At 73.6% G+C, this 46,177-nt stretch carries 38 protein-coding genes; 18 read left to right on the forward strand and 20 right to left on the reverse strand.

Features of this window, described 5'->3' with window-relative positions; all coding sequences use genetic code 11:
• The first annotated feature begins 58 nt into the window (after positions 1–58).
• On the forward strand, positions 59–4,192 hold the full coding sequence (locus tag IF23_RS33190) for a thioester reductase domain-containing protein (protein ID WP_245655142.1): 4,134 nt from the start codon (positions 59–61) through the stop codon (positions 4,190–4,192).
• Here IF23_RS33190 and IF23_RS0128205 read toward each other — a convergent pair.
• The 3 genes from IF23_RS0128205 to IF23_RS0128215 all read right to left on the reverse strand — a co-directional run bounded on the left by IF23_RS0128205 (position 4,175) and on the right by IF23_RS0128215 (position 7,478).
• The gene (locus IF23_RS0128205) at positions 4,175–4,393 is read right to left on the reverse strand and encodes a hypothetical protein (protein ID WP_030288630.1); all 219 of its coding nucleotides are present in this window, start codon (positions 4,391–4,393) and stop codon (positions 4,175–4,177) included. The two genes, IF23_RS33190 and IF23_RS0128205, sit on opposite strands and share 18 nt — an antisense overlap.
• 125 nt (positions 4,394–4,518) lie before the next feature.
• Positions 4,519–6,042 (reverse strand): acetaldehyde dehydrogenase ExaC, encoded by a 1,524-nt coding sequence (gene exaC / locus IF23_RS0128210; RefSeq protein WP_030288631.1) that lies wholly within the window; start codon positions 6,040–6,042, stop codon positions 4,519–4,521.
• A 179-nt stretch (positions 6,043–6,221) separates the two neighbouring features.
• Positions 6,222–7,478 (reverse strand): GAF domain-containing protein, encoded by a 1,257-nt coding sequence (locus tag IF23_RS0128215; RefSeq protein WP_030288633.1) that lies wholly within the window; start codon positions 7,476–7,478, stop codon positions 6,222–6,224.
• 209 nt (positions 7,479–7,687) lie between these two features.
• Between IF23_RS0128215 and IF23_RS0128220 the strand changes: the two genes are divergently transcribed.
• Positions 7,688–8,326: a TetR/AcrR family transcriptional regulator gene (locus IF23_RS0128220; RefSeq protein WP_030288634.1), complete on the forward strand. Its 639-nt coding sequence runs from the start codon at positions 7,688–7,690 to the stop codon at positions 8,324–8,326.
• Between the two features lie 71 nt (positions 8,327–8,397).
• Here the strand turns inward: IF23_RS0128220 and IF23_RS0128225 are convergent, their stop codons facing one another.
• Positions 8,398–9,684 carry a glycoside hydrolase family 18 protein gene (locus IF23_RS0128225; protein WP_030288636.1) on the reverse strand — a complete coding sequence of 429 codons (1,287 nt, stop codon included), beginning with the start codon at positions 9,682–9,684 and terminating at the stop codon, positions 8,398–8,400.
• A 339-nt stretch (positions 9,685–10,023) separates the two neighbouring features.
• Between IF23_RS0128225 and IF23_RS0128230 the strand changes: the two genes are divergently transcribed.
• The gene (locus tag IF23_RS0128230; protein ID WP_030288637.1) at positions 10,024–11,196 is read left to right on the forward strand and encodes an acyl-CoA dehydrogenase family protein; all 1,173 of its coding nucleotides are present in this window, start codon (positions 10,024–10,026) and stop codon (positions 11,194–11,196) included.
• Between the two features lie 231 nt (positions 11,197–11,427).
• On the opposite strand, the gene IF23_RS0128235 is transcribed toward IF23_RS0128230, so the two are convergent.
• Positions 11,428–11,838, reverse strand: a complete 411-nt coding sequence (locus IF23_RS0128235) for a hypothetical protein (protein WP_030288639.1) — start codon at positions 11,836–11,838, stop codon at positions 11,428–11,430.
• A 217-nt stretch (positions 11,839–12,055) separates the two neighbouring features.
• Between IF23_RS0128235 and IF23_RS0128240 the strand changes: the two genes are divergently transcribed.
• From IF23_RS0128240 to fxsA, 5 genes are all read left to right on the forward strand, one after another.
• Complete coding sequence (locus tag IF23_RS0128240; RefSeq protein ID WP_030288641.1) at positions 12,056–12,496, forward strand: Lrp/AsnC family transcriptional regulator; 441 nt, start codon at positions 12,056–12,058, stop codon at positions 12,494–12,496.
• A 136-nt stretch (positions 12,497–12,632) separates the two neighbouring features.
• Positions 12,633–14,273: an amidohydrolase gene (locus IF23_RS0128245; protein ID WP_030288643.1), complete on the forward strand. Its 1,641-nt coding sequence runs from the start codon at positions 12,633–12,635 to the stop codon at positions 14,271–14,273.
• 554 nt (positions 14,274–14,827) lie between these two features.
• Positions 14,828–16,498, forward strand: a complete 1,671-nt coding sequence (gene lnt / locus IF23_RS0128250; RefSeq protein WP_051739946.1) for an apolipoprotein N-acyltransferase — start codon at positions 14,828–14,830, stop codon at positions 16,496–16,498.
• The gene (locus IF23_RS0128255; protein ID WP_030288647.1) at positions 16,495–17,253 is read left to right on the forward strand and encodes a polyprenol monophosphomannose synthase; all 759 of its coding nucleotides are present in this window, start codon (positions 16,495–16,497) and stop codon (positions 17,251–17,253) included. The genes lnt and IF23_RS0128255 overlap by 4 nt, the downstream gene beginning before the upstream one ends.
• A 75-nt stretch (positions 17,254–17,328) precedes the next feature.
• Complete coding sequence (gene fxsA / locus IF23_RS0128260) at positions 17,329–17,889, forward strand: FxsA family membrane protein (RefSeq protein WP_030288649.1); 561 nt, start codon at positions 17,329–17,331, stop codon at positions 17,887–17,889.
• Positions 17,890–18,049: 160 nt separating this feature from the next.
• Here fxsA and IF23_RS0128265 read toward each other — a convergent pair whose 3' ends face one another.
• The 4 genes from IF23_RS0128265 to yczE all read right to left on the reverse strand — a co-directional run bounded on the left by IF23_RS0128265 (position 18,050) and on the right by yczE (position 21,681).
• Positions 18,050–18,427: an RNA polymerase-binding protein RbpA gene (locus tag IF23_RS0128265; RefSeq protein WP_026170122.1), complete on the reverse strand. Its 378-nt coding sequence runs from the start codon at positions 18,425–18,427 to the stop codon at positions 18,050–18,052.
• Positions 18,428–18,788: 361 nt separating this feature from the next.
• A complete protein-coding gene (locus IF23_RS0128270) occupies positions 18,789–20,144 on the reverse strand; it encodes an MFS transporter (RefSeq protein WP_030288654.1) in 1,356 nt (451 codons plus the stop codon).
• Between the two features lie 62 nt (positions 20,145–20,206).
• Positions 20,207–21,007 (reverse strand): glycerophosphodiester phosphodiesterase family protein, encoded by an 801-nt coding sequence (locus IF23_RS0128275; protein ID WP_030288656.1) that lies wholly within the window; start codon positions 21,005–21,007, stop codon positions 20,207–20,209.
• Positions 21,004–21,681 carry a membrane protein YczE gene (gene yczE, locus IF23_RS0128280; RefSeq protein WP_030288657.1) on the reverse strand — a complete coding sequence of 226 codons (678 nt, stop codon included), beginning with the start codon at positions 21,679–21,681 and terminating at the stop codon, positions 21,004–21,006. Before yczE ends, IF23_RS0128275 begins: the two co-directional genes overlap by 4 nt.
• 106 nt (positions 21,682–21,787) lie before the next feature.
• Between yczE and IF23_RS0128285 the strand changes: the two genes are divergently transcribed.
• Complete coding sequence (locus tag IF23_RS0128285; RefSeq protein ID WP_030288658.1) at positions 21,788–23,293, forward strand: SCO1417 family PLP biosynthesis transcription factor; 1,506 nt, start codon at positions 21,788–21,790, stop codon at positions 23,291–23,293.
• 29 nt (positions 23,294–23,322) lie between these two features.
• Here IF23_RS0128285 and IF23_RS0128290 read toward each other — a convergent pair whose 3' ends face one another.
• The 3 genes from IF23_RS0128290 to IF23_RS0128305 form a co-directional block, all read right to left on the reverse strand.
• Positions 23,323–25,203 carry an ABC transporter ATP-binding protein gene (locus tag IF23_RS0128290; RefSeq protein WP_078654322.1) on the reverse strand — a complete coding sequence of 627 codons (1,881 nt, stop codon included), beginning with the start codon at positions 25,201–25,203 and terminating at the stop codon, positions 23,323–23,325.
• A 728-nt stretch (positions 25,204–25,931) separates the two neighbouring features.
• The gene (locus IF23_RS0128300; RefSeq protein WP_107127043.1) at positions 25,932–27,578 is read right to left on the reverse strand and encodes an FtsK/SpoIIIE domain-containing protein; all 1,647 of its coding nucleotides are present in this window, start codon (positions 27,576–27,578) and stop codon (positions 25,932–25,934) included.
• Positions 27,579–27,796: 218 nt separating this feature from the next.
• The gene (locus IF23_RS0128305) at positions 27,797–27,991 is read right to left on the reverse strand and encodes a hypothetical protein (protein WP_030288662.1); all 195 of its coding nucleotides are present in this window, start codon (positions 27,989–27,991) and stop codon (positions 27,797–27,799) included.
• 246 nt (positions 27,992–28,237) lie between these two features.
• On the opposite strand from IF23_RS0128305, the gene IF23_RS0128310 reads away from it, so the two are divergent.
• A complete protein-coding gene (locus IF23_RS0128310; protein ID WP_030288663.1) occupies positions 28,238–28,687 on the forward strand; it encodes a YchJ family protein in 450 nt (149 codons plus the stop codon).
• Positions 28,688–28,720: 33 nt separating this feature from the next.
• On the opposite strand, the gene IF23_RS0128320 is transcribed toward IF23_RS0128310, so the two are convergent.
• A complete protein-coding gene (locus tag IF23_RS0128320; protein WP_030288664.1) occupies positions 28,721–29,095 on the reverse strand; it encodes an RNA-binding S4 domain-containing protein in 375 nt (124 codons plus the stop codon).
• Positions 29,096–29,214: 119 nt separating this feature from the next.
• On the reverse strand, positions 29,215–30,375 hold the full coding sequence (gene ku / locus IF23_RS0128325; RefSeq protein WP_030288665.1) for a non-homologous end joining protein Ku: 1,161 nt from the start codon (positions 30,373–30,375) through the stop codon (positions 29,215–29,217).
• A gap of 30 nt (positions 30,376–30,405) precedes the next feature.
• Between ku and ligD (IF23_RS0128330) the strand changes: the two genes are divergently transcribed.
• Positions 30,406–31,299 (forward strand): non-homologous end-joining DNA ligase, encoded by an 894-nt coding sequence (gene ligD / locus IF23_RS0128330; RefSeq protein ID WP_030288666.1) that lies wholly within the window; start codon positions 30,406–30,408, stop codon positions 31,297–31,299.
• A gap of 13 nt (positions 31,300–31,312) precedes the next feature.
• On the opposite strand, the gene ligD (IF23_RS0128335) is transcribed toward ligD (IF23_RS0128330), so the two are convergent.
• Entirely contained in the window at positions 31,313–32,290 is a 978-nt protein-coding gene (ligD, locus tag IF23_RS0128335) for a non-homologous end-joining DNA ligase (protein ID WP_030288668.1), read from the reverse strand.
• A gap of 249 nt (positions 32,291–32,539) precedes the next feature.
• Here ligD (IF23_RS0128335) and murJ point away from each other — a divergent pair, with 249 nt between their 5' ends.
• The 5 genes from murJ (at position 32,540) to IF23_RS0128360 (ending at position 37,670) form a co-directional block, all read left to right on the forward strand.
• A complete protein-coding gene (gene murJ / locus IF23_RS0128340) occupies positions 32,540–34,099 on the forward strand; it encodes a murein biosynthesis integral membrane protein MurJ (RefSeq protein ID WP_030288670.1) in 1,560 nt (519 codons plus the stop codon).
• A gap of 281 nt (positions 34,100–34,380) precedes the next feature.
• Positions 34,381–35,253, forward strand: a complete 873-nt coding sequence (locus IF23_RS0128345; RefSeq protein WP_030288672.1) for an endonuclease I family protein — start codon at positions 34,381–34,383, stop codon at positions 35,251–35,253.
• A gap of 141 nt (positions 35,254–35,394) precedes the next feature.
• Positions 35,395–36,648 carry a D-alanyl-D-alanine carboxypeptidase family protein gene (locus IF23_RS0128350; RefSeq protein WP_030288674.1) on the forward strand — a complete coding sequence of 418 codons (1,254 nt, stop codon included), beginning with the start codon at positions 35,395–35,397 and terminating at the stop codon, positions 36,646–36,648.
• Positions 36,649–36,936: 288 nt separating this feature from the next.
• A complete protein-coding gene (locus tag IF23_RS0128355; RefSeq protein ID WP_030288676.1) occupies positions 36,937–37,143 on the forward strand; it encodes a cold-shock protein in 207 nt (68 codons plus the stop codon).
• Between the two features lie 167 nt (positions 37,144–37,310).
• The gene (locus IF23_RS0128360) at positions 37,311–37,670 is read left to right on the forward strand and encodes a hypothetical protein (protein ID WP_030288678.1); all 360 of its coding nucleotides are present in this window, start codon (positions 37,311–37,313) and stop codon (positions 37,668–37,670) included.
• A 108-nt stretch (positions 37,671–37,778) separates the two neighbouring features.
• Here the strand turns inward: IF23_RS0128360 and IF23_RS0128365 are convergent, their stop codons facing one another.
• On the reverse strand, positions 37,779–37,973 hold the full coding sequence (locus IF23_RS0128365; protein WP_030288680.1) for an antitoxin: 195 nt from the start codon (positions 37,971–37,973) through the stop codon (positions 37,779–37,781).
• 191 nt (positions 37,974–38,164) lie between these two features.
• Here IF23_RS0128365 and IF23_RS31670 point away from each other — a divergent pair, with 191 nt between their 5' ends.
• Entirely contained in the window at positions 38,165–38,380 is a 216-nt protein-coding gene (locus tag IF23_RS31670) for a hypothetical protein (protein WP_037680045.1), read from the forward strand.
• Between the two features lie 39 nt (positions 38,381–38,419).
• On the opposite strand, the gene IF23_RS0128375 is transcribed toward IF23_RS31670, so the two are convergent.
• The gene (locus IF23_RS0128375; protein ID WP_030288682.1) at positions 38,420–41,461 is read right to left on the reverse strand and encodes an alpha-mannosidase; all 3,042 of its coding nucleotides are present in this window, start codon (positions 41,459–41,461) and stop codon (positions 38,420–38,422) included.
• Between the two features lie 66 nt (positions 41,462–41,527).
• A complete protein-coding gene (locus IF23_RS0128380; protein WP_030288684.1) occupies positions 41,528–42,820 on the reverse strand; it encodes a glycoside hydrolase 5 family protein in 1,293 nt (430 codons plus the stop codon).
• Positions 42,821–43,136: 316 nt separating this feature from the next.
• On the opposite strand from IF23_RS0128380, the gene IF23_RS0128385 reads away from it, so the two are divergent.
• Positions 43,137–44,696 (forward strand): SDR family oxidoreductase, encoded by a 1,560-nt coding sequence (locus IF23_RS0128385; protein ID WP_030288686.1) that lies wholly within the window; start codon positions 43,137–43,139, stop codon positions 44,694–44,696.
• 68 nt (positions 44,697–44,764) lie between these two features.
• Here the strand turns inward: IF23_RS0128385 and IF23_RS0128390 are convergent, their stop codons facing one another.
• Both IF23_RS0128390 and IF23_RS0128395 read right to left on the reverse strand, forming a co-directional pair.
• Positions 44,765–45,640 (reverse strand): lysozyme, encoded by an 876-nt coding sequence (locus IF23_RS0128390; RefSeq protein ID WP_030288687.1) that lies wholly within the window; start codon positions 45,638–45,640, stop codon positions 44,765–44,767.
• Positions 45,641–45,979: 339 nt separating this feature from the next.
• Positions 45,980–46,177 (reverse strand): transglycosylase SLT domain-containing protein (locus tag IF23_RS0128395; protein ID WP_030288689.1); only part of this gene is annotated, 198 nt, incomplete at its 5' end.

The raw sequence follows: 46,177 nt of genomic DNA on the forward strand, positions 1-46,177 counted from the left end.
GGCTCCGGTGATTCCTGTGGTGTCGACGGTGACGGGGAATTCCGCTGCGGGTGAGGATTTGCGGTCGGCTGATTACTGGGTGCGGCAGGTCCGCCAAACTGTCCGGTACGCCGACGCCCTCACCACCCTGCACGAGCAGGGCGTCCGCACCCTCGTCGAGATCGGGCCCGACGGCGTGCTCACCGCCCTCGCCCGCGACGTGCTCGCGGACCGGGCGGACACCACCGCTCACCCCCTCCAACGTCGCGGCCGACCCGAGGCCCGCACCCTGGTGGCCGGGATCGGCGCTCTCCACACCGACGGGGTGCCCGTCGACTGGGAGGCGTTCTTCGCCGACTCCGGCGCCCGCCGCGTCCCCCTGCCCACCTACGCCTTCCAACGCAGCCGCTACTGGACCGACGCGGGTACAAACGGCCCCAAGAACGCCGCTGGACTGGGCCTGGATACCACCGGCCACCCGCTCCTCGGCGCCGCACTGCACCTCGAGGAAACCGACGAAGCGCTGTTCACCGCGCGTCTGTCCGCCCGCACCGCGGGACTGGCCGCCGCACACACCGTCGCCGGGGAAACCGTCGTCCCCCACGCCGTCCTCGTCGAACTCGCCCTCCACGCGGGCGACGAGACCGGCTGCACGGCCCTGGACCACCTCACCGTCGACCGGCCGCTGGTGCTGCCCGAGTCCGGCGCCCTGCAGCTGCGCGTGCGAGTAGGGGCACCGGATGCCGCGGGGCGGCGCACGCTCACCCTCCACGCGCGGCCCGACGCCGCCTCCGCCTCCTGGACCCGCCACGTCCACGGCCGCCTGAGCGACGCCCCGGCCACTCGGCCGGTGGCCGCCCCACCGGCGTCGTGGCCACCCGCCGACGCCGAAGCCGTCCCCGTCGACGGCATCTACGCACGGCTGGCAGCCGCGGGAGCGGTGTACGGGCCGGAGTACCGCGGGCTCACCGGAGTGTGGCGGCGAGGCGGGGAACTCTTCGCAGAGGTGTCGCTGACGGCACAGGCGGCATCGGTGCACACCGCGTTCGGCCTTCACCCCGCCCTGCTCGAAACGGCCTTGCAACCGCTTTACGCCGCCGATCCGCCCGGCACCCCGCGCACCGCGACAGGCTGGCGCGGCGTCCGCCTCCACGCCATCGGCGCCGATACCCTGCGCGTGCGCCTCACCCCGGCGCCCGCCGCGGATGGTGAGGCCTACCCCGACACCTACGCGGTGCACCTCGCCGACCCCACCGGGCGGCCGGTGGCCGACATCGACGCCCTGACCCTCGGGCCGGTCGACGCGGTTGCTCTGCGGACGGCGCGCACCCGCGCCCACGACGCGCTCCACACTGTCGGCTGGCCCGCCCGCCCGCTGCCCGCAGCCGACGCCACGCACTGGGTGACGCTCGGTTCGGACGGTCACCCCGATGTGGCGTCCGTCGCCGAGGCGGTCCGCGACGGTCAGCGGATCGACGCCGTCCGCGCGCCGCTCACGGGCACCGGAGGCGACCCGGCCACCGACATCCGGAACACCACTGCTCGCGCACTGGAGTTGGCGCAGCGGTGGCTGGCCGAGGACGCGCTGTCCGAGGTGGTGCTGACCGTCCTCACCTGCGGCGCCGTCGCCACTGCCGAGGGCGACGACGTCACCGACCCGGCCGCGGCCGCCGCCTGGGGCCTGCTGCGCTCCGTGCAGTCCGAAGCGCCCGGACGCCTCGTCCTGATCGACACCGACCCCGCCGCGCGGGACGGGGAGATGCCCGCGGCGGTCCGCGACGGGCTCCTGGCCGCCGTGGTCGCTGCCGACGAGCCGCAGGCGGCGCTGCGTGCCACGGGGCCGGGCGCGGCACACGGGATCCGCGTGCCGCGACTCCTGCGCGCACCCCACCCCGCGCCCGCCGAGCGCACGCCCGGAGCCCCGGTGTGGGACGCCGACGGCACCGTCCTGATCACCGGCGGCACGGGAGCGCTCGGCGGCCTCTTCGCACGGCACCTCGTCACCGCACATGGTGTCCGCCATCTGCTGCTGGTCAGCAGGCGCGGCCTGAAGGCACCGGGCACTGACGCGCTACGGTCCGAACTGGCCGCCCTGGGGGCCTCGGTGACCGTCGCCGCCTGCGACGTCGCCGACCGCTCAGCCCTCGCTGCGCTCCTCGCCACCATCCCCGCGGCGCACCCGTTGCGGGGCGTCGTCCACACCGCCGGTGTCCGCGACGACGGTGTGCTCGCCGCACAGTCCCCGGAGCGGCTGGACGCGGTCCTGCGGCCGAAGTCCGACGCCGCCTGGGCCCTCCACGAACTGACACGGGACACCGGCCTGACCGCATTCGTGCTGTTCTCGTCGCTCGCCGCCGCCGTCGGCGGGCCCGGCCAGGCCACCTACGCAGCGGCCAACGCCTCCCTGGACGCCCTCGCCCTGCACCGCACCGCCCACGACCTGCCCGCCACCTCCCTGGCCTGGGGCCTGTGGGCGCAGGCCACCGGCATGACAGGGGAGCTGACCGAGACCGACCTCAGACGGATCGCCCGCGCCGGCTTCCTGCCGGTCACCGAGGAACAGGGCACCACACTGTTCGACCTGGCCCTGCACCGCGGCGGACCGTACACCGTGGCCACCCCGCTCGACCTCACTGCCATCCGCCAACAGCCGGAACCCGCAGCACTGTTGAGGTCTCTGATCCGCACGCCGGTCCGCCCCGCCGCACACGGCGCGGCCGACGCGGGCCCCGGCCTTGCCGAGCGGCTCGCCGACCTGAGCGAGCCGGAGGCGCATGCCGTGGTGCTGGAGGTGGTCACCGGCGAGATCGCCGGAGTGCTCGGCCGGACCGGCACCACTGGCATCGATCCCGACCGGCCCCTGCCGCAGCACGGCCTCGACTCGCTGACCTCGGTCGAGCTGCGCAACCGCCTCGCCACCCGCAGCCGGTTGACCCTCCCGGCGACTCTCGTCTTCGACCACCCGACGCCCCGCGCCCTCGCCGCCCATCTGTGCGCCGCGCTGCGGGACACCACCGGCGAGCCCGGCATCGGCGAGCCGGAGACGGTGGACCACGCCGCGGACATCCGGCTCGCGCCCGACATCCGCCCTGCCGACGAGGTCGTCCGCACCGTCACCGACCCCGACGACGTCCTGCTGACCGGGGCCAGCGGATTCCTCGGCGCGTTCTTGCTGCGCGACCTGATGCGCACGACCCGGGCCCGTATCCACTGCCTGGTACGCGGCGCCGACCCGGCGTCCGCCCTGGCGCGGCTGCGCGAGGGGCTGCGGTGGTACCGCGTCTGGGACGAAATCGACGAGAGCCGGCTCCAGGTGATCACCGGTGACCTCGCCGAGGAACGGCTCGGGCTGAGGGAGGAGACGTTCGACGCGCTCGCCCGCACGGTCGACGTCGTCTACCACGCGGGCGCCACAGTCCACTGGCTGCACCCGTACAAGGCGCTGAGGTCGGCGAACGTCCGCGGCACCGAGGAGGTCCTGCGGCTCGCCGCCCGCCACCGCACCGTCCCCGTGCACCACGTCTCGACGGTCGGAGTGTTCAACGGGCCCGTCACCCCCGGCGTCCCGCTCAAGGCCACCGACCCGACCGGGCCCGCCGAGGCGCTGCCCAGCGGCTATCTGCAGAGCAAATGGGTGGCCGAACAGGTCATCGGCCTCGCCCGCGACCGCGGACTGCCGGTCTCCACGTACCGGGTGGACGTGATCTCCGGCGATCGGCGGACCGGCGCCTGCCAGACCCGCGACTTCGTCTGGCTGAGCCTGAAGGGGCTGCTCCAGGCGGGTGCGGTCCCCAGCAGCGCCGACGGGCGGTTCCATCTGCTGCCGGTCGACTACGTCAGCGCGGCGATCCTGGCCGTCTCCACCCGCGAGGAGGGGGCGGGCGGCACCTTCCACTTGTTCAACCGAAGCTCGCTGGGTCTGGCGGAGTGCGTTGCCTACCTGCGTGAACGCGGCTACCGCCTCGACTCCACCACATGGCCGCAGTGGACCGCCAAGGTGCGCGCCGACCGCGACAACGCCCTCCTGCCCCTGCTGCACGCGTTCGAGATGATGACCGCCGACGCCGACGCCTTCTACCCGGCCCTCGACACCTCCGAGACCGATGCGGCGCTCGCCGGTACAGGCATCGTCTGTCCCCCGCTCACCCGCGAACTCCTCGCCACCTACGTCGACTTCTTCGTCGAGGAGGGCCACTTACCGCCCGTCGGCTGACCTGCGGAGGATTGCGTCAGCTGTCTTCGTTACGCCGCGCTTGAGCTTCTTCTGTGTCAGCTCGGCGAACCATCGTTCCACTGGAGGTCGGCGGGGCTCCTTGCCGATCTCGGCCACGAACTTCTTGAACTCGGCGGCCCGGTGCCTGCGGTGCAGCGAGCCGATGACCTTGCCCGTCGCCACCTCCAGGGCGGCGAACAACGTATGGGACAGCGGTCGGATAAATGGGAAGCAAGGCCATATTTCCGCTTGCTTCCCAGTAGCAGCGCAGGGCGGGCGCCTGACCGGAATCCACCTGGTCAGGCGCCCTTTTCGGATGCGGTGTTCTAGAAGAACCCCAGCTTCTTCGGCGAGTACGACACCAGCAGATTCTTCGTCTGCTGGTAGTGGTCCAGCATCATCTTGTGGTTCTCGCGGCCGATGCCGGACTGCTTGTAGCCGCCGAAGGCGGCGTGGGCCGGGTAGGCATGGTAGCAGTTGGTCCAGACGCGGCCCGCCTGGATGGCGCGGCCGGCGCGGTAGGCGGTGGAGCCGTCGCGGGTCCAGACTCCGGCGCCGAGACCGTAGAGGGTGTCGTTGGCGAGGGTGATGGCGTCGTCGAAGTCGGCGAAGGGGGCGACGGCCACGACCGGGCCGAAGATCTCCTCCTGGAAGACGCGCATGGCGTTGTTGCCCTCGAAGACGGTCGGGCGGACGTAGTAGCCGCCTTCCAGTTCGCCGCCGAGTTCGGCGCGGGCGCCGCCGGTGAGGACGCGGGCGCCCTCCTGACGGCCGATGTCGAGGTAGGAGAGGATCTTCTCCAGCTGGTCGTTGGAGGCCTGCGCGCCGACCATGGTGTCGGTGTCCAGCGGGTGGCCCTGGACGATCTTCTCGGTGCGGGCCACCCCGGCGGCGAGGAAGTCCTGGTAGTGGCCGCGCTGGATCAGGGCGCGGGAGGGGCAGGTGCAGACCTCGCCCTGGTTGAGGGCGAACATCGTGAAGCCCTCCAGCGCCTTGTCGAGGAAGTCGTCGGCGGCGGACGAGACGTCGTCGAAGAAGATGTTGGGGCTCTTGCCGCCCAGTTCGAGGGTGACCGGCCGCAGGTTCTCCGAGGCGTACTGCATGATCAGGCGGCCGGTCGTGGTCTCGCCGGTGAACGCGACCTTCGCCACCCGGGGGCTGGAGGCCAGCGGTTTGCCCGCCTCGGCGCCGAAGCCGTTGACGATGTTGACGACGCCCGGCGGCAGCAGGTCCGCGATCAGGCTCATCAGGAAGTGCACCGAGGCGGGTGTCTGCTCGGCGGGCTTCAGGACCACGGCGTTGCCCGCGGCGAGCGCGGGCGCCAGCTTCCAGGTCGCCATCAGGATGGGGAAGTTCCACGGGATGATCTGCGCGACGACGCCCAGCGGCTCGTGGAAGTGGTACGCGACGGTGTCCGCGTCGATCTCGGAGAGGGAGCCCTCCTGGGCGCGGACCGCACCGGCGAAGTAGCGGAAGTGGTCGATGGCCAGCGGGATGTCGGCGGCCAGCGTCTCCCGGACCGGTTTGCCGTTCTCCCAGCTCTCGGCGACCGCCAGCTCCTGGAGGTGGGCCTCCATCCGGTCCGCGATGCGGTGGAGGATCACGGCGCGTTCGGCGGGCGCGGTCCGGCCCCAGGCGGGCGCGGCCGCGTGCGCCGCGTCCAGGGCGCGTTCGACGTCCTCGGCGGTGCCGCGCGCCACCTCGGTGAAGGGCTGGCCGTTCACCGGCGTCGGATTCTCGAAGTACCGGCCCTGTACGGGCGCGACGTACTCGCCGCCGATCCAGTGGTCGTACCGGCTCCGGTAGGACATCACGGCATCGGCGGAACCGGGGTGGGCAAAGCGGGCCATGGCACGGCCTCCCAATCGCTCGGCGCGGTGCCCTCCGCTTCCCTGCGGAGGACGGTGCGCGCACGGTAGGGCGGGGGAGGTTGCCACAACGTTGCGCGGGGGAGAGGCGGTGGCGGCCGGGCGCGAAGGCCACGCCCCGCGGGCCGGTCCCGCCCCCGCCCCGCCGCACGCGTCGTGCCCTACCGCCCCACCACCCCGTACACCTCCCGCAGCCGCCGTACCGTGGTCCGGGCCCGTGAGTGTTCCGGGGCGTGCGGCGGGAGCGCGGCGGTCAGGGCCTCCCAGATCTCCAGGTCGTCCTCGCCCCAGGGCGTCCCGGCCCACTGCCGTAGGCCCTCCGGATCGCCGCAGGTCAGCAAGGTGCGCCGGAGCCGTGTCTCCAGGGCGTCCCGCAGGCGCCGGACGCCGGGGGCGTCGGACAGCGGGAGCAGCGGGCCCGGGTAGCCGTCGAGCGCCGCCGACGGATCGCCGGAGGTCAGGGCGGCGCCGACCGTGGCGGCGTCGGTGTCGACGGGGCGCCGCAGCCGGTACGGGCGGGAGTCGAGCAGCGGACCCACGAGGTGCCGCAGCCGGGAGAGTTCGGCCCGTAGCGTCACCGGGCGGACCTCCCGCTCGCCGTAGAGCAGCAGCGCCAGCTGATCACCCGTCAGGCCGTCGGGGTGGTGGGCGAGCAGCACCATGATCTCGCTGTGCCGCCGCCCCAGCCGCAGCCGTCGGCCGTCCACCGTCAGCAGCGCCTCGTCGCGGCCCAGCGCGGTGAGAAACGCGCAGGGCTCCGGCGTGTACGCGGCGAGATGCGCCTCGGCGGCGCGGGCGGTGGCCTGGACGAGGGCGAGGCTGTGGGGGTGGGCGAGATGGTCGCCGCCGGTGATGTCGACCGCGCCCAGCAGCCGCCCGGTGCGCCGGTCGTGCAGCGGCGCCGCGGCGCACGTCCAGCGCTGCACCCGCCGGTTGTAGTGCTCCGCCGCGAAGATCTGGACGGGGTGGCCCGCGGCGAGCGCGGTGCCGGGCGCGTTGGTCCCGGCGTGCCGCTCGTCCCAGCGCGCCCCGACCACGAAGTTCATCCGCTCCGCGCCCCGCCGCACACTCGGGTGGCCCTCGACCCACAGCATCCGGCCCTGCGCGTCGCAGACGGCCATCAGATGCGCCCCGTCCTGCGCGGTGGCACCCAGCAGTTCCCGGAAGACGGGCAGCGCGCGGGCCAGCGGATGGCTGTCGCGGTGGGCGCGGAGCGCCGCGCCGTCCAGCTCCACCGGGACCGTGCCGTCGGGCGCCGCGCGGGCGTCGGCCGAGCGCCGCCAGGATTCGGCCACCACCGGGCGCACCGGCGGCGCCACCGGCCCGCCCGCGAGGAACGTCTCGTGCGCCCGCCGCAGGGAGGCGATCCGTGCCACGGGATCCGCGCCCGCCTCCAACGCCAGCCAAGGATTGACCACGTACCACCTCTCCGTGCGGCGCCGCCCCGTACGCCGATCGTCCCGGGAACGCGACGGCGCCGTAAACCCCCGTGCGGGGGACAACGGCGCCGGGCGCGGACCGGGGGAGCGCGGGCCGCCGCGGCCGGGCCCGGCGCACTCCCGGCCGCAAGAATTGACGCTCTGTCATACTGCCGGGAATTTACGGCAGTTGCAGATGAGAGCGGATTGTGACCAAGACCCAACAGCGTGGACGGAGCGCCTGCGCCACCGACCGTTCACAGGCGCGTCGGCGGGACCTCATAGCCGTCGGACGGAAGTTGTTCGCCGACACGTCGTACGACGCCCTCTCCATGGACGACATCGCCCGGCACGCGGGCGTCGCCAAGGGCCTGATCTACTACTACTTCACCAACAAACGCGGCTACTACCTCGCGATCATCGAGGACGCCGTCGCCCAGCTCGCCGAGCGGGCCGGTGCCTCCCCCGACCTGCCGCCCTACGAACGGGTGCGCCACACCGTCGACGGCTACCTCCGCTACGCCCAGCACCATCAGGCCGCCTACCGGACCATCGTCACCGGCGGCGTCGGCTTCGACGCGGAGGTCCAGGCGCTGCGCGACGCGGTCCGCGCCCGGATGCTCACCACCCTCGCGCGCGGCGCCTGGGGCCGTGACGACCTGCCCTGCCTGGCCCGTACGGCGCTGATCGGCTGGCTGAGCGGCGTCGAGGGCGTCACCCTGCACTGGATCGAGGAGCAGCGGCTGCCCCGCGAGACCGTCTGTGACCTGCTGGTACGCGGCCTGGAGGACACTCTGCGGCTGATCGCGGAGCACGAACCGGACTGCCCCGCGCCGCCGGTCGGCTGAGCCCGGACGCATGCGTACGCGAAGGGCGGGAGGCCGCAGCCTCCCGCCCTCGTGCGCATCCCCGCGAGGTGTTACTTGATCGCCTTGATCAGTTCGCCGTTCGGGGTGTCACCGCTCAGCTCCCAGAAGAACGTGCCGCCCATGCCCTGCTCGTTCTTGAAGGCCATCTTCCCGGCGATGGTCTCCGGGGTGTCGTAGCTCCACCACTGGTCCCCGCACTTGGCGTACGCGGTACCCGCGATCTTGCCGGTGGCCGGGCACCGGTCCTTGAGGACCTTGTAGTCGTCGATCCCGGCCTCGTACTTGCCCGGGGCCGCGCCGGTGGCGGTGCCGCCCGGCTTGTCGTCGGTCACGCCCTGCCAGCCGCGGCCGTAGAAGCCGATGCCCAGCAGCAGCTTGTCCGCCGGAACGCCGAGCTTCTTCAGCTTGGCGGTGGTGTCGGTGGTGTTGAAACCGTCCCGCGGAATGCCGTCGTACGCGGTCAGCGGGGAGTGCGGAGCGGTCGGCCCCTTGTCGTCCCACGCGCCGAAGTAGTCGTACGTCATCGGGTTGTACCAGTCGACGTACTGGGCGGCACCGGCGTAGTCCGCCTTGTCGAGCTTGCCGCCGTCGGAGGCGTCCGCGCTGATGGCCGCGGTCACCAGCTCGTCCTTGCCGAACTCCTCGCGCAGCGCCTTCATCACGTTGGTGAAGGCGTCCTTCCCGCTGGTGTCGCAGGTCAGACCGCAGTCGTTGGGGTACTCCCAGTCGATGTCGATGCCGTCGAAGACATCGGCCCACCGGGGGTCCTCGACCATGTCGTGGCAGGACTTGGCGAACGCCGCCGGGTTCTTGGCCGCCTCACCGAAGCCGCCGGACCAGGTCCAGCCGCCGAACGACCAGATCACCTTGAGGTTGGGGTGCAGCTTCTTCAGCTTGCGCAGCTGGTTGAAGTTGCCGCGCAGCGCACCGTCGTCCCAGGTGTCGGCCTTGCCGTCGACGCTCTGGTCGGCGGTGTACGCCTTGTCGTAGTCGGCGTAGGAGTCACCGATGGCGCACTTGCCGCCGGTGACGTTGCCGAAGGCGTAGTTGATGTGTGTCAGCTTGTCGGCGGAGCCCGACGTCTCGACGTTCTTGACCTGGTAATTCCGGTCGTAGATACCCCAGTTGGTGAAGTATCCGACGACCTTGTCACCCGCGGCGGTGGCAGGCTTCGCCGCCGTCTTCGCCGTGGCGGCCGCCGGGTGTGCGGCGGTGGGGGCGCCGGGCGAGGCGGCGAGCGCCTGGCCCGCGAGCAGGGAGCCGGAGAGCGCCACCGTACAGAGGGCGGTGGTGGCGGCCAGGGCTCGGCGCGATCGTCCACGGTGCGGTCTGAGCATGTCTTCTCCTCGGAGGGGGGACGAGGGACGGGACCCGACCTGCGTTCCGAACGGTCCAAAACGCGTGGGGCGTTGGGGAGAAGCTAGATGGACTAGACCAGTGCGTCAATGGTTCGGACCAATTTCGCGGTCGGTTCATCTGCCTGCGCAAAGATCATCCCCCGTCCGTCAACCCGTGACGCCCGGCCGCCGATCGGGCATACTCCTAGCGCCACAGTCGCAGGTCATCGCGTTCCGAGACCCGGAGGGCAATCATCGGCTGGGCACCCGGAAGACGGCACCGCCGCCCACCCCATGCGTGCGGGGCCGCCAGCGCCCGAGACGGAGGAGAGCGCCGCCATGACCGAGTACGGCCCCCGCCCGGTGGACCGCAGTCTGCCCACCGAGGAAGCCCGTGACCTGTTGACGCTCGTCAGGGATCTCGCCGAGCGGGAGATCGCCCCGAGCGCCGCCGAGGAAGAGGAGTCCGGACACTTCCCGCGCGCGGCCTTCACCCTGCTCTCCGGATCCGGACTGCTCTCCCTGCCGTACGCCGAGGAGTTCGGCGGCGGCGAGCAGCCCTACGAGGTCTACCTCCAGGTCCTGGAGGAGCTGGCGGCCGCCCGGCTCACCGTCGGGCTCGGCGTCAGCGTCCACACTCTGGCCTGTCATGCCCTCGCCGGATTCGGGACCAAGGAGCAGCGCGCCGCGCATCTGCCGGCCATGCTCGGCGGCGGACTCCTCGGCGCCTACTGCCTCTCCGAACCCTCCTCGGGCTCCGACGCCGCCTCCCTGACCACCCGCGCCGTCCGCGACGGCGACGACTGGGTCCTCGACGGCACCAAGGCGTGGATCACCCACGGTGGCGTGGCCGACTTCTACACCGTCCTGGCCCGCACCGGCGACAGCGGTCCCCGCGGTATCACCGCCTTCCTCGTCCCCGGCGACGCCGAGGGCCTCTCCGCCGCCGTCCCCGAACGCAAGATGGGGATGAAGGGGTCGCCCACCGCCCAACTCCACTTCGACGGTGTACGGGTGGGCGACGACCGCCGCCTCGGCGACGAGGGGCAGGGCTTCACCATCGCGCTCGCCGCCCTGGACTCCGGCCGCCTCGGCATCGCCGCCTGCGCCATCGGCGTCGCCCAGGCGGCGCTGGACACCGCGGTCGGATACACCGCGGAACGACGGCAGTTCGGCCGCCCGATCGCCGACTTCCAGGGCCTGCGCTTCCTCCTCGCCGACATGGCCACCCAGATCGAGGCGGGCCGCGCGCTCTACCTCACCGCGGCGCGGCTGCGCGACGCGGGGCGGCCGTTCTCCAAGGAGGCGGCGATGGCCAAGCTCTTCTGCACCGACGCCGCGATGCGGGTGACCACCGACGCCGTCCAACTCCTGGGCGGCTACGGCTACACCCAGGACTTCCCCGCCGAGCGCTACCTGCGCGAGGCGAAGGTCCTCCAGATCGTCGAGGGCACCAACCAGATCCAGCGGATGGTCATCGCCCGCCATCTGGCCGGACCGGAATCGCGCTGACCCACCCGGGGCCGATTCGCCCCGCCCGGCTCAGGACAGGGCCCGCCTCGTACAGGAGGGGCGGGCCTTTTCCGTACCCGCCGGGGGCTCCGCCGCCTCGCGGGTGCGGACATGAAAGAACCCGGACCGGTCGTACCGGCCCGGGGCCACGGAAGGAGGAGCGGAGGGGGTGTCGGACCCCCTCGCCCCGGGCGCCGCTGGGCGGGCGCCGATCGCCGTCGTGACGCCGCGTCAGGCGTGCCGCATCCGCGGTACCCGCGGCGCGCCGGAGCCGTCGCCGCCGATGTGCGAGAAGGGCTGACGGCGCCAGTCCAGACTCTCCGGCAGCGTCAACAGCACCGCCGCGTCCTGCTCATGGGCGTCCAGCGCGTCCGGCGTCTGCGCGGCGTCGCTCACCGGCCGCCCCGACCCCTGGCAGACCGTCAGACCGAACGGGTTCCACGGCGAGGGGCACAGCGCGTGCTCGGGAAGGCTGTCCTCCTCGGCGAGGAGCGCGATGGCCTGCCCGCAGTCCGGGCAGGTGACCCGGAAGATGTCGTAGGTGTCGAACTCGTCCGGATCGTCGTCTTCGACGAAGCCGGGACTGTCGCCGTCGGTGCTGCCGGCTCGGGTCACAGTGGTGTCCTGCTTGATGCGTCGCATGGGTGTCCATCCCCCTCGGGTGGGCCGCTCGGCCGCCGCTCCTGTGACGGGCGGTCCGGGCCACCACCAGCAATTCCCCTCATGCCGCACGCATAATCGCAGCCACCCTCCGGACAGCGGAGCGCGCCTGTGGCGTTCGTCACATGAACGGCGTGCGGGGGTGTCCACGACCCGGCGCGCGGTGCGCGGGGACGCATCGGCACAGTAAGTTGAACGCGTGGAGGAGTTGGACCGACGAATCGTGGATCTGCTCGTCAAGGACGGGCGGATGAGCTACACCGACCTGGGCAAGGCCACCGGCCTGTCCACCTCGGCGGTGCATCAGCGGGTGCGCCGTCTGGAGCAGCGCGGGGTGATCCGCGGCTATGCCGCGATCGTGGACCCGGAGGCTGTGGGGCTGCCGCTGACCGCCTTCATCTCGGTCAAACCCTTCGACCCCAGCGCCCCCGACGATATCGCCGAGCGCCTCGCGGACGTCCCCGAACTGGAGGCGTGCCATAGCGTCGCCGGTGACGAGAACTACATCCTCAAGGTCCGCGTCGCCACCCCGCTGGAGCTGGAGCACCTGCTCAGCCGCATCCGCAGCCTGGCCGGGGTCTCGACCCGCACCACCGTCGTCCTGTCCACGCCGTACGAGGCCCGGCCGCCCCGTATCTGAGACGGGACCGCCGGGGCGCGGACGGGCGGCCGTTCCGCCCCCGCGCCCCTCGCGCGGGGGCGTCGTTCCCGCCACGCCGCGCCTTCCGCCCACCCCGCGCACCGGGCCCGGCCCGGCAGGGGCGAAACTGTCCGGTATGAGCGAGCGCATCCCCGATCCGGCCCGTCCCCGTACCGTCCTGCTACGTGGCGGTGAGGTACACAGCCCCGCCGACCCGTTCGCCACCGCCATGGTGGTGGAGGGCGACAGCATCGCGTGGGTGGGGGAGGAGGGCGCCGCCGATTCCTTCGCCGACGGCGTCGACGAGGTCATCCACCTCGACGGTGCGCTCGTCACCCCGGCGTTCACGGACGCACATGTGCACACCACCGCCACCGGCCTCGCCCTCACCGGCCTCGACCTCGCACCGGCCACCCGTCTCGACGACGCGCTCGCCCGCGTCCGCGCCCACGCCGCGGCCCGCCCGCACGACCGGGTCCTCCTCGGCCACGGCTGGGACGCCACCGCCTGGCCCGAGGGCCGCCCGCCGTCCCGCGCCGAACTCGACGAGGCCACCGGCGGCCGTCCCCTCTACCTCACCCGCGTCGACGTGCACTCCGCCGTCGTCACCACCGCCCTGCTCGACCTCGTCCCCGGCCTGCGTGACCTGCCCGGATTCCAGGCCGACGCCCCGCTGACGGGCGATGCCCACCACGCCGTGCGGCAGACCGCGTACGCCACGCTGACGCCCGGCCAGCGCGCCGACGCGCAGCGGGCCGCGCTCGCCCGGGCCGCCTCGCTCGGCATCGGCAGCGTCCACGAGTGCGCCGGTCCGGAGATCTCCGGCGAGGACGACTTCACCGCACTGCTCGCCCTCGCCGCCGAGGGGAACGGCCCGCGGGTCGTCGGCTACTGGGCCGAACTGGTCGCATCCGCAAAGGAAGCCGACCGCATCCGCGAACTGGGCGCCCTCGGCGCGGCGGGCGACCTCTTCGCCGACGGCTCCCTCGGCTCACACACCGCCCACCTCCACGCGCCCTACGCCGACGCCGGACACACCGGCACCGCCCACCTCGACGCCGAGGCCGTCGCCACCCACGTCGCGCACTGCACCGAGGCCGGACTCCAGGCAGGCTTCCACGCCATCGGCGACGCCGCGCTGACCACCGTCACCGACGGCGTCCGGGCCGCCGCCGACCGCGTCGGTCTCGCCCGCGTCCGCGCCGCCCGCCACCGCGTCGAACACGCCGAGATGCTCACCGAGCGCACCCTCGCCGCCTTCGCCGACCTGGCCCTGACCGCCTCCGTCCAGCCCGCCTTCGACGCGGCCTGGGGCGGCACCGAGGGCATGTACGCGACCCGCCTCGGCGCCGACCGCGCCCGCACCCTCAACCCGTACGCGGCGCTGCTCAAGGCCGGGGTGCCGCTCGCCCTCGGCTCCGACAGCCCCGTCACGCCCCTCGATCCCTGGGGCACCGTCCGCGCCGCGGTCTTCCACCGCACCCGGGCGCACGGCATCTCCGCCCGCGCCGCCTTCACCGCCCACACCCGCGGCGGCTGGCGCGCCATCGGCCGCGACGACGCCGGGGTGCTGGTCCCCGGCGCCCCCGCCGACTACGCCGTCTGGCGCGCCGGGGACCTGGTCGTCCAGGCGCCCGACGAGCGCGTCGAGCGCTGGTCGACCGATCCCCGCTCCGGCACCCCGGGCCTCCCCGACCTCAGCCCGGACCGTCCGCTGCCGGTCTGTCTGACCACCGTCGTCGCCGGACGCACCGTCTTCGCACGGCCGAACGAGTGACTTCGTGCGGCCGCCGCCGTGCGCGGCGGCCGCACCGTACGCCCCTGCCCCGCCTGGGATCGGCGGCCACCGGTCCGGCCGGGCGGTGAAAAGGCCCCGGATGTGGCGGCTGTTGACAGCAGGCGGTCGGCGGCCGGTAGGTTCGGCCGAGTCCACCACAGGACGTCCGGCCGGGAGATTCCCTACCGTCGTCGGCCGCGGCTGGGCCACGGGCGGTGTGCCGGGACCGGACGCCGTCACTGTGAGCCAGGTCCAGCACCAGCGGCGCGAGACGCGGAAACGCTCCGGCCGGAAGGGTCCCTCCCGGCTCCCTGGAGAGCCGGGAGGACGGTGCGACCCGGGTAGGGCCCGGACGCTCAGTAGACAACGGCTCTCGGTCGACCCGCAGCCAGCGGGCCCCAGGTCGGCCCGAAGGGCACCGGGCCCCTATCCGCACCGCCCCCCACCCGGCGGCGCCGCGGAGCGCCCGCCGCCCCCGGCACCCCGCACCCGCCGCCCCGGCCTTCCGTTGTACGGTCTGCTCACCACCGCACGACCTGCAGGAAGGCGCGACCGTGCCCCCGGGCCCCTCCGACACCACCGAAGCCGCGGACGACCGCGACGCGGCCGACGGTCCCGCGCCGCCGACCGCGCCGGACCCGGCACCGCCCCGCCCCGGCCGGTGGCGCCGCCTCGGCGCCCTCGCCCGCCGCACGGCCCCGCGCACCGCGCTCGCCGCCTGCGCCGGAATCGCCCTCGGCCTCGCCTTCCCGCCCTACGACCTGTGGCCGCTCTCCCTGTTGTCGGTCGCCGCGCTGGCGCTGCTGGTCCGCGGCCGGAGCGCCGCCCAGGGCGCCTGGCTCGGCCTCGTTTTCGGTCTGCCGTTCTTCCTGCTGCTGCTCAAGTGGCTGCACGTGGTCGGCTGGGACGCCGTGGTGGGGCTGTCGGTCGCCGAGGCGCTGTTCATGGCCCTGCTCGGCGCCGGGCTCGCCCGCGTCTCCCGGCTGCCGTGGTGGCCGCTGTGGGGCGCCTGTCTGTGGGTCGCCCAGGAGTGCGCCCGCGACCGGCTGCCGTTCGGCGGCTTCCCCTGGGGGCGCCTCGCGTTCGCGAACACCGGCTCGCCGTTCACCCCGCTCGCCGCGCTGGGCGGCGCACCGCTGGTGACCTTCGCCGTCGCGCTCACCGGCGGTCTGCTGGCGGCCTGCGCCGCCGGACTGTGGGGGCTGCGCTCCGGCGGGACGCTGCGCCGCGCGCTGCCCGCCGTGGAGGCGTTCGGCCTCGCCGCGGCGCTCACCGCGGCCGGAACGCTGGTCCCCGTACCGACCAAGGCCGACGACACCGTCGACATCGCGGTCGTCCAGGGCAACGTCCAGCAGCCCGGGATGGACTTCCTCGGCCGCCCGATGCAGATCCTCGACAACCACGCCCGGGCCACCGAGAAGCTGGCCGCCGACATCCGGTCCGGGAAGGCGAAGAAGCCCGACCTGGTGATCTGGCCGGAGAACGCCTCCGACCTCGACCCCTTCCGCTTCCCGCAGGCCCGCGACCGGATCGACGAGGCGGTCCGGGCCATCGGCGTACCGGTGCTCGTCGGCGCCCTCGTCGACCACCCGAGCAAGCCCGGCTACGTCTTCAACGAGGGCATCGTCTGGGATCCGGTCAAGGGCCCCGGCGCCTCGTACACCAAGCAGCACCCGGTGCCGTTCGGTGAGTACGTGCCGTTCCGGGAGCAGCTCAGCAAGATCATCACGCGGTTCCAGCGGGTGCCCCGGGACTTCTACCCCGGCGACCACACCGGCGTCCTGAAGGTCGGGCCCGCCCGGCTCGGCGACGTCATCTGCTTCGAGGTGGCCTACGACCAGATCGTGCACGACACCGTGCGCGCCGGGGCCCGGGCCCTGGTGATCCAGACCAACAACGCGACCTACGGCCGCACCGGGCAGCCCGAGCAGCAGCTCGCGATGTCGAAGCTGCGCGCCGTCGAGCACGGCCGGGCCGTCGTCACCGCCGCGACCAGCGGAATCAGCGCGGTGGTCGCACCGGACGGAAAGATCGTCCGGAAGATTCCCGAATTCACCCAAGGTGTCGTCTCCGCGCGTATCCCGCTGCGCGACGAAACGACGCTCGCCGACCGCGCGGGTGCAACGCCCGAGTGGACGCTCGCTATCGTGGGCCTTCTGTCCTGCGTCGCGTCCCCTCTGATCGGCCGGCGCGGGCGACCGAAGGACGAGAAGGGGCAGCAGTGACAGACGGCGGTCAGCGGCAGTACGGTCCGCTCGGCACCACCTTGGTGATCATCCCGACGTACAACGAGGCGGAGAACGTCAAGCCGATCGTCGAGCGGGTACGGTCCGCCGTCCCCGAGGCGCATGTGCTCGTCGCGGACGACAACAGCCCGGACGGCACCGGCAAGCTCGCCGACGAACTCGCAGCCACGGACGACCACGTCCATGTGCTGCACCGCAAGGGCAAGGAAGGGCTCGGCGCCGCCTATCTCGCCGGGTTCCGCTGGGGCGTCGAGCACGGCTACGGCGTCCTCGTCGAGATGGACGCCGACGGCTCCCACCAGCCGGAGGAGCTGCCCCGGCTGCTCACCGCGCTCAAGGGCGCCGATCTGGTGCTCGGCTCGCGCTGGGTGCCCGGCGGCCGGGTGGTGAACTGGCCGAAGTCCCGCGAATTCCTCTCCCGCGGCGGCTCCACCTACTCCCGTCTGCTGCTCGATGTGCCGATCCGGGATGTGACCGGCGGATTCCGCGCCTTTCGCGTGGACGCCCTCGACCGGCTGGGTCTGGACGAGGTGGCCTCCCAGGGGTACTGCTTCCAGGTCGACCTGGCCCGCCGCGCGGTCAAGGCCGGGCTGCACGTCGTCGAGGTGCCGATCACCTTCGTCGAGCGGGAGCGCGGCGACTCCAAGATGAGCCGGGACATCGTCGTCGAGGCGCTGTGGCGGGTCACCGCCTGGGGCGTCGGCTCCCGCCTGGACAAGATCCGCGGGAAGTGACCCCGGCCGCCCAGAGGTGATCGTCGCGGCGACCCTCGGGGGCGGCCCGGGCGGGTGGCCAGGCACACTTGAGGCATGACGTTCGGAGCCACGCCCACGCCACCGCCCCACCCGCCCCGGCGCTCCGCCGCCCGCCGCTTCCTGCCGCTCGCGGTGATCGCCTGGTTGGTCCTGGAGGTCTGGCTGCTCCGGCTGGTGGCCGAGGCGGCCGGCGGCTGGACGGTCCTCCTGCTGCTGATCGCCGGGGTCGTCGCGGGCAGCTATGTGATCAAGCGGGCCGGTCGCCGGGCCTGGCGCCGGTTGGCCGAGTCGGTGCAGTCCGGTACGGCGCCCGAGCCCGCCAAGGACGGCGGCAACACCCTGCCGATGCTCGGCGGGCTGCTGCTGATCCTGCCCGGCATGGTCTCCGACGTACTGGGCCTGCTCTGCCTCTTCCCGCCGACCGGCAAGCTGATCCGCCGCCGCGCCGAGAAGCTGCTGACCGCCCGCGCCGCGCGCCCGGCGCCCGGCTCCCTCGGCGACGCCTTCCAGCAGGCGCGGATGCACCGGCCCGACGGCAAGGTCGTCCAGGGCGAGGTCATCCGCGACGACGAGCCGCCGCGCCCGCCCCGCCAGGACCCGCCGCTGACCCGCTGACCGGAGAGCCGGGCGCCGTTCGACGGGCCGGTCCGCGGGGGAGCGGGACCGGCCCGGGCGCCTCGGCTCTCCGGACATGCACGAGGGCCGGTGCCACCGAGTGGTGGCACCGGCCCTCGTGTGCTGCTGTGGTGCGCTACTGCGTCGGGAAGTCCGGTCGTCAGGCGGACTTGCGGTTGCTGTCGCGCGGATGCACGGCGATGTTCATGGTGCCGGAGCGCAGGACGGCCAGCCGTTCGGCCAGCACCTCCTCCAGCTCCTCGCGGGTGCGCCGCTCCATGAGCATGTCCCAGTGCGTACGCGCGGGCTTACCCTTCTTTTCCTCCGGGCCGTCGCCATCCACCAGAAGCGAGGGTGCGCCACATACCTTGCACTCCCACTCCGGCGGAATCTCGGCCTCAACCGAGAACGGCATCTCGAATCGATGTCCGTTCTGGCATGCGTACTCCACCGCCTGGCGCGGTGCCAGGTCGATGCCGCGGTCGGTCTCGTAGCTGGTCACCACGAGTCGCGTGCCGCGAAGAGCTCGCTCACTCATGAATCGTGCCTCCCGGGCTTGTCGCCCACAGGACAGGTGTCGCTGTCGTCGTCATCTGGTCAACGTCCGGTCGGCGGTGAAGATTCCCGAATTCGGGATGGATGCGCCCGCCCGTCACCGACCACCGTTCCTGACGGAGGCGCCGTACGCCGCTGCTCACCTTCACCACTCGCCCGCCTCCGCCGTGACGGAGACGCTGCGCGCCGCTGCCTACCTTCGTGCCGCCCCTTGTTGTACCCACCAGCGCCCGTTTTGTCACATCTGATGTGAGATGTCACCCAGCGCCCATGTCTCTTGAACGCGCAGTAACGGTCCGCCTGGTGAGCCAAAGGCGTATACTACCGCGCCACCACCGCCGAAACTAAATCCGGTCCGGTACGGGATTCCCCGCCGCCGCCACGGCCCGCCGCATCGGGACCCGCGCCAGCAGGACGAATCCCACCACGAAGAACACCCCCAGCGACGCGATGGCCAGCCGGTAGCTCCCCGTCAGCTGGTACGCCACCCCGAACACCAACGGCCCCAGCCAGCTCACGCCACGGTCGCTGATCTCGTACGCGGAGAAGTACTCCGCCTCCTTGCCGCGCGGCACCACATGGGAGAAGAGCGAGCGCGAAAGCGCCTGACTGCCGCCCAGAACCAGGCCGATGGCCGCGGCCAGCGCGTAGAACCACACCGGCTCCCCGGGCGGCAGCGCGCACCCCGCGACGATCGTCGCCGTCCACGCCACCAGCGAACCGAGAACCGTGCGCTGTGCGCCGTACCGCCGGGCCAGCCGCCCCATCGCCAGCGCCCCGGCCGCCGCCAGCACCTGCACCAGCAGGACCGAGACGATCAGCGTCGTCTGGTCGAGGCCCAGCTCCTGCGAGCCGTAGACCGACGCCTGGGTGATGACCGTCTGCACGCCGTCGTTGTAGACGAGGTACGCCAGCAGGAAGGCGAGGGTGAGCGGGTGGGCGCGCATGTCGCGGAGGGTGGCGCGCAACTGGGCCAGGCCCTGACCGAGCACCGCGGGGCCGTTTGGCCCGGGGCGCTCCGGCGTCCGGTCCGCCCAGCGGTCGCGGAGTCTGCGCAGCGGAATGACCGAGAACAGCCCCCACCACAGGCCGGATGACGCCAGACAGATCCGGATCGCGGCGCCCTCGGTCAGACCGAAGGAGGCGTGCGCGCCGTACAGCACCAGATGGGCGATGAGCGCCAGACCGGCCGCGGCGTAGCCGAACGCCCAGCCGCGGGTGGAGACCGCGTCGCGCTCCTCGGGCCCCGCGATCTGCGGCAGATAGGAGTTGTAGAGCATCATCGAGACCACGAACGCGACGTTCGCGACGATCAGCAGCGCCCCGCCCAGCAGATAGCGGGTGCCCTCCAGCCAGAACATCCCGGCCGTCGCCACCGACCCGGTCACCGTGCAGAGGCCGAGCAGCGGCTTCTTCCGGCCCGTCCGGTCGGCCACCGCCCCGGCGAGCGGCATCGCCAGCACCGACAGCAGCAGCGACGCCGAGACGGTGTACGCGAAGAACGAGCCGGGGCGCACCGGTATCCCGAGCGGGTGGACGAAGCCGTCCGGACCCGCGGCCGCCTGCGCGATCGAGGTCAGATAGGGGCCCAGGAAGACCGTCAGCACGGTCGTGGAGTAGACGCTGTTGGCCCAGTCGTACCAGTACCAGCCGCGCTGTTCGCGGCGGAGCGCGGTGAGCCGCGCGGGTTGTTCGTCCACGGTCGGTGCGTGCACCGCCCACCCCCGTCTTTCCCCCCGGCGGCACGACCGGGCGCCGGGGGTCAGAGCCAGGCGTTCCGTCCGGTCAGCACCGCACGCAGTGTGTCGATGTGATCGGTCATGATGCCATCCACACCAAGATCCAACAGCGCGGCCATCCGGCCGGGGTCGTTCACCGTCCACACATGCACCTGGAGCCCCCGCGCATGCGCCGCGCGGACGAACCGCCGGTCCGTCACCGGGATCCCCGCCTGCCGCTCCGGCACCTGCACACACACCGCGCTGCGCCGCACCGCCGCGCCCAGCAGCCGGTCCAGCGGCAGCGACGCCGGGCCCAGCGAGCGCAGCCGCAGCCCGGCCACGCCCCGGGTGCCCAGCGACGTCGCCAACCGCGCCCCGGCCCGCCGCTGCGCCCGGGCCACCCGCGCCTCGGAGAACGAGCCGACGCAGACCCGGTCCCAGGCGTCCGTCCGCCGCACCAACTCCACCAGCGGCTCCAGCGCCGCCTCCGCCTTCAGATCGACGTTCCAGCGCGCCCCGGGGAACTCCGTCAGCAGGTCCTCGAAGAGCGGCAGCGGCTCCCGCCCGGCGACCCGGGCGCGGGACACCGCCCGCCACGGCAGCTCCCCGATCGCGCCCCGCCCGTCGGTGACCCGCTCCAGCGTCGCGTCGTGGAAGGCCACCAGCCTGCCGTCCGAGGTGGCGTGCACATCGGTCTCCAGGTAGCGGTAGCCGCCCGCGACCGCGCGCCGGAACGCCGCGGCGGTGTTCTCCAGACCGTCCGCCGCCCCGCCGCGGTGCGCGAAGGGCAGCGGCGCGGGGTGGTCGAGGTACGGATGGCGGGGGCGGGTCGCGGCGGTCATTCGGTCATTGTCACCGGTGCGGCCGGGGCGTCAGCGCCCGCCACCACCCGCGACGGCTCCGGCGGCAGCCCCTTGATCGCGAAACGGCGCAGGAAGAACTGGGCCAGCGGGCCGATCGCCAGGGCGTACAGGACGGTGCCCGCGCCGACCGAGCCGCCGAGCAGGAAGCCCACGGCGAGGACGGTCACCTCGATGCAGGTCCGCACCAGGCGCACCGGCCGTCCGGTCCGCCGGTGCAGCCCGGTCATCAGACCGTCGCGCGGCCCCGGACCGAACCGCGCCGAGATGTACAGCCCGGTCGCCGCGCCGTTGACCAGCACCGCGAGGCACAGCAGCGGGATCCGGACGGCCAGCGCCCGCGGGGTGGGCAGGAGCGACAGGGTGGCGTCCATGACCAGGCCCAGCACGATGACGTTGGAGACGGTGCCGAGCCCGGGGCGCTGCCGCAGCGGTATCCACAGCAGCAGGATCAGCGCACCGGTGATGATGGTGACCGTCCCCATCGTCAGCCCGGTGTGCACCGAGATGCCCTGGTTGAGCACGCTCCACGGCTCCAGTCCCAGACCGGCGCGGAGCTGGAGCGCCATGCTCACGCCGTAGAGCACCAGACCCGTGTAGAGCTGTACGAGCCGACGCGGCAGAAATGTCCCCGGCGTCTTGTGCGCCTCGTCCATGGACAACGAACTTCCCCCTCCTGGCAGGATTGGACCGACGCGTGCCACCATGTGGCAGGCGGGGACGGGTCATCGAGAGCCAATCGGGGAAAGGTGGACTGCAATCATGGCGCAGTGGACTTCGGCGGTGGGTGCTCCGCAGCTCGCCCGGCTGCTCCGGTCGCAGGACCCGAGGGACGCCGAACTGACCGCCACCGGACGCCGGTTGCCCGCCTACCGCAGCCTCGCCGACGGCGTCCGCCTGCTCGTCCTGGAGGGGCGCATCCCGGTCGCCGCCCGGCTGCCCGCCGAACGCGAACTGGCCGGTGCCCTCGGCGTCAGCCGCACCACCGTCGCCGCCGCCTACGAGGCGCTGCGCGCCGAAGGCTTCCTGGAGTCCCGCCGCGGCTCCGGCAGCTGGACCGCCGTACCCGCCGGGAGCCCGCTGCCCACCCGCGGGCTGGAGCCGCTGCCGCCGGAGGCCGGTGGATCCATGATCGACCTGGGGTGCGCGGCGCTCCCGGCGCCCGAGCCGTGGCTGACCCGCGCCGTCCAGGGCGCCATGACCGACCTGCCGCTCTACGCCCACACCCACGGCGACTACCCCGCGGGCCTGCCCGTGCTGCGTCAGGCGCTCGCCGACCGCTACACCGCCCGCGGCATCCCCACCATGCCCGAGCAGATCATGGTCACCACGGGCGCGATGGGCGCCGTCGCCGCCATCTGCAAGCTCTGCACGAGCCCCGGCGAACGCGTCGCCGTCGACTCCCCGTCGTACGCCAACATCCTCCAGCTGATGCGGGACGCGGGCGCCCGGCTGGTGCCGGTGGCGCTCACCGAGCGGCTGGGCGGCTGGGACATCCCCGCCTGGCGCCAGGTGATGCGGGACGCCGCGCCGCGTATGGCGTACGTCGTCGCCGACTTCCACAACCCCACCGGCACCCTCGCCACCGAGGACCAGCGCCGCCGCATGGTCGACGCGGCCCGCGCGGCCGGTACGCTCCTCGTCGTCGACGAGACCATGACCGAACTGCGGCTGGACGACGACCCCGAGCCGCCGCGCCCGGTCTGCGCGTTCGACCCGGCGGGCAGCTCCGTCATCACCGTCGGCTCGGCCAGCAAGGCGTTCTGGGCCGGGATGCGGATCGGCTGGGTGCGCGCCGCGCCCGATCTGATCCGCAGTCTGGTCGCCGCCCGCGCCTACTCCGATCTGGGCTCACCCGTCCTCGAACAGCTCGCCATCGCCTCGCTGCTGGGGTCCGGCGGCTGGGAGGAGGCGGTCGCCATCCGCCGCGACGAGGCCCGCCGCAACCGCGACGCGATCGTCGGCGCGCTCCGCCGGGCGCTGCCCGACTGGGAGTTCACCGTGCCGCACGGCGGCCTCACGCTCTGGGTGCGCACCGGCGGGCTGTCCGGCTCCCGGATCGCCGAGGCGGGGGAGCGGCTGGGGGTGCGGGTGCCGTCCGGGCCGCGGTTCGGCGTCGACGGCGCCTTCGAGGGGTACGTACGGCTGCCGTTCACGGTCGGCGGCGCGGTCGCCGAGGAGGCCGCCGACCGGCTGGCGCACGCGGCCCGGCTGGTGGCCGGTGGCCACACCACCGGCGTGGAGACGGTGCGGACGCTGGTCGCCTGAGCCCGCCCGGTCCGCTCACCCGGGCGTCCTCACTCCCGCCCTTCGAACAGCTCCGCGTACAGGCCGCCGCGGGCCAGGAGCTGGGGGTGGGTGCCGGATTCGGTGAGGTGGCCGTCGTCGAGGACGAGGATGTGGTCGGCGGCGACGGCCAGATCGAGGTCGTGGGTGATCACCAGGGTGGTGCGCCCGGCGGCGAGGTGGTGCAGCGGCGCCAGGATGCGTTGGGCGGCGAGGGTGTCGAGCCCGGTCGTGGGCTCGTCGAGGATGAGGACCGGGGCGTCGCGGAGCATGGCGCGGGCGATGGCGACGCGCTGGAGCTGACCGCCGGAGAGGGCGGCGGTGGACGGGGCGATGACCGTGTCGTAGCCGTCCGGGAGGGCGCTGACGAAGCCGTGCGCGTCGGCGGCGCGGGCGGCCCGGGTGACCTCGTCGTGGGTCGGGGTGGGGGCATCGCGGCCGCAGGCGATGTTGCGCTCGATGGTGTCGTGGAGGACGAGCGTCTCCTGGGGGAGCAGCGTGATGTTGCGGCGTAGATCGCTCAGGGGCAGGCGGTCGATCGGGATCCCGTCGAGGCGGATGGTGCCGGTGTCCGGGTCGTAGAAGCGCAGGAGGAGGGCGGCGAGGGTGGACTTTCCGGCGCCGCTGGGGCCGGTGACGACCACGAAGTCGCCGGGGCGGGCGGTGAAGGAGAGGGAGCTGAGGGCGGCGTGCTGGGAGGAGTGGGGGTAGCGGAACGTGACGTCGTCGACGAGGAGTTCGCCGTGGGCGCGGTCCGGGAGGGGGACGGCGCGGGACGGGGGCGGGTCGGCGACGGCGGGGTGGGCGTCGAGGACCTCCAGCAGCCGGTCGGCGGCGGCGGTGGCGGCGGTGGCGGTGAGCCCGAGTTGGCCGAGGGAGCGGATCGGCGGATAGAGGTAGCCGATGAACGCGGCGAAGGCGAGGAGCTGCCCGAGGGTCAACCGGCCCGCCGAGATCTCCCAGGCCCCCAGACCGATGATGGCCAGCACACAGAGCGTCTCCAGGACCTCGATGAACTGGTCGTAGAGGGCGCCGATGCGGGCGCTGGCGACGGAGGCGCGCAGCCAGCGGCGGGCTTCCCTGACCAGGCGTTCCTCCTCGTCCCGCTGGCGGTTGTACGCCTGGGTGAGGACGACGTTGACCAGCGTCTCCTCGACGACGGAGGTGAGGGCGCCGTCGGCGGCCCGCTGGCGGCGGGTGACCTGGCGGATCCGGCCGGTGAAGCGGCGGGTGGCGAAGTAGAAGAGCGGGGCGGCGATGAAGGTGGCGAGGGCCAGTTCCCAGCGCAGCCAGAGGGCGGCGGCGCCGTAGAAGAGGGTGGCGAAGAGGGCCGCGGAGGCGCCCACCACCCCGCTGACGACGAGCCGTTCGATGGCGTCGATGTCGCCGGTCAGCCGCTCCACCAGGTCGCCGCGGCGGTTGCGTTGGAAGAAGTGCGGCGGCAGCTTCTGGAGATGGGAGAAGACCCGGGCGCGCAGGCGCAGCAGGAAGCGTTCCGCGATCCAGGCGGCGAGGGAGTTGCCGAGATAGCCGACGGCGGCGCCGAGGACCGCCACCGCGAGCCAGGCGCCTGCCGGGCTCCAGAAGGCGCTGACCGAGCCCTTCGCCAGCGCATGGTCGGTGAGTTCGGCGAAGAGCAGGATCGCGGCGGTCTCGGTGAGGGCGGTGACGACGGCGCACCCGATCACCGTCAGCAGCCAGCGACGGTCGCCCCGGGTCAGCGGCCAGAAGCGGTGGAACGCCTCCACGGGCCCGACATGACGCGTCAGAATGGGCGCCTCGCCGGGGAGTTGGGTCCGCGGCGAGGAGGGGCGGCGTGCCTCCGGGGGTGTGGTGAGAGGCGCGGCGGGGGTGGCGAGCGGGTCCGTTTCGGACCGGCGGTCGTGGACCATGCGTCGCTCCTGGCCGTTGGCGGTGTCCGCCGCGGTCGCCCTTCCCCGTCCGGCCGTCGGGCGTCTTGGCCGCACGGCCGTCAGCCTGCCGCCGGTCGCGGCGGTCGCCGTGCGGCGGTGTGACGGAGGGGCGCGGGACCGCGGTGTGCGGTGGACGGCAGCGCACGAGGCCGACCCGCGTGGGATGTGCGGGCCCGCCTCGCCGTGTGCCTCGGGTCGGTGAATCCGAAGCACATTTCACATGACCGTCAACGGATAACGGGAAATCCGCGACGACGGGTCAGATGGTCACCTGCGGAAGCCGCCGTGGCCGCCTCCCCATCCACCGCGACCACCGTCGTCGCGTCCGCCGTATCCGCCACGTCCGCCACGTCCGCCGAAGTCATCGCCTCGGCCGCCGCCGTAACCGTGGTCTCCGTAACCGCCGCCGCCGTGTCCGCCGCGGTCGTTACGGATGCGGGGGAAGAACACCTTGAAGGTCATCTCTGCCTCCAGTGATCGGATACCGCCGCGGCTTTCCCGGACCGTGCTCCGGTGGCGATTCGGCGCGCCCGTCAGGGCGTTCTCTGCGGTTCGTCCCGACGGAACGTCTGCACCGCGACACTTCCGACACTACGACGGGCCCCCGACCCCAACAAGGGCATTACGTGAAAATTAGACAAAATGCGCAAAGTGCCGCAGGGGTGCGGGTGGTCGCCGCCGGGCCGGGGGCGCGCCGGATGCGGCCGTCAGCCCTCCGCGCCCGCCGCCCGTACGGTGCCGTGGACCGGGTACGCGTCCGTCCGGCCGGGGGGCTGTGCCGCCTCCCCGGGGTGCGGGGGTGTCTTCGTCATCCGCACCGGGCGACCGGCCGACCGCTCCCCGGCGGGCACGGTGCGCTCCGGCAGCAGCGCCAGGACCGCCCGCCGTTCGGCCTCGCCCGCCGTCTCGTCGTGCGGATCCGGCGTCGCCGGGACCTGGAGGCGCAGGACCGGGCCGGCGCCCAGCCGGGCGTAACCGCGGCCGGGCGGCACCACCGGTGTCGGGGTGGTGTGCGGTTCGGCGCCCAGCACCATGCGGAGCGCGTCCGGCGCCGCGGGCCCGAGCACCACCCGGGCGCGGGTGGTGTGCACCCGTACCGGATCGCTCAGCAGGTCGGCGTTGTCGAACTGTTCGGCCACCACCACCGTGACCTGCGCCGCGCGGCCGTGCCGCAGCGGCACCTGGAGCAGCCGCTGCGGATCGTCATGGCCCTCGGCGGCGGCCAGATGGGTCAGCGCGGTGGGCCGGTCGGCGAGGATCCACAGCGGGCGGCGGGTGTCGTCGGGGGCCGGTTCGCCCGCCTGACGGGCCCGGCTGGTGGCGAGGAGACGCCGTTCGGTCTCCTGCGCCGCCCACGCCAGCGTCGCCAGCGCCCCCGACGGCCCGCTCTCCACCCCGAGCACCCCGGCGCGCCCGGCCAGCGCCCCGAACTCGCCGGTGCCGCCGCCGTCGATGATCAGCACATCGCCGTGGAGCAACGCCTGGAGCGCCAGCGACCGCAGCAGCGTCGTGGTGCCGGACCCGGGCTGCCCCAGGACCAGCAGATGCGGTTCGGTCGAACGCGCCCCGGAGCGCCAGACCACCGGCGGCTCGTCCCAGGTCACCTCGCCGTCGGTGACCGGCAGCGTCCGCTGCACCGACTCCGGATCGGTGAAGCCGAGCACCGTCTCGCCGGGCCCGGTCACGAACCGCTGCGCGGTGATGTCGGTGGGCAGCGCCTCCAGGACGGTCAGCGTCAGCGTGTTCGCCTCCTCGTCCCAGTCGAAGCGGTACTCCCGGCCGCGCCCCGCCTTCGCGTGCAGCACCTGCTCGATCCGGGCCCGGGCCGCGGGCTCGCCGTCGGTGAAGTACGCCGGGTAGCGCAGGTGCAGCTGCTCGATCCGCCCGTCGTCGTCGAAGGCGTACGCCTCGAACGGCGCCGCCCAGTCGCCGCCGTACGTGTACAGCGGCTCGGGGTCGCCGTCCCCGGCGAAGTACGGGACGAGCGCCTCGTACAGCACACGGAGCCGGGCCGACTCCGCCTCGCCCGGGCCGGTGGGCGCGGGCGAGCGGTCCCGTCCGGCCCAGGCGGCGGCGCCCATCACCGTGAGCAGTCCGAGCAGCGGGCCGTACGGTGCCAGCGCCACGGCGAGGATGCAGGCGCCGGTCAGGAAGCACATCGGGGCGCGCCGCTCCTGGGGCGTGGCGCGCCAGCGCTGCCCGGCGGAGACGGCGAGGCGGCGCAGTCCGCGGCTGAGGGTGATCAGCGGATGGAAGATGTCGCCCGCGCCGTCGGCTGCGGTGCGGGCCAGCTCACGGCCACGGGTGAGCGGCGCGCGGTCGGTCAGGATGCGGGGCAGAGGACGCCGGGCCACATGGGTCTCCTGGGGTCGTACGCGGAGGTGGGGCGGCCCGGCGGGGGAGCGGGGCCGGGGACCGGCGGGGCAGGCGCCGGGGCGGGGGAGTGTGGCGCCGGGCGGGTACCGGAAGGTCCCGCCCGGCGGCCGGATGTGACGTTACGGACACCGGGGCCGGGCCCGGCGGGGGACACGCCCTGGGGCGTGCCGTCCGCCGGGTCCCGTCCGAACGGCCGCTAGATCCGGAGCCCTCCCAGGAGGCTGGCGAGGCTCGCGCCGCCCGCCTTGATGCTCGGGGCGATGGCGGAGCCCGCCAGGTAGAAGCCGAAGAGCGCGCAGATCAGGGCGTGCGAGGCCTTGAGGCCGTCCTTGCGGAAGAAGAGGAAGACGATGACGCCGAGCAGGATCACACCGGAAATGGACAGAATCATGAGGTTCTCTCCTGGGAGGAGGTGGGACGGTCACCATGAGTTCTTCCAACCTCACAGGACGTACCAAGCCAGGAAAAGCCGCAAAAGAGTGATTTGTCGTTGAATCCGTTCATATGGCCGCACGGAAAATCGGCCTGGTGTCCGGGTACGGCCCCTCCGGACAGCGACCCCGCCGCCATCCGGGCGGAATCGTGCGCGGTACGGCCCCGCCTCCGGGCCCGCGCGTCCGACCTGCACAATCGAAGCGTGTCGAAGAAGTCGAAGAAGCCCAAGGGCGCACCCCGCCGCCCCGCCGCCCGCCCCGCCCTCACCGCCGCGGACCCCTGCCCCTGCGGCCGGGACGCGGTCTACGGCGACTGCTGTGCGCCGTTCCACCGGGGCGACGCCGCCGCCCCGACCGCCGAGCGGCTGATGCGCTCGCGCTACGCCGCCTTCGCCACCGGGGACACCGCCTACCTGCTGCGCACCTGGCACCCCTCGACCCGCCCGGCCACCCTCGACCTCGACGCCGAGCGCCGGTGGACCGGCCTGGACATCCTCGCCACCACCGGCGGCAGCGCCTTCCACACCGAGGGCACGGTGGAGTTCTGCGCCCACTCCACCTGGCGCGGCACCGCCGACAGCCAGCACGAGAACAGCCGCTTCGTCCGCGAGGACGGCGCCTGGGTGTACGTGGACGCGCTCGACGGACCGTGAACCACCGGGCCCGCCCGGGCCGTCCGCCCCGGCTCAGCGGCCCCGCAGCTGCTCGATCTCGCGGCGGTCCCGCTTGGTGGGACGGCCGGTGCCCCGGTCCCGGACCGCGACGACCGGTGCCTGGGCGCGCGGCGGCTCGGGCGGGGTGTTGTCGACGTAGCACTCCGCGGCCACGGGCGCCCCCACCCGCTTGCGCACCAGCCGCGAGACCACCACGATCCGCTCCCGCCCGGCGTACCGCAGCCGCACCTCGTCGCCGGTGCGCACGGTGGACGCGGGCTTCACCCGCTCGCCGTTGACCCGGACATGGCCCGCCCGGCAGGCGGACGCCGCCAGCGACCGGGTCTTGGTGAGCCGGACCGACCAGATCCAGCTGTCGATGCGGGTGTTCCCCTCGTCTGAAGCCATGCTCCGACTCTAGAACGCCGGGGTGACAGCGGGCGCCGAGGTCCCGGCGCGGAGCCGCCGCCCGACGGCCGCGCCACCCCCGACGACCGGGCCGGACGGGCGCGCCGTACCCGCCCCGCTCACGCCGAGGTGCGCTTCGAGCCGCCCTTGGCCGACGCTTTCGCGCCGCCCGACGCGGCGGTCCCGGTGGCCTTCTTCGCCCCGGAATCCTTCGCCGTACGCTTCGCGGCCGACTTCTTCGCGGTGCTCTTCTTGGTGGTGGCCTTCTTCGCCGCCGGGCCCGAACCGCCGGATCCCGCGGCCGACTCCGTCCGGCTGCCCGTCGTCTTCGCCGCCGCCCGCTTCCGGCCCGACGTCCCCGAGGATCCCGCGGCCGTCTTCCGGCCCGCGGACGCCGACTTCTTCGCGCCCGTACCGCCCGTGGTGCTCTTGCGGCCGCGGATCGGGGTGACGGTCGCGTCCGCCTCCTCCCCGGAGCCGTCGTCCGCCCCGGTCTCCTCGCCGCGCCCTTCCCGCGCCGCCCGGACGCTGCTCTCCAACGCCGCCATCAGGTCGATCACCTGGCCGCCGGAGGTGCCCGCGGTCTCCGGGGCGGCCGGTTCGCCGCCCTCCAGCTTCGCGGCGACCAGATTCTCCACCGCCTTGCGGTAGTCGTCGTGCAGCTCGTCCGGGTCCAGCTCCCCCAGGGAGTCCATCAACGTCTCGGCCAGCGTCAGTTCGCTGTCGCGGATCTCGACGTCGTCCGGCGCCACCCCGGCCGTCGAACGGATCTGGTCCGGCCACAGCAGGGCATGCATCACGATCGCCCCGTCGTGCGCCCGCAGCATCGCCAGCGTCTCCCGGCCGTGCATCGCCACCTTCCCGACGGCGACCTTCCCGTGGTGCTCCAGCGCCTCCCGCAGCAGCGTGTACGGCTTGGTGGCGGTGGGACCGTTGGGGCCGAGGTAGTAGGCCCGGTCCATCTGGAGCGGGTCGATCTCACCGGCGTCCAGGAACGCCAGGATGGTCAGCGTCTTCGTGGTGGGCAGCGGCAGATGGGACAGGTCCTCGTCGGTGATCGGCACGATCGTGTCGTCGGTGGCCCGGTACCCCCGGCCGATCTCCTCGTTGGGGACCTCCTCGCCGTCCAGCTCACAGACCTTGCGGTACTGGATGCGTCCGCCGTCCTTCTCGTGGATACGGACGAAGGAGACCGAGGTGCTGCGGTCCGTCGCGCTGTAGGTCTTCACGGGGATGCTGACCAGGCCGAAGGAGATGGCACCGTTCCATACAGATCGCATCATTCATCCCTTGTGTGGGATTCTCATCGTATGTCGCCGATAACCGTCGTGGAGGGACGGCGTCTCTCGCTCACCCGCCTCGACAAGGTCCTCTATCCGGAGACCGGCACCACCAAGGGCGAGGTCCTGCACTACGTCACCACCACGGCGGGCGCGCTGCTCGCCCACCTCCACGACCGTCCGGTCTCCTTCCTGCGCTACCCCGACGGACCCGACGGCGAGCGCTTCTTCACCAAGAACGTGCCGCCCGGTACGCCCGCCTGGGTGAAGACCTGCGAGGTCCCGTCGCGCTCCGCACAGTCCCGGCGGCAGGTGCTGCTCCAGGACCTCGCCTCCCTGGTGTGGGCCGCCAACCTCGTCGTCGAACTGCACGCGCCCCAGTGGACCCGCGACACCCCGGGCACCGCCGACCGCCTCGTCCTCGACCTCGACCCGGGCGCCCCCGCCACCCTCGTCGAATGCTGCGCCGTCGCCCGCTGGCTGCGCGAGCGGCTCGCCGCCGACGGGCTGTACGCCTGCGCCAAGACCAGCGGCTCCAAGGGGCTGCACCTGCTCGCCCCCATCGAACCCGCCCCCTCCGACACCACCACCGCCTACGCCCACGCCCTCGCCGTCGAGGCGGCCGCCGCGTTCCCGGACCTGGTCACCGCGAGGATGCGCAAGGACCTCCGCCCCGGCAAGGTCTTCCTCGACTACTCACAGAACGCCGCCGCCAAGACCACCGCCTGCGCCTACACCCTGCGGGCCCGCGCCACCCCCACCGTCTCCACGCCCGTCACCTGGGACGAGGTCGCCACCTGCACCGACCCGGCCCAACTCACCTTCCTCTTCGACGAGATCGCCGGACGCCGCGCCCGCCACGGCGACCTCTTCGCCCCGCTGCTCAACCCCAACCGCGCGCATCCGCTGCCCCGCACCGCCTGACCGCGTACGGCGCTCACCCCAGCCGCGTCAGATCCGGCCGCAGCCGCTGCCACACCGGATGCCGCAGCCGCCCGGCCTCCGTCCACGACGACGCCGTCACCTCGGCGACCAGCCGCGGCTCCACCCAGCGGGCCCCCGCCACCCCGACCGGCCCCGCGAACGGCGACCCCGCACGCGCCAGCACCTCCAGATACCCGGCCAGCTCCCGCCGCTCCCGCAGCGACAGCCCCGACCCCACCGCCCCCGCGAACCGCAGCCCCTCGGGCGCGTCCGTACCGACCAGCACCGCCCCCGGCAGCCCCCGCAGCCCGCCGAGCCCCGGCGTCCAGCCGCCGATCACCACGTCCAGCGTCTCCACCCGCTTCGTCTTCCGCCACTGCGCCGACCGGACCCCCGGCGTGTACGGGGAGTCCAGCCGCTTGGCGACCACCCCCTCCAGCCCCGCCCGCACCACCGCGTCCCACGCCTCGGCGGCGTGCCCGGGCAGCGCCGCCGGTACCGACCACGCCGGGGCGGACAGCTCCAGACCGGCCAGCACCCGGCGCCGCTCCCGGTACGGCCGCGCCAGCAGCGACCGCCCGTCGAGGTGGAGCACGTCGAAGAGGACCAGCTCCACGGGCGTCTCGCGCGCCAGCCGGGCCGCCCGCCGCGCATCGGCCACCCCCATCCGGTGCTGCAACCGCCCGAAGTCCGGCCGCCCCGCCGCGTCCGGGGCCACCACCTCACCGTCGAGGACGAGGGTGTGCCCGCGCGCGCCGTCCGCCGGGACCAGCAGCTCCGGGTAGGTCGCCGTCAGCTCGTTCCCGGCCCGCGACACCGGCCGTACGCTCCCGTCGTCCGTCACGGTCAGGATGCACCGCACCCCGTCCCACTTGACCTCGAACGCCCAGCCGTCGTCCGGTACGGGCAGCGGCCCCGGCACCGCCAGCATCGGCGTGATCACCGGCGGCGCACCGCCGGGGGAGCGGCCGGGGTCCGTGGAATCCGCCATACCCCGATGGTCGGCCGCCCGGCCCGGACCCGCAGGGCGTACGGCCACGGCTGCGCCCGCACGGGCCCGGTCCGGCCCCGGCGGGCGGCCACCCCGCCTAGGTTGACGCCCATGAGTCAGGAGAAACCCGACGACACCCGGCCGCTGCGGATACCGCCCACCGGCGCGACCCGGGCCGCCCCGCCGCCCGCCGCGGGCCCCCGCCACGCCGCCGCGAAACCCGCCGGAGCCCTGCGCTCCTCGGCGCTGATGGCCGCGGGCACCGCCGTCTCCCGGGCCACCGGCATGATCCGCCAGACCCTCCAGGCCGCCGCCCTCGGCACCGGGCTGCTCGCCACCACCTACACCACCGCCGGTGCCGTCCCGATGGGCGTCTACACCCTCCTCATCGGCGGCGCCCTCAACTCCGTCCTCGTCCCGCAGCTGGTCCGCGCCCGGGCCGAACACCCCGACGGCGGCCACGCCCACGAACAGCGGCTGGTCACCCTGGTGCTGAGCGTGCTGGCGGTCGGTACGGCGCTTGCGGTGTGGGCGGCGCCGCAGATCGTCGCGGTCTACGCGTCCGACGGGCCGGAGAACCACGCCGCCTTCGAGCTGACCGTCGTCTTCGCCCGCTTCCTGCTGCCACAGATCTTCTTCCACGGCCTGTACTTCATCCTCGGGCAACTCCTCAACGCCCGGCAGAAGTTCGGCGCGATGATGTGGACACCGGTCCTCAACAACCTCGTCCTCATCGCCGTGTTCGGCCTCTACGTCGCCCTGCTCACCGGCCCCCGCGAGGTCGCCGACATCACCGCGGGCCAGGTCCGGCTGCTCGGCATCGGCACCACCGCGGGCATCGTCGTCCAGGCCGTCGCGCTCATCCCGTTCGTCCGGGCGTCCGGCTTCCGCTTCCGGCCGCGCTTCGACTGGCGCGGCGCCGGACTCCGCAAGAGCCTCACCGCCGCCCGCTGGACCCTGCTGCTGGTGCTCGCCAACCTCGCCGCGATGACCGTCGTCACCCACCTCGCGGGTGCCGCAGACCGCGAACTGCCCACCGCCGGGGTCGGGTTCACCGCGTACTCCTACGCCCAGACGATCTGGATGCTGCCGCAGTCCCTCGTCACCGTCTCGCTCGTCACCGCCCTGCTGCCGCGGATGAGCCGCGCGGTGGCCGAACACCGGCTGGACGATCTGCGCGGCGACCTCTCCCGCGCGCTGCGCGCCTGCGGTGTCGTCATCGTCCCGGCCGGATTCTTCTTCCTCGCCTTCGGCCCGCAGACCGCCCAGCTCCTCTTCGCCCACGGCGCCGTCGACGCCGCCTCCGCCGCCCCGGCCGGGCACATGCTCCAGGCGCTGGGCCTCGGCCTGATCCCGTTCTCCGCGCAGTACCTGCTGCTCCGGGGCTTCTACGCCTTCGAGGACACCCGTACGCCGTTCTGGACCGCCGCCCAGATCGCCGCCGTCAACATCGCCCTCGCCGTCGCCTGCCATCTGCTGCTGCCGCCGCGCTGGGCGGTGACCGGGATGGCCGCCGCGTACGCTGTCGCCTACGCCGCCGGGCTGCTGCTCACCGCCGTCCGGCTGCGCCGCCGCCTCCACGGCAGGCTCGACGGGCGGCGGCTCTGCCGCACCTACGGGAAGCTGGCCGTGGCCGCCGCGGCGGCGGCCCTCCTCGGCCACCTCGCCGCCACCGGCGTCGTCCGGAGCGGGACGCCCGCCCTCACCCTGCTGGCGGGCGGCCTCACCATGGCGGCGGCGTTCTGGGCACTGGCCCGGCTGCTGCGCGTCGGCGAACTGCGCGCCCTGCCGGGGCTGCGGCGCGCCTGACCGGTCGTCGGACGGCCGCCGCCGGTCCGCGCGCCCGGTCCGGCGGTGGCTGCCCGGTGGCGTGGAACCGGCGGGTGCGGCCGTCCGACAATCGGGGCCGTCCGGCATGAAAGGCCCGCTCTTCACGGGCTGCGCACACAACTCCCCCCTGGTGTTCACACTGGGGGATTTGTTGCGGTGGAAGGCTGCCCACCGGCCGTACACCCAACGGCCGGTATCGGCCGCACACCCACAACTCGCGGCCCGGTACCACCATTCGGGGAGAGGACACCTTCGTGGACATCACCCGCGCGACCCGCAGAGGTCGCCGCCGTACCGCGCTCGCCGTGGCCGCCGTAGCCGCGTCCGCCGCACTGGCCATCCAGCTCCCGGCCACCGCGACGGCCACCCCCGCCGCCCCCCACCCGGCCGCCGCCCATCTCTCCGGCGCACCGGCGGCGCCCGGGGCGACGCACACCGCCTACGACGACACCTACTACAAGGACGCCATCGGGAAGACCGGGCAGGAGCTGAAGTCCAGCCTGCACCAGATCATCAAGTCCACCCAGACCGGCAAGCTCACCTACAGCCAGGTCTGGGACGCCCTCAAGGACACCGACGAGGACCCGAACAACAAGTCCAACGTCATCCTCCTCTACTCCGGCCGCTCCCAGAGCAAGGACGCCCACGGCGGCAACCCGGACGACTGGAACCGCGAGCACGTCTGGGCCAAGTCCCACGGCGACTTCGGCACCTCCACCGGCCCCGGCACCGACCTGCACCACCTGCGGCCCGAGGACGTCTCGGTCAACAGCGACCGCGGCAACAAGGACTTCGACAACGGCGGCTCCCCGGTCCCCGAGGCGCCCGGCAGCTTCACCGACAACGACTCCTTCGAACCGCGCGACGCGGTCAAGGGCGATGTCGCCCGGATGATCCTCTACATGGCCGTCCGGTACGACGGCGACGACGGCTTCCCCGACCTGGAGCCCAACGACAAGGTCGACAACGGCACGGCGCCGAACATCGGGAAGCTCTCCGTCCTCAAGGCGTGGAGCCAGGCCGACCCGCCGGACGCCTTCGAGCAGCACCGCAACCAGGTGATCTTCGACAAGTACCAGCACAACAGGAACCCGTTCGTCGACCACCCCGAGTGGGTCAACGAGATCTGGTGACACGAATCCGGGCCGGGTCGACGCGCGTCGACCCGGCCCGGGGCCCCACGTCGACCCGACACGCCGTGCCGGGTCGTGGCGATGAACCGTATGGAGCACTCCAGACGGCGACGCGCCCGGGGCCGTTCCTAGCGTGGCCCCATGTCGTCAGCGAAATGGCCCACCGTCAAAGCCGGGACCGCCGCGGCCGTTTGCGCCGCGACCGTCGCCGTCACCGCCCTCCCGGCCGCAGCCGCCGGCTCCCCGGGGGACGGCCCCCTGGTGGCCGGCGACGCTCCGGCCACCACCGCAGCCGCCCGCCTCGACCGCCCCGGCGTCCAGGTGCGCACCGCACCCGACGTCGACGAACCTCCCGATGTCTCCGCCCTGTCCTGGATGGTCACCGACGCCGACGACGGCCGGGTGCTCGCCGCCAAGGACGCCCACCGCGAACTCCCGCCCGCCTCCACCCTCAAAACCCTCTTCGCCGTCACCGTGCTGCCGAAGTTCGGTCAGGAGACCGTGCACACCGTCTCCGAGGACGATCTGTCGGACATCAGCCCCGGCAGCTCCCTCGTCGGCATCAAGGAAGATTTCCGCTACACCGTCGCCGACCTGTGGCGCGGCGTCTTCCTCAGCTCCGGCAGCGACGCGGTGCACACCCTCGCCGCGATGAACGGCGGCTGGGAGAAGACCCTGGACGACATGCGGGCGATGGCCGACCGCCTCGGCGCCCGCGACACCGACGTCGAGACGGCGGACGGCTACGACACGCCCGGCCAGCACTCCTCCGCCTACGACCTCACCCTCTTCGCCAAGACCGGCCTCACCAACCGGGACTTCGCCCGCTTCGCGAGCACCAAGGAGGCGGAGTTCCCCGAGGACGGCGGCCCGGACGCGTTCGGCATCCAGAACACCAACCGGCTGCTGGTCGGCTCGCACGGGGTCGAGCCCTACCCCGGCCTCGTCGGCGTCAAGAACGGCTACACCTCGCAGGCGGGCAACACCCTCGTCGCCGCCGCCCACCGCGACGGCCGGACCCTGCTCGTCACCGTCATGAACCCGCAGTCCGGCAAGAACAACGCGGTCTACGAGGAGGCCCGCTCGCTCCTGGACTGGGGCTTCGACGCGGCGCCCGACATCGAGCCGGTCGCGATGCTCCCGGACCGCGTCGGACCGCTGCCCTCGGCCCCCTCGGAGCCGGAGAACGACGCCCCGGCCACCCACCAGCCCGCCGCCGACCGCGCGGCGCAACGCCGCGCCTCCGACCGGGCGGCCGTGCTGCGCGCCGCCGCGCTGGGCCACGACGCCGGTACGCCGGACGGCTCCGGACCGGGCGTGTGGTGGTTCATCGCCGCGGGAGCGGTGCTGGTCACCGGCTCCACGGTGGTCGTGCTCCGCCGCCGTCAGGGCTGACCCGCCACCCCGGCCGGGCCCCGTACGGACGTACGACCGGTCGGGGATTCGGTGGACCGTGGGGGCGTTCCCGCAGGGACCCGTGACGCGACTGCCACGACGGTGATGACTGCCGGGCATCACTCGGTGTAGCGTCCCGATCAGCTGTCGTGGTTCCGAAGTGCCGGACGCCCGTGTCGCCTTCACGGGCGTTCTTTCTGTGCGATACCTCTCCGGACCAGGGCGATCACCTCCGGCTGCCGCACCGCGCGGGAGCCGATACGAGCCCCTTGAACGAAGGAGACGGATATGGCCAGCGGAACCGTGAAGTGGTTCAACTCGGAGAAGGGCTTCGGCTTCATCGCGCAGGACGGCGGCGGCGCCGACGTCTTCGCGCACTACTCGAACATCGACGCCACCGGTTTCCGGGAGCTCCAGGAGGGCCAGAAGGTGACGTTCGAGGTCACCCAGGGTCAGAAGGGCCCCCAGGCGGAGAAGATCCGCGTCGCCGTCTGACCACGGCGCACCCCGGCGCCCGTCCCGCACCCGCGGGGCGGGCGCCGTCGTCCGTCCGGCCCACGGCCCCCGGCCGTTGCGGGAACGCCCGGAAGAGCCGGTGGTCGGCCGGGCGCAGCTGTGGATAACCCGGGCCGTTGTCGTACGGGCGTGCGAGGATGGCGGGCATGGGGATCTTCAGCAGGCGCGGCGGCGCCGAACCGCCGCCCGTCACCGGGCCGTTCCGCTTCACCGTCACCAACGTCTTCGTCGTACCCGTGCGCGGGGTGGTCTTCACCGGGCAGGTGGTGTCCGGGGCGATACGGACCGGGCAGCGGGCGCGGCTGCCGCTGCCCACGGGCCCGCGGGAGGCGACGGTCGCGGCCATCGAGGTCCGCCGCCGCAAGCGCGGCCATGCCGCCGAGGGCGAGGAGGCGGCCCTGTATCTCGACGGAGTCACCGCCGCCGACCTCCCGCGCGACCTCGCCGCGGGCGGCGCCGTGCTGGACCCCGGCCCGTTGCGGGGCCTGGAGATCACCGGCGGGTGACGCCCGGCCGGTCCCGGACCGGCCGGTGGCCCCGTCCGGCCGCGCCGGGGGCGCGTCCGCGCGGGGCCACGGAAGGGGTGGGCCGCGGTGGTCGGTGCGGCCCGGGGGTCAGGACTGCGGCGGCTGACCCTTGTCGCCGCCCCCGCCGAACTCGTCCTTCAGCCGATCCTGGCCCTTGTCGACCTGACCGCTGTACTTCCCCTGGGTCCGCTTGTCGACGTAGTCGCCGGCCTTGTCGATGCCCTTGCCGGTCTGTTCCTCGTGGCCTTTGAGCATGGACTTGAGCTTGTCGAGCATGGACATGGGTCATCCTCCCTCACGACGATCCCCGTCCGCTCCAGCATCGCCCCCGCTCCGGCACCCCGCATCCTCGCGGCCTGCGGGGCCCGGGTGGCGGCGCCGTCACCCGGCCGGGCCACGGATACGGACCTGGGCGGCGCAGCGGCGGCCCGTCCGGCGGGCGCGGCGTGCGGGCACCGGCCCAGAATGCAGCGGTGACCGATGAACACCGCACGCCCGACGGGCCCGCGCCCCGCCGGATCAGCCGCGACGAGGAGCGTCGGCGGGCCCGGTCCACGCTGGCCGGCCGGGCCCGGGACGCGGGGGAGCTGTCCCTGCTGCTGGACATGCTCGACCTCGACCCGGGCCACGACGGCTACCCCGAGGAGGACGGGTCCGCCGCCTCCCCGGACGACGGCCGCCCGCCGTGACCCGGGGCGCCCGGACGCCCGCCGCCCGGACCCGTACGCTCACCGTGCCGCTCGCGTCAGCCGCAGCGTGACCAGCTGGAACGGCCGCAGCGCCAGCCGCACCGCCGCGCCGTCGCGGACGGCACGCGGGCCGTCGGCCACCGGGCGCTCCAGCAGATCGGTGACGGCCACCCCCGACACCTCGAACGACGGGGTGAGCGTCGCGGTGGCGCGCGCACCGTGCGCCTCGTGCAGCCGCACCACCACATCGCCGCTGCCGTCGTCCGCGAGCTTGACCGCCGTCACCACCACCGACTCCTCGGCGACGGAGACCAGCGGCGCCACCGGGCCCGCGCCCGTCACCCGCCGCTCCGGCAGGTTGATGCGGTGGCCCTCGCGCACCGCACCGCCGATGTCCGCACCGGGCACCAGCGCGTACCCGAAGCGGTGCACCCCGTGGTCGGTCTCCGGGTCCGGGAAGCGCGGGGCGCGCAGCAGGGAGAGCCGGACCGTGGTCGTGGTGCCCGCCTCGCCGGGCGCCTCCCGCACGGCGCGGGTCACGTCGTGCCCGTACGTCGCGTCGTTCACCAGCGCCACCCCCCAGTCGGGCTCCGCGAGATGGACGAAGCGGTGCGCGCACGCCTCGAACTTCGCCGCCTCCCAGCTGGTGTTGGTGTGCGTGGGCCGGTACAGATGCCCGAACTGTGTCTCCGCCGCGTACCGGTCGGTGTGCAGATCCAGCGGGAAGGCGGCTTTGAGGAACTTCTCCGTCTCGTGCCAGTCGACCTCCGCCGTCAGGTCGACCCGCCCCGCGCCCCGGGCGAGCGTCACCGTCTGCACGGCACGGGAGGCGCCGAACCGCCGGGTGACCCGCACCGTCACCGCCTCGCCGGTGGACGCCGCGAGCACCACCTCGTCCGCGTCGGTCAGCTCGGTCACGGTGTTCCGGTAGAACGCGTCCACGTCCCAGGCGTCCCACATGTTCGGGAAATCCGGGTGCAGCTGGAGCAGATTGGCGGCGCCGCCCGGCGCCACACACTCCCGCCCCGCCGCCAGGTCGTACACCGACACCAGCAGCCCCCGACCGTCGACCTCCACCCGCAGCACGCCGTTGACCAGCACGAACCCGCCGCCCTCGCGCGGCTCGGCGGTCACCGGACCGCCCTCGGACACCGCCTCGGCCAGCCCTCCGGCGGCGACCCGGGAGCGGGCGTGCGGCGCCGCGTTCGCCGTCAGCTCCCGCTCCCCGTCCCCGGCCAGCGCCGCCAGCGCGCCCGCGACGATCTCCTCCAGCTCCGCCGCGACCGCCGCATACGTCCGCGCCGCCTCCCGGTGCACCCAGGCGATCGACGAACCGGGCAGGATGTCGTGGAACTGGTGCAGCAGCACCGTCTTCCAGAGCCTGTCCAGCGCCGCGTACGGATACGGACGACCGGCCGTCACCGCGGCGGTCGCCGACCACAGTTCCGCCTCCCGCAGCAACTGCTCACTGCGGCGGTTGCCGCGCTTGGTACGCGCCTGGCTGGTCAGCGTCCCGCGGTGCAGCTCCAGATACAGCTCACCCACCCAGACCGGCGCCTCGGGGTACTCCGCCTCCGCCGCCGCGAAGAAGTCCGCCGGTTTCTCCCACACCACCACCGGCGAACCGTCCAGATCCCGCACCCGCCGCGCCTTCGCGACCATCTCCCGGGTGGTACCGCCCCCGCCGTCACCCCACCCGGTCGGCGCCAGCGACCGCCGCGCCACCCCCTTCTCCTTGAAGTTCCGCGCCGCGTGCGCCAGCTGCGCCCCGGACATCTCGCAGTTGTATGTGTCGACCGGCGGGAAGTGCGTGAAGATCCGGGTGCCGTCGATGCCCTCCCAGCGGAAGGTGTGGTGCGGGAAGGAGTTCGTCCGGCTCCAGGAGATCTTCTGCGTCAGCAGCCACCGGGCGCCCGCCGCCTTGATGATCTGCGGCAACCCCGCGGCGAACCCGAACGTGTCCGGCAGCCACACCTCGTCGTTCTCGACGCCGAACTCCTCCAGGAAGAACCGCCGCCCGTGCACGAACTGCCGCGCCATCGCCTCCGACCCCGGCATGTTGGTGTCCGACTCCACCCACATCCCGCCCGCCGGGACGAACCGGCCCGCCGCCACCGCCTCCTTGACCTTCGCGTACACCGCGGGCCGGTGCTCCTTGAGCCAGGCGTACTGCTGCGCCTGGCTCATCGCGAACACGAACTCCGGCTCGTCCGCCAGCAACGCCGTCATGTTCGACGCGGTACGCGCCACCTTCCGCACCGTCTCCCGCAGCGGCCACAGCCACGCCGAGTCGATGTGCGCGTGCCCCACCGCGCTGATCCGGTGCGCCGACGCCCCCGCGGGCACCGCCAGCACCTCCCGCAGCCGCTCCCGCGCCGCCGTCGCCGTACCGCCCACGTCCTGGAGGTCCACCGCGTCCAGCGCCCGGCCGACCGCCCGCAGGATCTCCCAGCGGCGCCCCGCCTCCACCGGCAGCTCGGCCATCAGCTCGCCCAGCACCTCCAGATCCTGGATCAGCTCCCACACCTCCTGGTCGAAGACGGCCAGATCCATCCGGGCCAGCCGGTACAGCGGCGCGTCGCCCGCGGTCTCCGGATCGCCCAACGGTGTGGGCCGGAACGGCGGATCGCCCATGATCTCCGGGTTCGACGCCGCCTCCAGATGCCACTCGACGCGTTCACCGCCGCGCACCGGGGCGCCGACCCGCACCCACTGGTTGCGCGGGCTCAGCCCCTTGACCGGCGCACCGTCCGGCGTGTGGACCAGCGCCTCGCACTGGAAGCCCGGCTGCCGCTCGTCGAACCCGAGGTCGAGCACCGCCTCCACGGTCCGCCCCGCCCACTCCCGGGGCACCTCACCGGTCACCTTGAACCAGGTCGTCCCCCAGGGCGCGCCCCAGGCGTCCCCGACGGCCACGGGGGAGTGCGGCGCCGCGATCCCCTCCGCCACCGGGACCGGCTCCCCCGGGGCGACCCAGGCGGAGACCTCCAGCGGTACGGATACGGGGTACAGCGCGGGCCGGATGCGTTCGGCGAGGACCCGGGCGAGACGGGCTTCGGTCAGGGCGCGGTCGTCGTGCATGAGGGACTCCGTAACGTCGAGGAACCTGCGGTGAGCTGCGGGGACGGGGCGGGGGAGCGGGTGTGATCAGGCGGGACGCCGGGCCGCGGCGCCGAGCACCTCGTCCGGTGTCACCAGCTCCGTGATGCCGCGGGCCGCCCGACGGTCCGCGTCGCCGGTGTGCCGGTCCAGCACCAGCGCGGGCCGGCCCCCGTCGGCCGCCAGCCGGGCCCACGCCTCGAAGACCGGCCCGCCCGGGGCGCACACCGACCGATGCGGCGCCGTCTCCGGATCGCCCACGTCGACGACGAGCGCGGTGGTGCGCGGCGCGGGGCGGGGCGGCCGGGCGCGGCAGGCGGCGGCCCGCGCGGCGAGGGCGTGCGCCGCCGGTTTCGCCGTCCCGCCGGTGGTGAACAGCCCCAGCCCGTACTCCAGCTCCGGGAAGTCCGCCAGCGCCCGGTCCACGTCGTGCGAGCACCACCACGTCACGCCCCACACACCCGTGCAGTCCAGCGCGGCGTCGACGGTGGCGGCGGTGAAGCGGGCGACGCCGTCCGGCGGGATGTGCGGCGCCGGGGCGCCGACCTCCTGGAGCCACACCGGGCGGTGCGGATCGTCGGCCCAAGCCTTCGACAGCTCGATCAGATACGCGGCGTGCCGCTCCGTCGCCACACCGGTCGCGCCGTGGCGCTGCGCCGTCCCGTTGAACACCCAGGAGTGCACCGCCGTCACCGCGCCCAGCCGGGCGGCGTGCGCGGGCGTGAAGGGGTGACCGTCCTGGTACCAGGCGGCGTCGTAGGCGGCGTGCAGATGCGGCCGCCCCGGCGCCCCGCGCTCACAGGCGGCCAGCATCAGCTCCAGCCACGCCCCGGCCTGCGCCGCGTCGATCCGGTCCGGATCGGGGTGCGGACCGTCCGCGAACTGGTTGAACTCGTTGCCGACCGTCATCCCGAGGAACGCGGGCCGGTCGGCGAGGGCAGCGGCCAGCGTCCGCAGGTACTCCTGCTGCCCGGCGCGGACCTCCGGATCGGTGAACAGGCTCCGGCGGTGCCAGGTCCGCGTCCAGGCGGGCAGGAAGTCGAAGCTCGACAGATGCCCCTGGAGGCCGTCGACGGCGACGTCGAGCCCCCGCTCGGCGGCCGCGTCCGCCAGCGCCACCAGCTGCTCCACGGCGCGCGGCCGGATCAGCGTCCGGTTGGGCTGGAACAGCGGCCACAGCGGGAAGACGCGGACATGGTCGAGGCCGAGCCCGGCGACGGCGTCCAGATCGGCGCGCACCGCGTCCAGGTCGAAGTCGAGCCAGTGGTGGAACCACCCCTGCGACGGCGTGTAGTTGACGCCGAACCGCGGCGGTCGGCGGTCGGTTTCCTGCTCGGGCATGACGGCTCCTGCGGGTCGGACGAACCGGCGGACACGGCGGTACGGGGCCCGGACCCCGCATCCCATGACCGCACCCTGGCCCGGATCGGGGGCGGAGAAACGCCGCGCCGCGACGGAGACCGCGAGCGTGGCCGGATGGCGACGCCCGACGCCGGGCACCTCCCGCGCCACCGGCCCCGCCCCGGGCCGCGCCCGCCGTTCCACCGGGTGGCCCGCCCCGTCGCCGTGCCACCCCACCCCTCCCGATGCCACACTGAGCCGGGTGGGGCGGCGCGCCCCGTCGCCCCGGCACCCGCCCCGTCAGGAGGCACGGCCCATGGCCGACACCGCAGCGCCCGGCGGCCCGGACCCGGCCGCGCCCGACCCGGCCCCCGGCGCACCCACCCCGCCCGAGCGCCCCCTCGCACTGGTCACCGGCGCCACCGGATACATCGGCGGGCGCCTCGTCCCCGAGCTGCTGGACGCCGGATTCGCGGTACGGGCCCTGGCCCGCACCCCGGAGAAGCTGCGCGACCACCCCTGGGCGGGCCGCACCGAGATCCGGCGGGGCGATGTCACCGACGTCGCCTCCGTCCGCGAGGCGCTCGACGGCGTCGACACCGCCTACTACCTGGTGCACGCCCTCGGCACCGGCGCCGCCTTCGAGGAGACCGACCGCCGCGCCGCCCGGATCTTCGCCGACGAGGCCCGCGCCGCCGGAATCCGCCGCCTCGTCTACCTCGGCGGCCTCACCCCGCCCGACGTCCCGCGCAACCGGCTCTCCCCGCATCTGCGCTCCCGCGCCGAGGTCGCCGACATCCTCCTCGCCTCCGGCGTCCCCACCGCCGTGCTGCGCGCCGCGGTGATCATCGGCTCCGGCTCCGCCTCGTTCGAGATGCTCCGCTACCTCACCGAACGCCTCCCGGTGATGATCACGCCCAGCTGGGTCTCCACCCGCACCCAGCCCCTCGCCGTCCGTGACGTCCTGCGCTACCTCGTCGGCTGCGCCACCCTGCCCGACGACGTCTCCCGCGCCTTCGACATCGGCGGCCCCGACGTCCTCACCTACCGCGACATGATGCAGCGCTACGCCCGCGTCGCCGGGCTGCCCGGCCGGTTCATCGTGCCCGTGCCGGTGCTCACCCCCGCCCTGTCCAGCCACTGGGTCGGCCTGGTCACCCCCGTTCCCGGCAGCCTCGCCCGGCCGCTCGCCGAATCGCTGCGCCACGAGGTCGTCCGCCGCGAACACGATCTCGCCCGGTACGTCCCCGACCCGCCCGGATACCCGCTCCCGCTCGACGAGGCGCTGGAGCTGGCGCTGCGCCGGATCCGGGAGGCCAAGGTCGCCACCCGCTGGTCCAACGCCGCGGTCCCCGGCGCCCCCGCCGAGCCGCTGCCCACCGACCCCGACTGGGCGGGCGGCAGCCTCTACACCGACCGCCGCCGACGCCTGGTGGACGCCACCCCCGAGGCGCTCTGGAACGTCGTCGAGGGCATCGGCGGCGAGCACGGCTGGTACTCGTTCCCCGCCGCCTGGGCGGTCCGGGGCCTGCTCGACCGGCTGGTCGGCGGCGTCGGGCTGCGCCGTGGCCGCCGCGACGCCGCCCGGCTGCGGGCCGGTGACTCCCTCGACTTCTGGCGGGTCGAGGAGATCGTCCCCGGGCGGCTGCTGCGGCTGCGCGCCGAGATGCGGCTGCCGGGCCTGGCCTGGCTGGAGCTGACCGTCGGCCGCGACGCCCGGGGCCGTACCGTCTACGGCCAGCGCGCCCTCTTCCACCCGCACGGACTGGCCGGACACGCCTACTGGTGGTCCGTCGCGCCCTTCCACGCCGCGGTGTTCGGCGGCATGGCCCGCAACATCGCGCACGCCGCGGAGAGTTCCCCCGGCGGCGGATAGGGCCGGTACGCCGAACGGCCGGTCCCGGCGGCGCGTCGCGCGCCGGGACCGGCCGTCACACGGGGCCGTCAGCCGTTGGCGAGTGCCTGCAGACGGCTGAAGGAGCCGTTGAAGCGGTTGCGGTCGCCGACCGTCTGCCCGCTGGAGGTGTACTGCCAGATGGTGTGGAAGTCCCAGCCCGCGGGCAGCTCACCCACGGATGAGCCGTACCGGGGGACCCACAGCGGGTTGGTCTTCCCGAACTTCTTGGAGTTGCCGGTGCACTGCTTCCACCAGTTGGTGGAGGTGTAGAGGACGGCGTCCCGCTTGGTCTCGGCGCGGTACGTCTTCAGGAAGTCCGCGATCCAGTCGATCATCGCGGCCTCGGTCTTGCCGTAGCAGGTCGAGCCGTAGGGGTTGTACTCCATGTCGAGCGCCCCGGGCAGCGTCTTGCCGTCCTTCGACCAGGCGCCGCCCTCCTTCGCGAAGTACTTCGCCTGCGAGGCGCCGCTGGAGTGGTCGGGCAGCGCGAAGTGGTACGCGCCGTGGATGATCCCCGCGTCGTACGACCCCTTGTACTGCTGGGTGAAGTACGGGTTCTTGTAGGTCGTTCCCTCGGTCGCCTTCACGTACGCGAAACGCACCCCGCTCTGCCGCAGCGCGGGCCAGCCGACGTTGCCGTTGTGGCTGGAGACGTCGACGCCGTTGACCGACGAAGCCGCGTTGGACTCCGTCGTCCCCGGGTCGTCCGTGTCCTTGCCACCGGCCCGGTCGCCGCCCTCGTGGGCGGCGATGGTGGAGCCCATCCAGTCCTGCTCGGGGTGGGCGGGCTCCTGGCCGTTTCCGGTGGCGGCCACCGCGGCGGTGGGCAGCGCGAGCGGCAGGGCGAGCGCGGTGAGGACGATAAGGGTTCCGGCCGTGACGGGGATCGCACGGCGGGCGGGACCGGAACTGCGCAAGGGCATCGAGTGCCTCCGAAAGCCATCGGTGAGGTCGTTATCGGCGGACGTGGAACATATCTGCCGATAAGAAGACGTATACGCTAATCCGTACACGCCGAAGACCCGATGGCCCGTCAGTCCGCCATTCAGCCGGTCGTTCTCACCCGGTCGGACCCGTCTGACGGCGTGTCTCCGCACTTCGGGCACCCCGGTGTGCAAACGCCGCAGCGGGCCCCGGTGAACGGGACCCGCTGCGGGCTGCGGACGAGGCGCACGCGCCAGTCGCCCCGGTCCGCGGTCTCGGTGGCGCGCGGTCCGGCGTGGTGCCGGGGCGCGCGCCCGTCAGCGCGGTGTCACTCCGTGTCAGTAGGCGGAGTTGACGTTGTCGATGGAGCCGTAGCGGTGGGCGGCGTAGTTGGCCGCGGCGGTGATGTTGGCGACGGGGTCGGTGAGCTTATGGGGGGTGCCCTTGACGTGGTACGTGTTGAAGGTGGGCTGGATCACCTGGAGGAGGCCCTTGGAGGGGATGCCGTTGATGGCGTTGATGTCCCAGTCGTTGAC

This window comes from Streptomyces catenulae, assembly GCF_000718015.1.
Lineage (GTDB): Bacteria > Actinomycetota > Actinomycetes > Streptomycetales > Streptomycetaceae > Streptomyces > Streptomyces catenulae.

Coding starts and splice junctions, on each gene's coding strand:
- IF23_RS0128275 (WP_030288656.1), bottom strand. CDS start 21,007: ATGACCGCCGCGACCCGCCCCCGCCATCCGTACCTCGACCACCCCGCG.
- ligD (WP_030288668.1), bottom strand. CDS start 32,290: ATGGCGGATTCCACGGACCCCGGCCGCTCCCCCGGCGGTGCGCCGCCG.
- ku (WP_030288665.1), bottom strand. CDS start 30,375: ATGCGATCTGTATGGAACGGTGCCATCTCCTTCGGCCTGGTCAGCATC.
- IF23_RS0128375 (WP_030288682.1), bottom strand. CDS start 41,461: ATGCACGACGACCGCGCCCTGACCGAAGCCCGTCTCGCCCGGGTCCTC.
- IF23_RS0128305 (WP_030288662.1), bottom strand. CDS start 27,991: ATGATTCTGTCCATTTCCGGTGTGATCCTGCTCGGCGTCATCGTCTTC.
- ligD (WP_030288666.1), top strand. CDS start 30,406: ATGTCGCCGATAACCGTCGTGGAGGGACGGCGTCTCTCGCTCACCCGC.
- fxsA (WP_030288649.1), top strand. CDS start 17,329: ATGACGTTCGGAGCCACGCCCACGCCACCGCCCCACCCGCCCCGGCGC.
- IF23_RS0128245 (WP_030288643.1), top strand. CDS start 12,633: ATGAGCGAGCGCATCCCCGATCCGGCCCGTCCCCGTACCGTCCTGCTA.
- IF23_RS0128365 (WP_030288680.1), bottom strand. CDS start 37,973: ATGTCCATGCTCGACAAGCTCAAGTCCATGCTCAAAGGCCACGAGGAA.
- IF23_RS0128350 (WP_030288674.1), top strand. CDS start 35,395: ATGTCGTCAGCGAAATGGCCCACCGTCAAAGCCGGGACCGCCGCGGCC.
- yczE (WP_030288657.1), bottom strand. CDS start 21,681: ATGGACGAGGCGCACAAGACGCCGGGGACATTTCTGCCGCGTCGGCTC.
- IF23_RS0128265 (WP_026170122.1), bottom strand. CDS start 18,427: ATGAGTGAGCGAGCTCTTCGCGGCACGCGACTCGTGGTGACCAGCTAC.
- IF23_RS0128235 (WP_030288639.1), bottom strand. CDS start 11,838: ATGCGACGCATCAAGCAGGACACCACTGTGACCCGAGCCGGCAGCACC.
- IF23_RS0128290 (WP_078654322.1), bottom strand. CDS start 25,203: ATGGTCCACGACCGCCGGTCCGAAACGGACCCGCTCGCCACCCCCGCC.
- IF23_RS0128225 (WP_030288636.1), bottom strand. CDS start 9,684: ATGCTCAGACCGCACCGTGGACGATCGCGCCGAGCCCTGGCCGCCACC.
- murJ (WP_030288670.1), top strand. CDS start 32,540: ATGGCCGCGGGCACCGCCGTCTCCCGGGCCACCGGCATGATCCGCCAG.
- IF23_RS0128355 (WP_030288676.1), top strand. CDS start 36,937: ATGGCCAGCGGAACCGTGAAGTGGTTCAACTCGGAGAAGGGCTTCGGC.
- IF23_RS0128320 (WP_030288664.1), bottom strand. CDS start 29,095: ATGGCTTCAGACGAGGGGAACACCCGCATCGACAGCTGGATCTGGTCG.
- exaC (WP_030288631.1), bottom strand. CDS start 6,042: ATGGCCCGCTTTGCCCACCCCGGTTCCGCCGATGCCGTGATGTCCTAC.
- IF23_RS0128285 (WP_030288658.1), top strand. CDS start 21,788: ATGGCGCAGTGGACTTCGGCGGTGGGTGCTCCGCAGCTCGCCCGGCTG.
- IF23_RS0128385 (WP_030288686.1), top strand. CDS start 43,137: ATGGCCGACACCGCAGCGCCCGGCGGCCCGGACCCGGCCGCGCCCGAC.
- IF23_RS0128380 (WP_030288684.1), bottom strand. CDS start 42,820: ATGCCCGAGCAGGAAACCGACCGCCGACCGCCGCGGTTCGGCGTCAAC.
- IF23_RS0128390 (WP_030288687.1), bottom strand. CDS start 45,640: ATGCCCTTGCGCAGTTCCGGTCCCGCCCGCCGTGCGATCCCCGTCACG.
- IF23_RS0128360 (WP_030288678.1), top strand. CDS start 37,311: ATGGGGATCTTCAGCAGGCGCGGCGGCGCCGAACCGCCGCCCGTCACC.
- IF23_RS0128230 (WP_030288637.1), top strand. CDS start 10,024: ATGACCGAGTACGGCCCCCGCCCGGTGGACCGCAGTCTGCCCACCGAG.